Raw genomic sequence first — 57671 nt, 5'->3', positions numbered from 1 at the left:
AGATTTAAAAGAAGAAGATCTTGGAGATGCAGGACTTGTTAAAGAAGACAAAGTATCCGGTGACGACATGATCTTTGTAAAAGAATGTAAAGATCCTAAAGCTGTAACACTCCTCTTAAGAGGTTCAACCAGCCACGTAGTTGACGAAATTGAAAGAGCAGTAGAAGACGCAATAGGAGTAGTAGCATCAACAGTAGAAGACGGAAAAGTTGTTGTTGGTGGAGGAGCTCCAGAAATAGCAATTGCAAAAGGATTAAAAGACTACGCAGAAACAATCAGCGGAAGAGAACAATTAGCAGTAACAGCATTTGCAGAAGCATTAGAAGTAGTTCCAAGAACACTCGCAGAAAATGCAGGTCTCGACAGCATAGACTCACTCGTAGATTTAAGAGCAGCACACGAAGACTCACAATACATGGGATTAAATGTATTTGAAGGTGGAGTATGCGACATGAAAGAAGCTGGAGTAATCGAACCACAAAGAGTTAAAAAACAAGCTATACAATCTGCAGCAGAAGCAGCTGAAATGATCTTAAGAATCGATGACGTAATTGCATCATCCAGCCAAGGAGCAGCAGCAGCTGCAGCTGCAGCACCTGACATGGGTGGAATGGGCGGAATGCCTCCTATGTAAATAGGCTAAATTACATGTTAAATTACTTATAAACTAAAAAAAACTTATAGACTAAATCTAAAATACTCAGACGGAAAAATAAAAAAGAAGTTTTACTTTTTTCATATTACTTCTTTTTTTTATAATATTTTTTTTGATAAATTTAAATTTCTAACCACACATTACTTTTTTTTATATAATAATAGAACTTACTTATTTTAAATTAAAACATATAATTACATTGTTTTAAAAAATAATTATATAACTTAAAAATTAAACCTAATAATTAACTAAAAAAATTATACAAATGTGAATAATTATGGAACAAGCCCTAGATTTTGATGATGGAGTTTTTGGAAATATACATGAATATAACCAACTAATAACAGGATTATTTGAAACATTAAAATCAGTAACAGCAGAAACATTCTGGAATATGCATGTTGATGGAAAAAAAGGACTTTCAACAATAATAGCAATGGAAATAATAGATCTAATTCTAGATTCATACAGTGAAATTGCAGAATGCTTCTATGCAAATGAAAACATAGCACAAGAATATCCTTATTTTGTAGAAATAAGAGAAATGATAGAATGCTTACTTTCAGATCACTTCTATGACAATGAAAGATACCTAAATTTGGCAGTAAATCTTTCATCAGACTTTTTTACACTACTAGAAGTAAAAGTATTACTATTTGAAGGCAAAGGAGTACTATCAGTTGCTGATGATGTAATGGATGAATATATTAATGAATTTACAAAGTTTATTGAAAGATTTAACAACTATCGAGATGAATTCATAGAATTATATGATGAATTTGACAAATTTGATGAACTTGAATAAATTCAACCTCTCTTTAAACTCTTTTTAAAAAATATTTATATATCAAGCTTAATTTTAAATCAAACATCCTTTTTATAAAATCTATTTTTAAATTATCTTATTTTAAATAATTTATAATAATATTTAAGTTATTTTATTTTAATTAGAAATTATCCAATATCATTTAAAATTTAAATCTAAAAATTAGAGTATAATTTTATTTAATTTTACAAATAAAATATATAACATTAAAGATTTTTTTAATAATATGTTTGAAACTTAACTTAACATATAAAAAAAAATTAGATTTATTTATTATAAAAAAAAAGTCTTTAAATACAATAAAAAAATTATTAGGATGAAAATGTATGATTAAATTTCGAAATAAAAAAATTTTCTCATTTATCCTAGTTTTAATATTTTTTATAATGATTATCTCAGCTGCCACAGCTGCAGATAATAATACAAATAGTGATATGAGTGACATACAAAGTGTCCAAGCACATACATCTATAAATAAAACAACAGATGATGTAAATACACAATCACAACAGAAAGATATTAAGGATAATACGAAAAAATTAGATAGTCCGAAAAAAATTAGTAATAAAGAAACAAAAAAAGCATCCTATACAGTAGATAATTATGATCAACTGTATAATACAATAGAAAGTATAAAATCAAGTTCAGAGACAGAGACAACAATAAACCTAAATCAGGGAACATACCAAGTGACAAATACAATAAACTGGACAGGTTCAAATACCAAAACTTTAACAATAAATGGAAATGGACAAACAATTGATGGACAAAATCATCAATTTATAACAGTAGCAGAAGGCTACACATTAAATCTTAAAAATCTAATAATAAATAACTGTCAAGCATCAGATGGTGCAGTAATATATGTAAATAACTCAAAACTAACAGTGGAAAACATAACAGCATCACATAGTGGAGCATTTTGTTATTTAAATCAAGGAACAGTAGAAATAACAAATTCAAGCTTTAAAAATCATCATGCAAATAATGGTGGAGTAAACTATGTAAGACCAGGAACTATGACAATTGTAAATTCCACATTTGAAAACAACAATGTAGATGTTGATGCTGGAGCAAATGTTAACTATGGAGTTATGACAATTATAAATTCAAGCTTCACAAACAATACAGCTTTAAGTAAAGGTGGAGCAAATTGGAACGATGGAAATCTAACAATTGAAGGTTGTATATTTACAAATAACTCAGCAAATCAAGGTGGAGCAAATTCTAATCGTAACAATAAAACAATAATTAATAATTCAACTTTCATAAATAACACAGCAACTGAAGGTGGAGCAAACTATAATTATAATAATGTTAATTTAGTGATAAATAATTCAAACTTCACAGACAACAATGCAACAAATGGTGCTGTAAATTATAATTCTAATGCTTATTTAACAATTATAAATTCAAATTTCACAAATAGTAATGCAACAGGTAATGGTTCTGTAAACTATAATTTCGGTGGAAATTTAAATATTACAGATTCAAATTTCACAGCAAATGTAGCACATGAAAATGGTGGAGTAAATTATAATCAAAACCTAGAATATGTAGTTATAAATAATTCAGTATTTGAAAACAACATAGCAGGTCTAGGTAATGGTGGAGTAAACTATAACAATAATACCAGTATTTTAAATATTACAGATTCAAGTTTCATAAATAACACAGCAAAAAATGGTTCTGTAAATTATAATTCTAATGCTGTTAATATAAATATTAAAAATTCAACATTTACATTAAATCATGCAAATGAAAATTGGTGGAGTAAACTATAATATTGGTGGAAATATAAATATTACAAATTCAAGTTTCATAAATAACATGGCATTAAATGGATCTGTAAATTATAACACTAATTCTGCTACCTTAAATATAATACAATCAGAATTTAAAGATAACACAGCAAATGATAAAGGTGGAATAAATTATAATAATAAAAGTTATATGAATATAACAGATTCAAAATTCACAAATAACACAGGTGTAGTTGGTGGAATAAACTTCAACAATAATTCATATGTAAATATTACAAATGTAAACTTCACAAATAACAAAGCACGAAGTAATTCATCAATAAACTACAATGAAAATACCAACATAACAATACTAGATTCAAACTTCACAAATAATACATCAGGACCTGTAGGTATAAATTCAAATGTTAATACAAACATAACACTACAAAACTTAATATTTACAAATATAACATTTTCAGGATATGGAATGGAAAAAAGTGTAAATAGTACACAGATAGTACAAAATGTAACATACATAAATACCATATCAAGTGGTACTGGAGGAGTATTTGAAGCATCAGATTCAACAATTATAATGGATAATGTAATATTTAATCAAACATCATCATCAGGTCCTGGAGGAGTATTTAATATAACAAATACAACAGTTAATGCTACAAATGTAAACTTCACAGATTGTAATGCATCAAATGGTGGAGTATTTAATACATTAAATTCAAGAATAAATCTTACAAATGTAAACTTCACACGATGTAATACAACAGGTGGTAATGGAGGAGTAATAGCAAGTACTAATTCAAATATCACAATTTCAAATGCAAATTTCAATACAACATATGCAAGATCAACAGGTGGAGCATTCAGTATAAGAAATACAAATCTTAATATTACAAATGCAAACTTTACAAATACAAAAGCAGGAAGTCCTGGAGGAATAGTTGACTTTACAAGTTCAAATGTAAGTATAATAGATTCAAATATTAATGATACATCAGCAATGATGGGATCAATATTCTATTCAGGAACATCAAATAATCTAACAATAAAATCAACAAATATCACAAATACAGTTGCAACAAGTGCACCAGGAGCAGTAGGATATCTATCAGGTAATGATAATATAATAGTAGAAAATACATTAATTAATGAAACAATCTCAACAAATGTGGGTGGATTATTCTACATTGGAGGAAGTTCAAATATCCTAAAAATTAAATCATCAAATATTACAAAAACTCAAATTAATGCTAATGGTCCAGGTGCAATCTATTTAGGTGGAAATTCAAACCTAATAATTGAAGATTCACAATTTAGCTCAAATACAGCAGCAGGAATAGGATGTGTAATCTACAATTCACAGGGAAATGTAGAAATAAGAAATTCAAACTTCACAGATAACAATCAAACAACAGAAAATCTTATGGGTGGAGTAATATATAATGATAAAGGACAATTAAATATAGAAAATTCCATATTTACAAATACATTAAATCAAAACAACACAATCTATTCAAATGCAGATATAACACTTATAAATGTAACACTAAACAATACAATTACAACACCAAAAGCATATGAAGAAAATACATACTACACACCAATACAGGTAGATACACTAAGTGAAAATGAAGACATAACAATAACAGTTGACAATCAAATATTTACTACAAATAAAAATGCAACAACAAATATTACAAGCTTCAACTACACCTTCTCAACAAGTGGAGATAAAACAATAAAAATGTCATATCCAACATATGCAGATAGTAATATAAACCTACTAATGGACAATGTAGAAGCAGTAGATATAATAGAAATACAACCAGTAAGTGACATCAGAGTATTTGATAAAATAACAGTAGATGTAACACTTAAAAAAGCAGATGGAACACTTTTCACAGATGAACTACCAGTAGCATTTAAAATAGGAGATAAAATCTATAAAAACACTACAATAACAGGTGGACAAACAACACAAGAAATAGACACATCAACACTACCAGTAGGAGACTATGATGTAGTAGTAATTGTAGGAGTAGAAAATCAAACACAATTCACAATTATAAAACGTGACATTGAAGATAAAACAATCACAATAGATGAAATTAAAACATTTGAAAATACAACTATAGACTTAACAATCAATGATGAAATGGGAACACAACTTATTGGAAGTATTCCTGTTGAAGTACTACTAAATGGTACCAGTGTACTTAACACTACAATTGTTGATGGTGTTTTAAAAGATACAATTCCAACAGATACACTAGCTGGAGGAGAATATGATGTTGAATTTAAAATACCAGAATCAGACAACTATAACGCAAAAACATTCACAACTAAACTTAACATATTAAAACGTGGTGTAATAGTAGATATTACAACTAATGCTGACCCTGTTAAACCATTAGATAATGTTACAGTAACCATAACAGTTACTGATGAAAACACAGCACAAAGTGTAAGAAATGGAAAAGTTGTACTTAGCTTTGATGAACATGGTGAAATTGCAACACTAGAACTTACAGATGGACGTGCAACATATACCTACACAATACCAACTGATGTTATAATCTTTGAATTCCTACCATACCACTTTGAAGCAGTATATGAAGAAAATGACTACTACACAACAGGTAGTAATAAAATAGAAGTAAACCTGGAAAAACTTGATATTGAAGATAAAACAATCACAATAGATGAAATTAAAACATTTGAAAATACAATTATAGACTTAACAATCAATGATGAAAAAGGAAATACACTCATTGGAAGTATTCCTGTTGAAGTACTACTAAATGGTACCAGTGTACTTAACACAACAATAGTTGATGGTGTACTTAAAGATACCATACCAACAGACACACTAGTTGCAGGAGAATATGATGTTGAATTTAGAATTGAAGAAACAGACATATACAACGCAAAAACATTCACAACTAAACTTAACATATTAAAACGTGATGTAATAGTAGATATTACATCTGATGTATCTGAGATAAAACCACTACACAATATTACATTTACAATAACAGTCACTGATGAAAACACAACACAACCTGTAAAAGAAGGACAAGTTGTACTTAAATTTGACAACAATGAAATTACAACACTAGATCTTAAAGATGGAAAAGCTACATATACTTACACAATACCATCAAATGTTATAGTAATACCATTCATGCCATATACAGTAGAAGCAGATTATATTACAAACAACTACTACAATAAGGCAAGTAACAATCTTCCAGTAGATGTAATAAAAATGGATATTGCAGATACAACAGTAGTGCTTGATGATACTAGAGTATTTGAATAGTCATGTTGATGTAATAATCAATGATGAATTAGGAAATGCTCTTCTTGGAAGTATTCCTGTTGAAGTAGTAGTAAATGGAACAAGCATACTAAATACCACAATTGTTGATGGAGTACTTAAAGATACAATTCCAACAGAAAATCTACCAGCAGGTGAATATAGTGTTGAATTTAATATTCAACCTGATGAATTTGGAATATATAATGAAAAAATATTAACATCTAAACTTAACATTATAAAACGTGATGCAATACTAACAGTTGAAGCAGATACAACAAAAGTACTAAATACACTTGCAATTAATGTTACATTAAATGATGAAAACATGACAATAAATAGTGGAAATGTTGTATTTAAAATCAACAATAAAGTAGTACGTGATGAAAATGGAAACCCAATAAAAGTTCATGTTAAAGACAACAAAGCACAACTAAACTACACACTACCACAAGAAATTGGACAAGGACAATATAATATAACAGCAGTATATGAATCAAACAATTACAACAAAGTAGAAAATACTACACAATGTAATATTGAAGGATTAGATATTGAAGTTAAAGATATGGAAATGACAATTAAGGCAAAAACATAAACAGTAATTAACATCACATTATATGATGAAAATGGAGTACAACTAATAGGTACAATTAAAGGTGTAATAAAACTAAATGATAAAACATTTATGAATACAACAATAAAAGATGGAGTACTTTATGAAGTTTTAGATACACAAACACAAAAAGTAGGAAATCATAAAATCACAGTAAAACTTGGAGAAAACAGCCTATATAATGCAGAAGAATTTAATATAAACCTAACAATCATAAAACGTGATGCAAATATCAGCATATCAACAAATACACCTACAACATCAGGTAACTTAATTGTTGATGTAAATGTTACAGATAATGAAAAACAGATAGATAGTGGAGTTGTAAGTTTCAAAATTAATGGTAAAACATTACTTGATGAAAATAACAATACAATTACAGTAAATGTGACAGAAGATGGTAAAGCACACCTTAACTACATACTACCATCATACATTGGATCTGGAGAATATAACATAACAGCAGTATATTCTGATAAAAACTATGAAAGAGTAGATGTAACAGATAACTTTAATGTAGATAAAAGTGCTATTGGAAACATAACAGCAGATAAGATAACAACACCAAAAGGTGAAAATACAACAATTAATATGACAATTAAAGATGCACAGGGAAGAGAAATTTATGGTAAAACTAAAATTGCCATAAAAATTGATGGAGCAACAGTACTTAATACTTACATCTATGATGGAATGTTAAATGTTGATCTTATAACTGAGAAAACAAAAGTTGGAAATCATAATATTACAGTTGTACTTGGTGAAAACAGCAGATACTTAAAAGGCAATATATTAATTCCACTTGAAATTACAGGATAGCTATAGAATTTAATTTTATAGTTTTATCTAACTATCTCCCCACCCCTTATTTTTTTTATTAAATAATATCTTATTTTTTAGAATAATTTTAACACTCATTTATTTTAAAATAATAGTTAATAATTTTATGTAGAAATGGTTTTTATTATTATTTAATTAATAGAATTTATGATTTAATAATATATGTTATATTAGAAATAGAAATTAGTGGTATGTTATGTAGATGTAGTTATAATTTTATTTAAATTTATTAAAAAAAAGAAAGAAAGAAGTTGATGTTAATTTAATCTTTTTCATTAGATAATATATGTACTGCTGTTGTACCACCAGTTCCACCAATGTTAAGTGCAATACCATATTTTGCATCATCAACTTGTCTTTTACCTGCATCTCCACGTAATTGCCATGTAAGTTCTGCAACTTGTGCAATACCTGTTGCACCAAGTGGATGACCTCTTGCTTTAAGTCCACCTGATGGATTTACTGCAATTTCACCATCACGTTCAATAAGACCATCTTCAATTGCCTGTCCACCTTTTCCTTTTTCAAAGAATCCAAGATCTTCAATAGCAATAAGACCATTTATACTGAAACAATCATGTACTTCTGCAAGATCCATATCTTTAGCAGTTACACCTGCAATATCATATGCTTTTCTTGATGCTATTTTTGTTGATTCAATTGTTGTTAAGCTTTTTCTGCTGTGAAGTGCAATTGTATCTGATGCTTGTGTTGATGCTTTTATGTAAATTGGGTTATCTGTGTATTTAAGAGCATCTTCTGCTGGGCATACAATAACAGCAGATGCACCATCTGATACTGGTGAACAATCAAGAATATTAAGTGGTGATGCTACTTTTGTTGAGTTAAGTACTGCATCTACTGATATTTCTCTTTGGAACTGTGCTTTAGGATTTAGTGCACCATTTTTGTGTCCAAGTACTGCAAATCCTGCAATTTGTTCACGAGTTGTACCATATTCATACATGTGTCTTTCTGCCATCATAGCATATAATGATGGGAATGTTACTCCATGTTGTGCTTCCCATTCCTGATCTGCTGCTGCTGCAATTGCTGGTGTTGCATCTACAACATCTGTCATTTTTTCAACACCTGCTGCCATTACACGATCATAGTATCCTGAAGCTACAGCCATAATTGCCTGTCTTAGTGCAAGACCACCTGATGCACATGCTGCTTCTACTCTTGTTGCTGGTATTGGTGCAAGTCCTGAGTGTTCTGCAATTAATGATCCAATGTGTTCTTGTCCTACAAATAATCCACCACTCATGTTACCGATGTACATTGCTTCAATGTCATCACCATTCATGTTAGCATCTTTTATTGCGTCAACTCCAGCTTCTACAACTAAATCTCTGAATGATTTATCCCATAATTCTCCAAACTTAGTCTGGGAAACTCCTACTATTGCGACATCTCTCATATTAAATCCTCCATTAAATTTTTACTCTCTAGTTTTAATTCATTTTTATTTTTCCTTTGAACTTAGCATATGTTGCATAATCAACGTATGTTACGTTTTTAGTAATTTCATCAAGAGTTTTAGCATTGTTTCTTACTTCTTCTATTCTATCATTTACTGTAAGTGTAAATGCGTCACTTCCAGCTCCTGATCCATAGGATACCATGAAGATTTTATCTCCTGGTTTTGCAATATCAAGTACTGATGCAAGACCAAGTGGTGTTGCTCCTGAGTATGTATTTCCAATGTGTGGAGTTAATAGACCTTGTTTGTATTGTTCTTCTGTAAATCCAAGTTTTCTTGCTGCTCTTATGTAGAATTTACCATTTGGCTGGTGGAATACACCATAGTCATAGTCTTCTGCTGTTGTATTTGTTTTTTCAAACATTAGATTTGCTGCTCCAAGTACGTGTTTGAAGTATGCAGGTTGTCCTGTAAATCTTCCACCATGTGATGGGTAATCTTGACCTTCTCTTCTGTAGAAATCAGGTGTATCTGTTGTAAAACTGCATGTTGCATCAATGTCTGCTATTGTGTTTTCTTCTCCAATAATATATGCAGCTCCTCCAGCTGATGCTGTGTATTCAAGTGCATCTCCTGGTGCACCTTGTGATGTATCTGCTCCAATTGCAAGTGCATTTTTTACAAGTTTTGATTTAACTAAACCTGTTGCTGCTTGAATACCTGCAGTTCCTGCTTTACATGCAAATTCTAGGTCAGCAGCTGTAAGTTCTGGTGCTGCTCTTATTGCATCTGCAACTATTGTTGCTGTAGGTTTTACTGCATATGGGTGTGATTCTGATCCCACATAAATTGCTCCAATATCTTGAGGATCAATTTCTGCTCTTTTTAATGCTCTTCTTGCTGCTTCAACTGCTATTGTCACTGTATCTTCATCAGGTCCTGGTACGGATTTTTCTTCTACTACTAATCCTTTAGAGATAGATTCAGGATCATCTCCCCATACCTTGGCAATTTCTTCCACTTTTATTCTGTAAGAAGGAACATGAGCTCCATATCCAATTATTCCTGTCATTATATCACCTTACATTATTTTTAAGATTTTTTAATTGTATCTCATATTCATTTATAGAAAGTAAATTTTTATCTTTTATTTCTACAAAAGTGAGTTTTTTGATTTAATTTTAAAGATTATTTTTCTTAAAAATTGTTGATCTATTATTACTAAATGTTTAGTTTATTCAAGTTAATATATTTATTATATATTTTTGTATGTAAAATTAGTTATTTTTTATAAAAAAGTTAATTTTTAGAGAATTTTAGGAGTAATTTCTATTGAAATTGTTATTATTTTTTTAAAAATAATTATAAAATAGTAGACTATATAAATATAATATTATTAGTTATATAAAATAACGGAGTTACAAAATCATGAGCACAGTAACAGTTAATCTTAAAACTGTAGAAAAAGTAGGTGTACTTCACACCATAGCTGATAAATTATATGAACAAAATTATAATATAATTCATACTCACCTATTTCTGCGAGATAATTCAGGACGAATTTATATGGAAATAACAGGTGTAGATTGTGCAGATGATGTTGTAAAGTGTATTTCAGAAGTACCAGATGTCATATCTGTAGAATTACAACAAACACTACATGCTAGTTTTGGAAAAAGAGTTATTGTTTTAGGTGATGGTGAAGTCATGGCTCAAACAATACAGGCAGCTATTATTGAGGCTGAATCTCATAATATGAGTGGTGAAACTATTAGTGTTGATGGTATGATTATTGGTGGAGGTTCTGAAATTCAAGAATCAATAAAGTCACTAGAACAACTTCCACGTGTTGAAGCTTTAGTTTTATCTGGATCTATGATGGGTGGTATGATTAGTGATGAGATTGTAAAGTTAAAAGAAAATAATGAAGATCTTATCATAATTTCTGTTGATATGATGGGAGATTTATCTTCTGTTGTTGATCATGTAATTAATGATCCAAAACAGGCTGGTATTATGGCAGTAAAGCTTATATCAGATAAGGATTATTATGCAGATGAGATCTTAGATAATAAGTTTTTAAATAAATAATTTCCTAATTATTTTTTTTTATATAAAATAATAATTGGAGGTAGAAATAATGTATGGTGATCCTAGAGATCCACCTAATAATCAGTTTAAGGTAATAGTTTTACTTTTAATTGCTGTTGTTGCAATTATTGGTGTTACTTATGCATTAAATGGTGGTGGAGGTAAGCCTGCTGAGGCGGTAGAAAATAATACAACAGCTGATAATAATACTACTGCTACTTCATCAATTCAGCCTAAGATGATTGGTAATAATTCAAATGGTTCTGTTGTTAAGTATGCAACATATGGTAGTAATTCATCTAATGTACGTATTGCATTAATTATTGGTGTTGGTGAAAATACTACATCTGATATATCTGTTATTCCAACACTTGAAAATGTTTTAAATGCTAAGTATGCATACGATGTTTACCTTGTAAATACTACACTTACACCTGATAAAGTATCAAATAATACATCAGATAATGATACAAATGAAACATCTGATAATGATACTAACACATCAGACAATAACACTACTACAAAATCATCATCAGCTAGTGCTGATAAGATTGTTGCAAATGCATCAGCAAATCTTGCACGTGATTATGCAGTACCTGATATTGTAAATAACAGTTATGATCTTGCTGTGCAGATTCAAAGTAGTAGTAATGGTTCATACATGTTTGTTCCATCAGATAATACATATACATCAAAGATTGTGTTAAATAATGTTTCAAATGCATCTGGTATTTCAAAAGGTGTTCCTAACAATTATGACTATGCATATGGTGCATCTCTTCCATTAATTGGAAATAACACACCATCATTTGTATATGCAACAAGTACATATTATTCATCACAACCTTCAGATGAGGTGCAGATGGTAATTGCCGCTATTGATGGATTTGATTTTAATGGATATTATTCAGCTCTTGAAAATCAGACATTTGTTGATGATTCAAATTCATCAGATAGTAATAATACAACAGCAAACAATACAACTTCGTCAACTACAATGAAGACAAGTAGTGAAGTTGAGGACTAATAAATTTATACTTAAAAAATAAATTTATTAAATCTTTTTTTTTCTTTTTTTTTATTCATCTGATTTTTTTTCAATTTTTTATTGTTTATTTTTTCATATTTTTTTAGATAATACTTTTTAGTTATTTTATTATGAAACTTTTATATAGGACATATGAATAAACATTCATATGAAGAGTGATTCATATGAGTGATGAGAAAAATAATATTGCAGACGATGTATGTCAAATAAAAGAAATCCACATAGATGCAATAAAAAAAGCCAAAGAAGGCATGGATTCAGAAGAAACATACATGAAACTAGAAGAAACATTTAAAATATTTGGGAATACAACAAGGCTTAAAATAATGTCACTTCTTGTAATAGAAGATCTATGCGTATGTGATATATGTGAAATACTAAACATGAGTCAATCAGCAGTATCACATCAGCTAAGAACACTAAGAAGTAAAAATCTAGTGAAATACCAAAAAGAAGGAAAACTTGTACGATACTCATTAGCAGACAAACACGTAGTAGAAATACTAAATATGGGTATAGAACACGTCCTTGAATAAAAAAATAACCACCCACACTAATAAAAAAAAAATAAACTCCCCTAAAAAAACATAGGGAAGGTGAGAAATTGGAAAACAAAACTAAAATAAATGAATGTTATGAACCAGAATGTCATGAAAAAGCATGTTTTAATCCAGAACACTTCAATTTTATATGTATGGATCCAGAATGTGAAAATCTACATTGCATGAATCATCAACATTACAACAAACAACTACTAAAAAACTACCAACATGAAAATGGTCTAGATATAGATGCAAAAGAAGAACACCATCACCATCATGACCATGAAGGACACCACCATCATCACCATGAACATACAGATTCATGCACAGATGATGAATGTCACTGCCATGAAGAAGATGAACACCATCACCACCATCACCATGAATATGAACATGAAGATGAATGCTGCTGTTGTGATGAAGATGATGACTGCTGTGATGATGATTGTTGTTGTGATGATGACTGCTGTTGTGGTGAATCTGGAGATATAAAAATATGTAACTGTGAAGATTGTGCAGATGAAGATGAAGAAGATGTAATTAAAGAAGGAATACCACTCATACAAAATCGTGCAATACAAATAATACTTTCAAGTGGAATATTATTTGCAGCAGGAATAATCATGGATTACATGTCAATTCAGACAATACCAATGATACTATTTCTGGTAGTAGCAGTAATATCAGGATATGACATAGCAAAAATGGCAAAAAAAGCAATACTAAGACATAACATAACACCAGCAGTACTAGTATGTATAGCAGCAATAGCATCGTTCATAATAGGACACTTTGAAGAGGCAGCAGCTGTAACATTTCTATACTTTGTAGCAGAATTCCTAGAAGACTACTCAGAACACCGTGCAAAACATTCAATAAAATCATTAGTTGAAATTGCACCAGAAACAGCACTACTAATGCGTGATGGAAAAGAAGTTGAACTACCAATAAATCAGGTAGAAGTTGGTGAAATAACATTAATAAAACCTGGAGATAAAATACCACTAGATGGTGAAGTAGTAAAAGGAACATCAAATGTAAATCAAGCAGCAATTACAGGAGAAAGTACACCAGTTATTAAAAATATTGGAGATAAAGTATTTTCAGGAACTGTAAATGAGGATGGATACCTTGAAGTAGTAGTTAAAAAAGCTGCAAAAGACAGTGTATTATCAAAAATTGTATCACTTGTTCAAACAGCACAACTTAACAGATCACAAACAGAAACAATGGTTGAAAAGATTGCAAAATACTATACACCAGCAATCATTGTAATAACTATACTTGTAGCATTTATTCCACCATTACTATTTGCTCAACCACTAGTTGATTGGATTTATCGTGCATTATCACTCATGGTAATATCATGTCCTTGTGCATTTTTAATATCCACACCTATTGGTATGGTATCAGCAATTACCTCTGCAACTAAAAAAGGAGTTTTAATTAAAGGTAGTAGTTATGTTGAAGAGATGAGACATATAAATGCAATTATCTTTGATAAAACAGGAACACTTACAGAAGGAAAACTAGAAGTAAAAGATGTAGAACTTTTAAGTGAAAACTACACACAAGATGATATGATTCAAATTGCATCAACACTTGAGAGATATTCATCACATCCAATATCAAATGCAATAATAAAATATGCACAAGATAATAACATACCTGATGCTGAAACTAAAGACTTCAAAAACATTCCAGGAAAAGGAATAAAAGGAGTAATAGGTGGTGTTGAATACTACACAGCAAATGAATCATTAATTGATGGTGGAAATTTTAATATAACAGAATCTGACATCCTAAAATATACAAAAGAAGGTAAGACTGTTGTATATGTAGGATGTAAAGAGGAAGTAATAGGAGTTATCACAGTTGTAGATAAAATACGTGATGAAACAATTGATGTTATTGCAAATCTTAAAGAACAAAACATTGAAACTATCATGTTAACAGGTGATAATAAAACAGCAGCACAAAGTGTGGCAAATACTATTGGTGTTGACTATGTATATTCAAATCTATTACCTGAAGATAAAATCAACATTCTTGATGTAATACGTAATAAATTTGGTGATGTTGCAATGGTTGGTGATGGTGTAAATGATGCACCAGCTCTTGCACGTGCTAATGTTGGTATTGCAATGGGAGCTGTTGGTTCTGATGTGGCAATTGAAACTGCAGATATTGCACTTATGCAGGATGATCTTACAAAATTACCATATCTTTTCTCATTAAGTAACAAGACAATGAGTATTATTAAACAAAATATTAAAGTAGCACTTACAGTTAAGTTCTTATTTGTAATTCTTGCAATACTTGGACTTATAACACTTATGATGGCTGTAGGTATTGGAGATTTAGGTTTAACATTGCTTGTTATATTAAACTCATTTAGAATAGGAATAGTAAAAGATCCAATATTTTAGGATTCTTTTATTTTTTTTTATCTTTTTTTTAGAGTTATAATCTCTATTTTTTTTTAATTAATTTTTATTTAATTTTATTTATATTTCATAATTCTTTTTTTTAAATATTGAATGTTTTTTTCAGTTATTTTTATTAAAAGTAGTGTTATTTGATCTTTTAGGTTAAATTAAATGCTCTTTTTTGTGTATTTTATTTTAATAATTTATGTTAACTTTGTTATATGTAGTAAATTATATATGTAATATTTATGACATATTTGTATTAATTTTTAATTTAATTGGTAATACTGTTAGTATTTAATTTATAGAATTAAACAATGTTTTGTTTTTTTAATATTTTTGTTAAACACTTTTTAAAGTAGGTGTGTTTTTGAGATTGTTGTTCATAAATAATTCATTTTTTTAAATTTCTTTTGTTTTTTTCTTAGAATTCTTTTATTTGCCTATGCAATAGTTTTAATTTTTATGGACTATTTTAAAGCCTTAATCTTTCTTTTTTACATCTATAATTCAAAAATAAGAAATATATAAATACTATTAGATTAAATTATAATATAGTGGAGGTGAAATTATGGCTGAATTACCAATAGCACCAGTAGGCAGATTATTAAAAAATGCCGGAGCAAACAGAATAAGTGACGATGCTAAAGAAGAACTCGCAGAAGTACTAGAAAGTATTGGAACAGAAATCTCAGAAGACGCAGTAAAGCTTGCAAAACACGCAGGAAGAAAAACTGTTAAAGCAGCAGACATAGTTTTAGCATGTCGTGATTTATAATTAAGGAATTCGTCAGAATTTCTTTTTAATTACTTTTTTTTATGAATTTTATTTTATTTTTCACTATTTTTTAAAAATGTCTTTTTAAATGTTTATTTTATTAATAATTTTAACAAACCTGTAAAATTTTTTCTAAATTTATTTATTTTTATAAACATTGTTTAATTATGATTTGTATTATTGAATATTATTAATAATTACTAATTATTACTAACTTTATTAAAATTAGTATTTTATTAATACTTTTTTAGAAATATCTTGTAAAATTTATTTTAATACTTACTAAATTATTTTTTAAAGTACTTTTGTATTTTTATTTAAATTTTATTGAATTTTTAATTCAGATACCAAAACATTTATATATAAAATAAAAACAAAATAATTAATAGTGTTATACTAATTAATACTATTTTTACATATGCCAAGGTGACCGAGCGGCTAGGTGTGTGGCTGCAGACCATAATACTAGGGTTCAAATCCCTACCTTGGCTTTTTAAAACACATAACAAAACTTATTTTTTAAAACTTAACTTAAATAATTAAACTAATTTTCTAATAAAACTAGCTATTTTAGTAAATAATTTTATAATTTTAAGAAAACATACATTAAATATAATAAAAGAAATACTTACTCTACTATTTTTTATAGTATTTAATTAATTAAGTGGATTAATTCAGGAGAATTAAGATATAATGATAAATGTTTACAGCACAATGAGTCGTCAAAAAGAACCATTGAAAGTCGAAAATAATAAAATAAAACTCTTTGTATGTGGACCTACAGTGTATGATTATTCACACATAGGACATGCAAGAACATACATATCATTCGATGTAATAGTACGATATCTTAAACATGAAGGATATTCAGTATTCTATCTACAAAACATCACAGATATAGATGATAAAATAATAAACCGTGCAAAAGAAAGAGGAGAAGATCCACTAGAACTTGCACATAAATTTGAAGCAGAATACATCAAAGATATGGAAACATTAAATGTTAAAAATGTAAACTTCTATGCAAGAGCAACAGAACATATGCAGGAAATCATAGATCAAATACAAGATCTAATAGATAAAGGATATGCATACGATACACCAACAGGAGTATATTTTGATGTATCAAAATTTGAATCATTTGGAAAACTATCAAACAGAAACCTAGATGATCTTCAAAATACAAGAATAGAAGTAGATACATCTAAAAAAGATCCAAAAGACTTTGCACTCTGGAAAAAACAAGATGAAGGACCTTACTGGGATTCACCATGGGGAAATGGAAGACCAGGATGGCATATTGAAGATACAGCAATAACAGAATCATACTTTGGACCACAATATGATATACATGGTGGAGGACTTGACTTAATATTCCCACACCACGATGCTGAAATTGCACAGATGGAAGCAGCATCAGGAAAAGAACCACTAGTACAATACTGGATGCATACAGGATTTTTAAATGTACGTGGAGAAAAAATGAGTAAATCACTAGGAAATTTCATTACAATTAAAGAATTACTCAAAGACTATGAACCTGATGTATATAGATTCTTTGTACTTTCAACACATTACAGAAGTCCTATAGACTTCAGTGATGACATACTAAAACAGGCAGAAAACAGTCTTAAACGTATACAGAACACTGCAAAATTAGTAGTTGCACAACAAGAAAATGATAACTTACCACAAGATGATGAATGTTCTATTATTGATGATCTTGAAAGTTTCAGATCAGAATTCTTTGATGCAATGAACAATGACTTTAATACACCTATTGCACTTTCAAGCCTATTTGATTTCACACATAAATTAAATAAGGTAATTGCAGACAACCAGGTGTCAGCTGAAAGTCTAGCTTTAATTGTTGATACATTAAAAGAAGTTGAATCCATCTTTGGATTTACAATAATTGTGGAAGATGATGCATCTGAATCATCAGATGAACTTCTTAATATTCTTACAGATGTAAGAAGTCAACTTAGAGCTGATAAAAACTGGGATCTTGCAGATAAAATCCGTGATGATTTAGCAGCTTTAGATATTAATCTTGAGGATAAATAGATAACATCCTCATACTTTTATTTTTTTACTTTTTTTCTAAGATTTTAAACTATTTTTGTGTTGTTTTTTCTTTATTTAATTAAATTTTAATAGACATAAAAAATATAACTATAGTTATATAAATAAAGATTAAAATAATATAAAATTTAAATAATATATGAAAACTTAATAAAAAAAAATAATAAAAGAAAACTAAAACTAACACAAATCATTAAAAAAAATAATAGGTGATTATATGACCAAAGTAAAAAGACGAGAAATGGGTCAAAAAGAAGATGAAAACGATCTAGCACACAAAGTGCTAAATGATATAAAAGCATCACCAGATCTAGGACTACTAAGATGTGTACAATGCGGAATGTGTGCATCAACATGTCCAGCATCAAGACACTCAGACTACGATTCAAGAGTAGTAATAAAAAGAGTGCTAGACAACGACACAACAATACTAGAAGATAAAGACATATGGAACTGTTTCTACTGCTACAACTGCCACAGTATATGTCCTGTAGGAAACAGTGTATGTGAAGTAAACCAGATACTAAGACAAATGGCAATAGAACAAGATGAAGGAAAAAAACAAATAGTATCATTCATAAGCTTTGCAGACAGCTTTATAGACAAAGGACTAGGAATAATACCACAAGAATACTGTGGACAACTATCAGAAGACTATGGAAAACATTGGGACAACCTACAAGAACACCTAGAAGAAGTAAGAGAAGAATTAGGGCTAGAAAGTAGATTTTTACTACCTGAAGCTGAAGAAGAAGTAGGAAAAACATTAGAAGCAATAGGATTTAAAAAACGAGTAAAACAAATAAAAGCAGTAGAAGAAGATGATGACTAATGAGTGAAAAAATTGATAAATTTATACCAACAAAAGACATTACACTATTTAGAAGTTGCCTTGTATCTGCCGAATACCCAGGAGTTGAAGCATCAACAAAGTATGTATTTGACAAGTTAGGAATAGAGTATGTAATAGATAGAAACCAATCATGCTGTACAGGACTAGGACACTACTATGATATATTCGATGAAAAATCAACAGTAGCACTAGCAGCACGTAACTTCAGTCATGCAATAGAAAACAAACACAAACACTACGTACCAATGTGTGCAACATGCTATGCAATACTAAAAAATGCAGCAAAAACATTAAATGAAGATGATAAAACACGAGAAGAAATCAATGAAGCATTCAGAGAAAATGGACTTGAACACCTCCAATACACCAAAGGTGACATAGATGTACGTGATGACATAACACACGTTGTAGATATACTCTATGCAATGCGTGATAAACTACCAAAATACAAAAAGACTGATCTTTCAAATGTAAAAATAGCAACACACCATGGATGTCACTACTGTAAAGTACACTATGATGACACACTAGCAGGTGTAAGAAATCCAATGGTAATAGATGAAATATGTGAAGCAATGAAAATACCAACAATAGGATGGTATGATCATAAAAGACTAACATGTGGAAATGGATTCAGACAAAGATATGCAAATCGCCAACTTTCACTTGAAGCAACAATGGATAAATTTGACAGTCTATTTGAAGAAAAAGTAGATGTACTACTTGTAATGTGTCCAAACTGTCAGATACAATTTGACAGATATGAAGAATTAATACAAAGACAAAAAGAAGAAAAACACTACATGGCAGTATTAAACATAGCACAACTTGTAGCATTATATATGGGAGCAGATCCATACAAAGTACTTGGAATACAAACACACACAGTAAATGTAGAACCATTACTTGACAAACTAGGAGTAGAATATAACAGTGAGGAGGATTACTTACATGAGTGATGATGAAAATCCAAGAATAGGAGTATTTCTATGTCATTGTGGAGGAAACATCTCAGATGTAATAGATCTTGATGCAATTGAAAAAAAATTACTAGAAAATAAAGATATAATCTCTGTAAAACATCATCAAAATCTATGTTCACATGAAGGAAATCAAATAATAAAAGATCAAATTCTAAGAAATCACCTGGATCGTGTAGTAATAGCTGCATGTTCACGAATAACTCATGGAAATACGTTCCAAAACTATATAAAACCATTAAATCCATACCTATTTGAAATGCCAAACATACGAGAACAATGCTCCTGGGTAACAGATGATCCAAAAAAAGCAACAAATAAGGCATTATCACTCATAAACTCTGCTGTTGAAACAGTAAAATATGATGAACCACTAGCAAAAATACCAACACAAGTAAAAAATAAAGTACTTGTAATAGGAGCAGGAATTGCAGGATTAACATCAGCTGTATCATTAGCAAATCAGGGAATGGAAGTAATACTAATTGAACAAAAAGCAGCAGTTGGAGGATCAATGGTAAAAGTAGGAAAGGTATTTTCACCAGAAAAACTAACAGAAGACTGTGCAGCATGTCTACTTAATCCTGTAATAAGTGAAATGATACAACATGAAAATATACGTCTTCTAACAAATACAACACTTGAAAAATCAGAGAGAAGATCTGGAAACTTTGATGTAATGCTTAGTAAAAAACCAGTATATGTAGATCCATATAAGTGTACAAGCTGTGGACGTTGTACAGCAGTATGTCCAACAATAGTACCAGATGACTGGAATGAAGAATTAATAACAAGAAAAGCAATATATAAACCATTTCCACAGGCAGTACCAAGTACATATACACTTGATGATGAAAATTGTATCAAGTGTGGTGCATGTCTAAAGGTATGTCCAACAGATGCAATTAATCTAGATGCAATAAATGATGTAATATCAGAAACTGTAGGATCAATAGTAATAGCAACAGGACATCAAAGATACGATACATCACAACGTCCAGAATATGGACATGAACTATATGATGATGTAATAAATCAGATGGAACTAGCACGTATAATGGGAGTAAATGGGCCAACAGAGGGAAAACTACTTGTACCATCAACAGGTAAAGTACCAAGACGTGTTGTAATGATACAATGTGTAGGATCACGTGACCAGATGCCAGGAGGACATAAATACTGCTCCAAGGTATGTTGTATGATAGCTCTAAAACATGCAAATCTTATAAGATCACATTATCCTGATACTGAAGTTATAATATGTTATACTGATATGAGAACAGTAGGAGTATATGAAAAATACTATAAATATTCACAAGATAATGGTGTACAACTAATACGTGGAAGACCTGGTGAAATTGCACGTGAAGGAGATCATATGCTTGTAAGAATAGAAGATACTCTCACATCAACACGTGAGGAAATTCCAACAGACCTCATAGTTTTATCAGCAGCACTAGAATCATCACAGGGAACAATAGATGTGGCAAGTAAACTTAATGTAGCACTAACAGAGGATGATTTTATTAAAGAAAAACATCCAAAAATGAAACCTGTAACAACAGATATAGAGGGAATCTTTGTATGTGGAACAGCACAAGGACCAAAAGATATAACAGATAGTATAATTCAGGCAAATGCTGCTGCAACAAAGATATCAGAACTTGTAAATGGTGGTCTTGAAGTAGAACCATACATTGCACAGGTAAATGTTAAAAAATGTATACTCTGTGGTAAATGTACACAGGAATGTGTATATCAGGCAATTACAAAAAGTAAACATTCAATATCAGTTGATCCAATATCATGTACAGGATGTGGTGTATGTATAATGGCATGTGAACGTGAAGCAATAAGTATACAAGGACAAAGTGATGAAAGACTTGAGGCAAGTATTCGTGGAGCACTAAAAGATAAAAAACCAGGTGAGCAAATTATCATTGCATTCCTTGATGATATAGGAAATGTATCAGCAAACAATATGGGAATAAACCGTGTAAGTTGTCCTGACTCTGTACGTATAATAAATATTCCATTTATAAATCGTGTAAAATACAGACACATCAAGTATGCATTAACTCATGGTGCAGATGGAGTATTCCTTGGTGAATACCCTGATTCTCCAAAACATACAGAGATACGTCAAAATGTTATTACAATGAAAAGAAAACTTGAAGATGAAGGAATAAATCCAGATAGATTAATAATACATGGTGTATTTATTCCATACTTTAGAGGTCTTTCAAAACAATTCTTTGAATTTGATGAACAACTACGCCAGATTAATCAACTTGAAAACTAAATTAACCCCCTATTTTCTTTCTTTTTTTAAAAATACTATTTTAAATATGATCTTTTATATACATTCTAATTAGAAATTCATCAAGGAAATATAAAATTTAATGGGGAATTAACTTAATGATAAATGAAGATAAGTTTGTTGAACTTGCAAAAACAGTTCTAAATCGTAATATAGAAGATAATCTTGATCAGAAAAAAGCAGTACTGGCTGATGTTTATGATGATCAGTTTATTGTTGCAGGACCTGGAAGTGGAAAGACCACAACACTTGTTCTTAAAATACTAAAATACTACTTTGTTGATGGTATAAATCCAGAAAATATGATGGTGACAACATTTACAAAAAAGGCAGCAGGAGAACTTGAAAAAAGAACAATAAATTGGGCTCAAAAAATAGCAGATGCAATAGATGAACCACTTACTAATTCATTTAAGAAAATGAAAATAGGAACACTTGATAGTATTGCAGAAGATTATGTTTCAAAACATGATGATGTAAGTGTTATTGATAATTTTACAACATCAGCTCTTATGATGCAAACATTACTTGATGGAGATCGTCAAGAAGATAAACAATTAAAACAATTTATCAGAGATCTTAATGGTGGATCTGCAAAACTTAGTGTTTCTGAGATAAATAAGAAACTTATAGATTTTAGATCTGCTGTATATAATGATATGGCAGATATATCAAAGATGTATGCAGAAGCTGGTAGTGAAAAAATAGTCTTTGATATACTTAATGAATATGAAGTTAAACTTAAAGAACGTGATATTCTTGATTATTCCCTACTTGAAAGACGTTTCTTTGAACTTCTACAAGAAGATGCATTTGATGATCTTATAGATAACTTACAAGTTCTTCTTGTTGATGAATACCAGGATACTAACTATCTTCAAGAGCAGATATATTTTAGAATTGCAAGTTATGTTAAAGATAATAATGGTTCAATAACAATTGTAGGTGATGATGATCAGTCACTATACAGATTCCGTGGAGCTAATGTATCGTTATTTATCAACTATGTAGAACGTATAAGTGCATCTGTTGGAATAAAACCTAATATAGTTTATCTTCATGAAAACTACAGATCATCTGCAAATATTGTTAATTTCCTAAATGATTATATTTCAGTTGATGAAAAATACACACAGTGTCGTACATCACAAAAACCTGACATAGTTGCTACAAAAACAGCAGAAAATGGATATCCAGTAGTCGGAATTTTCAGAAATAATATGGAAGAGCTGGCAAATGATATTTCACACCTCATATATTCACTTAAAATGAATGAAGAGGTAGAATTTAAGGGTATAAATTCATCATTTAATGTGAAGTTTAATGATCCATCAATAGCATACCTGTTATATTCACCACAGGAGATAAATAAAGGTAACAATAAAAAACTTCCATATTACATACGAGAAAATCTTCTCAAACTTGATGAGGACATCATGGTATTTAATCCACGTGGACAAAATATAGAAAAAACAGAAATAGCATCACTAATGTGTGGACTTATGCTTATATCTATTGATAAAGATAAACAACTTGAATCATCAGTAAGTAATATTCCAAAAAGAACACAAAAAACATTAACACAATGGAGAGAATATGCAACAAGCTATATTAATGAAAAAGAAGAAGAACTAGTAGTTGAAATTGATGAAGGAAATGTGTATATGCCAGACTTAATTAACATTATAAAAAATGAATCACAATTCCTCATAGAACAAACAGCAGAAAATAAGATATATTATGATATAATTTGTGAAGCAATAGAACAAACAATAGATGCAATAGCATATGAAGGATATATTTCATCAAAACAACTATTTCACAACATACTATTTCCAATAGCACTAGGAGTAATGGAGATAGATGATGAATCATTTGGAGATATAAATCTTGATGAAACAGTAAATATCATGTCAATACACCAAGCAAAAGGTCTTGAATTTGATGTAGTAATAGTGGATGTAGGATCAGATATTAGAAAATTAGATAATTATTCAGAATTTAAAATATTCCCAAAAAAGCCTGGAGATACATATGGAATTGAAAATTATATAAGAGATGATTATTCAGATCTTAATGTTGTTGATAAAGATGTTGCAATTGATGAAGCATTTAATGAAATAATAAGACGATTCTTTGTAGCATACAGTAGACCTAAGAGTTTACTAATACTATGTGGTCTAAATAGTATGCGTATGGGTATTAAAGGTAACTTTGGAAGAAAATACATACCAAACATGGCAACAGGATGGAATCGAGATAAAGTCTGGAAGTGGGAAAATCTAGATAATTTATTTAATACAATAGATAAAATTTAGATAAAATCAGTATGAAAGTAGTAATTTAATAATAAAATAAGTTAAGTTTAATAAAAAAAGTTAGTTAATTTATAAAAAAGGATAGTAAAAGAAACTATCTTTTATATCTTTTTTCTCTTACTCCTCTTCCTTTTTTGTTTCCTTGTTTTTTGTAACCGGATCTAGGTCTTGTTCTTCTGTTTGTACCTTTTACTTTTGCCATTATTTTCCCTCCTATCTAATTATCTTTTTAAATTTTAATTGCAATTATTTAAAAATAAAGTTATAACTTCTTGATAAAAATCCTTGAATACTATAGATTATAATTTCAAGATTCATTTTTTATAAAAAAATTGTGAATACTAAAAAAAATCTAAAGTAATTTATCATGAAATAGTATAATATAATTTATCTTAAAAGTTTAATATATATTTTATTATTTTTTTAATATTTTTTAACTTAAAAAAGAAATTAATTCAAATATCTAAATTATAATAATCATGTTTTATAAAACTTCAATTAAATACTTTTAAATTTCAAAAAAAAGTATAAAAATTCGATGTGAATTATTATGGATAAAGATAAAGTTTTATGCCTAATTGATGGAGAACATTACTTTCCTGTAACAAAAGGAGCAATTGATAAACTAGAAAGTGATGGATATGATGTTGAATTACTTCTTTTAATAGGAGGAACAGAAAAAGTTCGTGATGGAAACATTGATGTAATTTCTGAATTATTTAATAAAAAAGTATTAATGGCAGAAGATACATCAGACATCCCATATGAACTAATTGAAGAAACAATTAAAGATAACGATATAAAACTTGTAATGGACTTATCAGATGAACCTGTAGTAAACTATACAAAACGATTTAAAATAGCAACAATAGTATTATCTCTTGGTGCTACATATAAAGGACCAGACTTTGAATTTAATCCACTTGAAGAGTTTGATGTCCTTGAAAATCCATCCTATAAAATTATAGGAACAGGAAAACGTATAGGAAAAACAGCAATATCAGCATATACTGCACGTCTTATAAGTGAAGATGCTAAATTTAAACCATGTATTGTTGCAATGGGACGTGGAGGACCTGAAATTCCAGAAATTGTAGAAGGAAATAAAATAAAACTAACACCAAAATACTTGATGGAACAATCAGATAAAGGACTTCATGCAGCATCAGATCACTGGGAAGATGCACTTATGAGTCGTGTACTTACTGTTGGATGTCGTCGTTGTGCAGGTGGTATGGCAGGACGTGTATTTAGAACAAATATGAAAAGTGGGGCAAGAATGACAAATGCTCTTGATACAAACTTTGTTGCAATAGAAGGAAGTGGATCTGCAATACCTCCAATTAAAACAGATAAACAAATAGTACTTGTTGGAGCAAATCAGCCACTTGAAACAATAACAAGCTACTTTGGACCATATCGTGTAAAACTTGCAGATCTTGTTATAATTACAATGTGTGATAGTGAAATTTGTTCTAAATCAAAACTTAATGTAATAATTGATGAAATTAAAAGTATAAATCCTAAAGCTGAAGTTATTCCAACAATATTTAGACCAGCACCTGTTGAATCAATAGAGGGACGTAATATTCTCTTTGCAACAACTGCTCCTGAATCTGTACAGCCTCTTATGAAGGAATACTTGGAGGAAAACTATGGATGTAATGTTGTTGCTATTTCATCCCACTTATCTAATAGACCAAAACTTAAAGAGGATATTAAGGAAAATATTGATAAAGTAGATGTTATGTTAACAGAACTTAAGGCTGCAGCTGTGGATGTTGCAACAAAAGAAGCATTAGAACATGGTCTTGAAGTTGTTTATTGTGATAATATTCCAATTCCAATAAGTGATGATTATGATCTTGATAAGGCTATAATGGACGTTGTTTATGATGCTGTTGACACTTTCAATGCAAGAAAATAATATTTTTTAATATTATTTTTTATTTTTTTTTAATGAAAAGCGTAAAGTATTTATATAAATTCAAACACCTTAAAATATAGTTAAGTATAATATATATAGATAATAAAACTATACTTTAGATAGAAATTAATTTATATTAATATTAAAATTGTTTTATTAATTATCAATTTTATTATAAAAATTCAGTCTACAAAAAAATAAATTAACAACATGGGAATCATTTTTTAGATTTAAAAGAAAAGTTTATTTATTTAATCAGTTTACTACACAAAAAAATATACTTTAATAATATAAATCTATAAAACCCTTGGAGGATAATTAATATGGCAAATAACAACCAACAACCATTAGTAATTCTAGCTGATGGATCATCAAGAACCATTGGTAGTCAAGCAACTAGAAACAACATAATGGCTGCAAAATTATTATCCAACGTACTAAAAACCACCCTCGGACCAAGAGGAATGGATAAAATGCTTGTAAACTCAATTGGTGATGTAACAATAACCAATGATGGATACACCATACTCAAAGAAACAGAACCTGATCATCCAGCAGCACAAATGATTATAAATCTTGCAAAAAGACAGGAAGAAGAACACGGAGATGGAACAACAACAGCAGTAGTACTTGTTGGAGAATTATTAAAACAAGCAGAAGTTCTATTTGAAGAAGGACTCGACACACCAGTAATAGCAAAAGGATTTGAAAAAGCAGCAGATAAAGCATTAGAAGTACTTGATGACATATCAATGGAAGCAAGTAAAGAAAACCTTATCAAAGTTGCAAAAACATCAATGTCTGGTAAAGGATCATTCTCAAACCTTGATGAAATGGCAGAACAATTAGTAAATGCACTTCTCGATGTAGAAGAAAAAGGTAAAATTGACGCTGACATGATCAAAATAAGAAAAATCCACGGAGCTGCAGCAGAAACTACAGAAATATCAGAATGTGTAACTGTAGATAAAAATGTTGTAGAATCAGAAATGCCAAAAGATGTAAAAAATGCAAAAATAGCATTATTACAATATCCACTTGATTCTAAAGAACTTGAAACTGATGCAAAAATCACAATAACCAGTCCTGGAGAATACCAAGACTACCTTTCAAAAGAAACAGAACTACTTGCAGAAGAAATACAAACAATTGTAGATTCAGGAGCAAATGTTCTTTTCAACAACAAAAAAATCAGTGACAAAGGACAAAACCTACTTGCAGAAGCAGGAATTCTAACAGCAAAAAGAGTAAAAGCTGGAGACCTAGAAAGACTTGCAAAAGCAACAGGTGCAAACATTGTAAACAATGTAAAAGAATTAACAAGCGACGATATTGGTGAAGCAGAACACGTATATGAACGTGTTGTATATGAAGATCGTGAATACATCTTCATTGAAGGATGTAAATATCCTGGAGTTCTTAACATCATTGTACGTGGAAGTACAAAATACGTAACAGACCAACTTGAACAAGCATTTAACGATGCAATTGGTGCAGTAACTAAAGCAATGGCTTCAGATAAAGTATTACCTGGAGGAGGAGCAGCAGATATTGCAGTTGCAAAAGAATTAAAACAATATGCAAACACCTTTGAAGACAAAGAACAAGTTGCAATAGTTGCATTTGCAAAAGCACTTGAAGAACTTGCATTATCTCTTGCAGCAAACACTGGTCTTAACACAATTGATATTCTAACAGATCTTCTCGCAGCACAACAAGACTCACCAAACATGGGTATAAATGTAATGACACGTGAAGTTTCAGACATGCTTGAAGATGGTGTTTTAGAATCTGAAACTACAAAAGCAGCAATAGTAGATGGAGCAGCATCAATTGCAGTTGAAATTCTAAGAATTGACGATGTAGTAGCAGCAAGAGCAGAAACACCTGTAGGTGGAGATATGCCAGGAACACCAAATCCATGGATGTAGGTAAAATAAAATAAATTATTTTCTTATAATCTACCCTAACCACCCATATTTTTTTTCTTTTTTTATAAACATTCATAAATTATTAAATAGATAACTATTATTTAGAAAATATAACACCAATAAAATAGGAGGACTATGATTCAATGTTAGAAATAGTTAATTTAAAAAGAGAAGATTTTCAAAAATATTCACAAAGAATTCAGATGAACTCAAGCGATGTACTAATGCCAGTTCAAGAAATTATAGACAATGTATGTCAAAATAAGGATAAAGCTTTACATGACTACACACTAAAATTTGATGGAGCAGATATTGATAACTTTAAAGTAGATGAAAAAACCATCACAGAAAGTCTTAATAAAATAGATCCTGACTTTAAAAAAGCATTAGAAGATGCAGCAGAAAACATTAGTAAATTCCACAAAGCACAAATACCAGAAGATTGGACAATGGAAGTAAAACCTGGAGTAAAAGCAGGACAAATCATAAGACCTCTTGAAAAAGTTGGATGTTACATTCCAGGTGGACGTGCTGCATATCCATCATCAATTCTCATGACAGTAATTCCAGCAAAAATTGCAGGAGTAAAAGAAATAATCTGTTGTACACCACCTGATAAAGATGGAAATATTGCAGATGAAATACTTGCAGCAGCAGCAATAGCAGGAGCAACAAAAATCTATAAAGTAGGTGGAGCACAGGCAATAGCTGCTATGGCATATTCAACAGAAACAATACCATCTGTTGATAAAATTGTAGGACCTGGTAACATCTTTGTTGCAACAGCAAAAAAACTTGTATATGGTGATGTAGATATTGAATTCCCAGCAGGACCATCAGAGATGCTTGCATTATGTGATGATACAGCAAAACCAGAATATATGGCAGCAGAACTTCTTGCACAAGCAGAACATGATCCTAATGCTGCAACAATAATGGTTACAACATCATCTGATGTTGCACAAAAAACAGTAGATTGTATAAACTCTGAACTTAAAGAACAAAAAAGAGCAGAAATTATTGAAGAATCATTATCAAAATACTGTCACATACTAGTTGCAGATAATATGCAAGATGCAATAGATTTCACAAATACATATGCTCCAGAACACCTTGTTGTTGTTACAGAAGATCATTATAAAACTTTAGAATCAATTAATAATGCAGGTTCAATATTCCTTGGTAATCTAACACCTGTTGCAGGTGGAGATTATGGTTCAGGAACAAACCACGTACTACCAACAAGTGGTGGGGCAAGAATGTATTCAGGACTTTCATCTGAAAGCTATCTTAAAAAACCTACAATACAGGAATTAACACAAGAAGGTGTATTAAATATTAAAGATATGGTTATAAATCTTGCTGAAACTGAAGGATTATTTGCACATGCTGAATCAATACGTAAACGAGCAGATGATATTGAAGATAACTAAGTAATCACCCTCTTTTTTTCTTTTTTATTTTTTTTTATAATAATTTACTTTTTTTATAATAATTCTTATTAATTATTAAGAAGATATATAATTACATATACCAAATTATATAATCTACAAAAATATTTTTTTTCTTTTATTTAGATTAATTATAATATATAATGACAGGTGAAAAATTTTGACAGACATATTTGAAAAAGCAAGAAGAACACATTATTCAAACGAATTAACTGAAGATCTTGCAGGTGAAACTGTAAAGATAACAGGATGGGTACATGAAATAAGAGATCTTGGTGGAATAGTATTTGTATTAATCAGAGATAAAAATGGTATAACACAACTTACAGCACCAAGTAAAAAATTATCAGAAGAAATGATGGCTGATGTACGTGCAGCTAGAAAAGAAACTATTGTAACTGTAACTGGTACTGTACAAAAATCACCAAAAGCACCAAATGGTGTTGAAATCATACCTGATAATATTGATATTATAAATGTATCACAATTACCTTTACCACTTGATACAACAGAAAAAGTAGATGCAGAAATGGATACAAGATTAGATGCTAGATTCATGGATTTAAGAAAACATGATGTAAGTGCTATCTTTAAAATTAAAAGTCAAATGTTACACACAACACGTAACTACTTCTATGATAAAGATTTCATAGAAATTACAACACCTAAACTTGTAGCATCAGCAACAGAAGGTGGAACAGAACTTTTCCCTATTACATACTTTGAAAAAGAAGCATTCCTTGGACAAAGTCCACAGCTTTACAAACAGATGATGATGGCAACAGGTCTTGACTGTGTATTTGAAATTGGACAAATCTTCAGAGCAGAAGAACACGATACACTAAGACACTTAAATGAAGCATTATCTATTGATGCTGAAATGTCATTTAAAAGCCAGGAAGAAGTAATGGATATTCTTGAAGATCTTATAAGAAACATTAATGCCGATATTGCACAAAATTGTGCATCAGAACTTGAATCACTTAATCATGAACTTGATATTCCATCTGAACCATTCCCTGTTGTACCATATGAACAGGTTATTGATATTGTAAATAGTCATGATGTTGAAATGAACTATGGTGAAGATTTAAATCGTGCAGCTGAAAAAGTTCTTGGTGAAACAATGGGTAGTTACTACTTTATTACAGAATGGCCTAGTGCAATTAAACCATTTTATGTAATGCCTAATGCAGATGATCCTGAAAAAAGTACTGCATTTGATTTAATGTATCGTGATTTAGAACTTTCAAGTGGTGCACAACGTGTACATGATTATGATTTATTATATTCACAAATTGAAGCTAAAGATTTAAATCCTGCTTCATTTGAAAAATATCTTGAAGCATTTAAATATGGTATGGCTCCTCACTCTGGTTGGGGTATGGGTGCAGACAGACTTACAATGGTTTTAACTGGAGTTAAAAACATCAGAGAAACAGTTCTCTTCCCAAGAGATAGAAGACGACTTACACCTTAGGTGTGAATCTCTGTTTTTAACCTCTTTTTTTTCTTTGTTTTTTATTTTTTTTTAATTATAGTAAAACTATTATAGATATGTGAACTAATTTTAATTGTAGAGAAATTATTAATAAAATTTTAAATAATAGTAATAAAAAAAAGTGGAGATAATCAAATGGTTTTAACAGAGTATAGTATAGGTAACAATGTTAAGATAAAAGATGAATATCTCCAATATTTAACAGTAGAAAAGATTGTTGGTGGTCATAAATTAATAATAAATCCACCATATAAGTCAAAAATTGAAATAGATTATTATAATATACTTCCACAGATGCAAGTTATAGAGACAACAGCAAAACTTGGAAGTAATGAATCAAATTATGATGGAATCTTTGAATTTTTAAATCCTAAAGATACAATTATTATAAATTGTATAATTAAAGGACGTTGTCAGGTTCCTGCAAATACTAAAGATAAATATCTATTTTTAAAAGATGGAGATATGAATATATACTCAATTGATGAATATCCTGATACATTTAATTATGGTGAAGGAACCCATATTTTAAATATAATATTAACAAAAACAAGTGGTCAAGTATTAAAATCATATTTAAATACGAATGATGCTATTAATAATTTATTTAGAATTATTAGACGCCATCCAAACTTGATATATACTAATAACAATCAAATTGAGGAAGTTTTAAATCAGATAATAAACTTCAATTCATCAATGGAGGGTGTAAAGAAAGGTTATTTTCGTATTAAATTCCTGGAATTAATGATACATATTTATAACTTTGATATGGTTGATCCTGAAGATGATCCTAAACTTAAAACATTTACTGATTCTCAAATTCGTGTTGTTCGTAAGATTAAAAATATGATTTCACGTAACATTGGAAGCTATGCATCACTTGATGATTTATCAGTTGAATTTGGAATTAATATTACAACACTTAAAAGTTGTTTTAAAGAGATGTATGGAAGACCGTTATATTCATGGTATCGTTCATATAAGTTCCAAAGAGCAAAGGATTTAATTGAAAATACAAATTATCCAATTACAAAGATTGCAAGTATGATTGGATATAAAAATAGTAGTAAGTTTTCAAAGGCATTTAAATCAGAAATTGGCGTGTTGCCTTCAGCTTACCGTAAAAATTCAAAGAAAGCCGAAACTTAACCTCCAATTTATTCTTTTTTTTATCCTTTTTTTTAAATAGGGAGTTGTAATTTATGAGTGATGAAAATATTTTTAAAGATGAAAAGCAGTTATTTGAATTAACAGATGATATTGATTTTACACAGTTAAATAAAAAACAGCAAAGAGAATTGAAAGATCAGATAAGTCCTAAAAACTATAATTTATTTGTATATGATACACATATGGATGATGAAATATTTGAAACTTACATGGTAGGTTCATATTTATACAATCCCTGTGATGTATATGGGGTAGGATGTCTTACAAATCAATTAAAAAATACAAGATTTTACATATTATCAAAGGAGTTTCAAGAGATTCCAAAAGAACACTTAGTTGATGAACACAAAAATATGAATCTTGCAGTATCAGGAATACTAAATTGTTTCAAAATACTAGACATTACAAAAACAGAAGATGATAAAAGACAACTACTACTTCTTCACTACAACAGCTTTGAAGAATTAGCATTAAATCATAAAAAAACACCAATAGAGAAGAAAGCACAAAGCATACTTGATGAAAAACTACAAACACTACCAAAAGTAGATGATGAAATAGATCTTGATGAATTAAACTATAAAATCACAACAGCAATAGGTATAAATAAGACAGAGTCAGGATATGAACTATTTAGTAAAGATCAAATCATATTCTATCTTGAAGTGCTATCTGAAATCGTTGAAAAATATGATATTGACATGGTATTTGAATTTACAGATAAATATGACATAGGATACATCATTAATGTATATGAAAATTCAATAGAAGACATTAAAGATGATGAAAACTACAAAGAAAATAAAGAGAAAATCATAAAAACATACATTAATACAATTCTTAATTCACTAGAAGTTTCAGAAAATTTAGGAAATAATGAAACTATGGGAATATTTGATGATTTTGACGTAAAATCAGATTCAGAAAAGCTAAAAGAAGTAAGTGACATGCTTGATATTGATGAAGATAAATTAAAAGAATTAATAGATCCAAAATAGATTAGATATTATTTATTTTAATATTTTTAGGTGTTTATAATAATAGTAAAATATATATTAAAATTCTCATAAAAAGTTAATTGTTAGTTAAAAAACTAATATTATATATTAATAAAGGTGATAAATATGGCTTACCAAATAGGAGATAATTGTGTTGCATGCGGATTATGTGTAGAAGCATGCCCAGTAAATTGTATTTCAGAAGGAACTCCTTACACAATAGATGCAGACGCTTGTGTTGCATGCGGATTATGTGCAGAAGCATGTCCTGTACAAGCAATAACAGAATAGATGAAGTAGCGTAGAGCTATTTCTCTTTTTTTAACTTTTTTTTAGACGCCTTTTTTATCATAAATACCACTTTTTTTAATATAAACTTATTTTTCAAAAATCAATTCTTATTTTCTATAATATACAAAATATTATTTAATTTAATTTTTAAAAAAAAATAGAACTAATTTTCCAAATAAAAAAAAATACTAGAAATAATTTATAAAAAGAAATAAATTTAATAAAATTTCAAAATAAAAAAAAAGAAAATAGGAAAGGAAGATTTAATCTTCACTATTCCAGTTTTTTACACCATAAATTATACAAATTAATGTAATAATAATACATGAAAGATATGCTGCAATAATCATTGGATCTGTAAAACCTAGAATCTCAATCATTTATATCTCCACCTTCAGTTTTACCTTCAAATAATGCATCAATATCTTCTTGTTCTTTTTTAGAATTCTGTGTAAGAAGTGATACAACAATTGTAATTATAAATGAAAGTGGTAATGCAATAACCATTGGATCAACATACGGCCATGGCATAGCAGTAAATAGAACACTTTGACCAGTTAAAGCTTTACAAATTCCAAGTCCAACTGCCTCTTTTTTATGAGTAAATATAAGACAGAAAAGACTTATAAGTGTACCACTAGTAATTCCAGCAATAACTCCCTGTTTTGTTGCACGTTTCCAGAAAAGAGCACAAATATATACAGGAAGGAATGCTGCAGCACAAATACCAAAGAATATACCAGTACCTTGAGCTACAATGTTTTCAGGTAATATGAATGCTAAAACTACAGCAATTATAATAGCAATAAGAATACCAATTCTTGTAACTTTTAAGCTGTCTCTTTTATGACCTTTTAGCACACCATAAATATCGTGTGATATTGAAGATCCCTGAACATGGAACTGTGTACTGATTGTACTCATAGCAGCAGAAAGTAGTGTTAACATAAAGATATATGTAAACCAATTCGGCATTGCTGCATTAATAAATGTTGGAATAATCTTATCAACATTACCACCAGCAGCAGTAATTGCAATTTGTCCTGTATGCTGGAAGAAGTATACATTTGAAAGTGCACCTACAATGTATGCTGTGAATGTTGTTACAAATATAAATACACCACCAACAAGAACTGCACGATTTAATTCTTTATTTGATTTTACTGTCATAAAACGTACAGCAAGTTGTGGTTGAGCTATAGCTCCAATTCCTACACCAAGAATAATTGATGAAACAAGATTCCACCAGAACGGCGATCCCATCGTTGGGAATGTTGTCCACCCTGTTGCACCTGTTGCCTTGGCTGATTCTGGAAATAGAGGTGCCATCTGTGTTAACATGTGATGAGCATTAGTTACTCCACCAAGCATGTGATATATACTTACAAGTAAGATAAGCATTCCAGCAAACATAATTGTTCCCTGTAGTGCATCTGTATACATTACACCTTTAAGTCCACCATATATTACATAAAATCCTATAATAATTGCAAGGATTATAATACAAATTTTAAAGTCGATATTTACTGTTGTTTCAAGAAATCTGGCTGCACCAATAAGTACACTAGCAGCATATATAGGCATTGAAATAAATATTAAAGCTCCACTGAAGTATTGTATAAATTTACTATTGAATCTTTTTGAAATAAATTCAGGAAATGTTAAAGCATTAAGAGCTTGACCCATCTTACGTGTACGTTTTCCAAATACTACAAATGCAAGAAGAATACCAACTGCAATATTTAAAAATACAAGCCATAGTATACCTATACCATTAGTTCCAGCAAGACCTCCAAAACCAATAATAGCCGCCGTACTTATAAATGTAGCACCGTAACTTAATGCCATGATGTATGGATTTGTTTCACGACCTGCTACAAGATAATCAACTGAGTTACTTGTACGATTATATGCAACAAATCCAACAAGTAGCATTAAAAGAACATATACTACGATAAGTATTGCTAATAAACTATCCATTTTTTTCTCCCATATTAAGTTAATTTAAAAAAAAGTTAATCTTTTTATAGTTTAGTATTTATTCAAACTAGTTTTTATTATTTTTCAAGTAATTAAAATTAAACATTGTAGAATATTTATATGAAATATAGTAAAATTATTTAAAAAAAATATAAAAAAAAGGAATGGTAATTTGGAGGTTATAATCTTAAAAAGATTTATGTCATTGTAGCTCCATCAACTGATAGAATTTCACCTGTTACATAGGATGCCATATCACTTGCAAGGAATAAGAATGCATTTGCTATGTCTTCAGGTTGTCCCATACGTTTAAAAGGTATTGTTGATGCAATTCTTTCAACTACTTCTTCTGGGAGGTATGCTACCATATCTGTTGCAATTACACCAGGTGCTACTGCATTTACACGAATATTTGCAGGACCAAGTTCACGTGCAAGAGATTTTGTAAGACCATTTACTGCAAATTTTGATGCAGGGTAACTACATCCTGATGCTTGTCCATAGAGTGATACCATTGAACTTGTGTTGAGTATTACTCCTTCACCTTGATCTTTCATAATTTCTGTAACTGCTTTTGTACATACATATATTGCATTTACATTTAAGTCAATTGTTCTTTGGAAATCTTCAACACTAAGATTTTCAATTGGTTTGTCTTCTGCAACACCTGCATTGTTTACTAAAATATCGATTTTTCCATATTTTTCTTTTATTGTAGCAAATGCTTCTTTAATTTCTGCTTCATCTGTTAGTTTAGGATACATTCCTTCAACTGCATAGTCAGGATTAATTTCATCAAGTTTTGCTAATGCTTTATCTACTGATTCTTGTCTTGATCCAAATAGTACTACTTTACATCCATTGTCGAGGAATGTTTGTACTGTTGCAAATCCTATTCCTCTTGTTCCACCTGTTACTACAGCTACTTTATCTTTTAACATTATAATTTTCTCCTAAATATTATTATTTATAATTATTTATCATGATCTATTTATAATTAATTATAATTAATCATTACATAAAATATAATTTAGAATAATGTTAAGTTTGTTTTAATAGATCTATTAAAAATAAGAAAATATAAAAAAAGAAAGTAGAATTAATCTATAATTCTACAAATATGAGGTTTAAGTTAGAATATCTATAAGTCTGCATTTTCTGGTGGATGATAGTTTGATCTGAGACGTTTAAGATAAAATAATGCAAATCCTAAACTTATAAATCCACCAATAATACCACCAGTTACAACTCCATAGTAAACACCGTATTCTCCAAGACCAAATACTAATGCAAAGAGTATGGAACATACAACTTCAAGTAGTAATGATCTGATAACTGTAAGTGCAAGTGATGTTGTACCTTTACCAACACCTTGGAATAACATTGCAGCTACTGCTCCCATACAAATACTGTATATGAATATGATCATAATACGTATAATTTCTGCAATACGTGGTGCAAGTGTTGAACTTGATCCAAATGCAAAGATCATACTTATTTGTGGTGCAAATATGTAGAATAATATTACCATTACTGTTGTAATAATAAGACCCATTTTGAGGGTGTAGGTAAATGCATTTTTAAGTTTTTCATAGTTGTGAGCACCATATGCTGCTCCTGCAACTGTAATTAATGCTGTACCAAGTCCCATGATAGGAATGTTTGCAATTTGTATAAGTCTTAATGCTGCTGTATATGCAGCTACTGCTGCTGTTCCTGCTGTTGTTACAAGAAGCCAGTTTTCAATTATACCAAGTATACTGAAGATAAGGTTTTCAGCTGTAGATGGAATTGCAATGTTAAGAATTCCTGTTATGATTTTTCTATCAGTTTTATAGTTTGATAGTGTTAAATCAAGGTATGTGTCTTTTTTGTAATGTATCCAGTAAAGAAGTATAAGACAGCTCATTGCAGCTGATATTACTGTTGCCCATGCTGCTCCACTAATTCCCATTCCTAGTGTGTAGATCATTATAGGGTCAAGAATAATGTTTATAATTGCTGTTACTGCCATTGCATACATTGCACGTTTTACATCTCCTTCTGATCTTAGAATTGCTGTTCCAACGTTACTGTATATAAATACAATCATACATCCAAATACAATGTATCCATAATCAAGTGCTGTTTGTGTAGCTGATCCTGCACCCATAACATCAAGAATCGTTGGGAGTGCAAGACACATTACAACAGCTCCTACTATTGATATTATTACAGTTAATACTAGACTATGTAATGCTGTGTTGTTTGCCTGTTTATAGTTATCTGATCCTATAAAACGTGCAACTAGACTGTTTACTCCAGCTCCAACTCCATTTCCAAGACCAACAAGTATCATAAATAATGGTGTGATAAATCCTACTGCTGCTAGTGCATCTGCTCCTAGTCCTGCTACCCATACACCGTCTGCTAGGTTGTATGCCATTACAAGAAACATACTTACCATCATAGGCCATGCTAGTTTTTTAATTGCAGTTTTATGATCTCCTAGGAGTAGTTCAATGTTACTATTTTTTTCTACTATTTCATCTGCCAATTTAATCTTTTCCTCCCTTGTTTATTTTATCTTGATTTTCAATTATTGATATTAAAATATCCATTATATCGTCTCTTGAAATAACATCATCAATAACTGTATTTTCATATTCAAGGAGTTCTTGGTATGAATTTGTTGCCAGTTTTCTTCCTTTATCTGTTAGTTTTATCTTATTTTGTCGTCTGTTTTCATAGTCTTCTATACGTTTTATAAGTTTTTCATTTTCAAGTATTCTAAGATAACGTGTAACAAGTGTTGTGTCTATGTATAGTGATTTAACTAGGTTTTTTTGATATACATAGTCATCAAATTTAAGAAGTGATATGAGCACGGGCATTTGTGCTATTGTGATGTTATGTTCTTTGAGAGCTTTATTAAAGTATATTTTTTTATTTTTCAGGAATGCAGAAAATAGAAATGATAATGATAAATTGTCTTTGTCGCGTGTACATTCATTTTTTGTGCATTCATCTTTTAAGCATTTATTTTCTGTGCATTTCATTTATTTTTCACCTAAAAAATATTTTTTTTAATTATTTTTATTTTTAGAATTTTTATGTTCTATTTATATATTCTATTTATGCTTGTATATAAAACTATTGACTTTGTCAATAATTAATTTTGTAAATTATTTAAAAAGCAATAATTAAAAAAGTAAATTATTTAAAAAGTAAAATAAATCATACAAGGATAAGTAAAATGTATTATTAAGATATGTTGCAAGTGTAATTTAATAAAAAAAGAATAATAAAAAAGGGAGGTTAATAAATTATGAAGTAGTACTAGATTTTAAAAGACCTCTAAAGTAGAACATTGCACATCCTACACAGATAAGACCACCAATCATTCCACCCGTTACAACTCCATAATAAACACCATAAGCACCCCAAGCGAAGGTAAGAGCAAATAATATTGAAAATATACTCTCAAGAATCAAAGCACGAATAACAGTAAGAATCAGTGCAACACTACCCCGACCAACACCCTGGAACATCATAGATGCAACACTTCCAAGACACATACAATAGACAAAAACAATCATAATACGCAAAGTCTCAGAAATCTGTGGTGCAAGAGCACTACTAGAATTATATGCAAATAACATACTAACTTGTGGAGCAAAAATATAAACAATTGCAATCATCACAGTTGAAATCATAACACCCAACTTCAAAGTATATATAAATGCATTTTTAAGCTTTTCATAGTTACGAGCACCAAATGCAGCACCAGAAACAGTAATTAAAGCAGTACCAAGACCCATAATAGGAATATTAGCAAGTAAAATTACACGAAAAGCTGCAGTATATGTAGCAACAGCAACAGTACCTGCTGTAATTACAAGAAGCCAATTTGAAATCATATTAAGAATACTGATAATAATATTTTCAGAAGTTGATGGTATTGCAACACCAAGAATTCCCTTAAAAATACCAGAATTATATTTAAAATTCTTAAAATTAATATCAAGATACATCTTATTTTCAAAGTGAAGCCAGTAGAGAAGTACAACACAGCTAATAAGAGCAGATATAACACTAGCCCATCCAGCACCACTAATTCCCATATTTAAAACATAAATCATTATAGGATCAAGAATAATATTTAAAATAGCAGTAATAGCCATTGAATACATTGCACGTTTAACATCACCCTCTGATCTTAAAATAGCAGTAGCAACATTACTGTATATAAATACAAGCATACATCCAAATACAATATATCCATATTCAAGAGCAGCACCTGTTGCACTTCCTGCACCCATAGCCTCAAGAATCATAGGAAGCATAAAACATATTAAAGCTCCACCAAAAATTGAAATTATAATAGTCAACACAAGACTATGCAGTGCTGAATTATTTGCACCATCATAATCATCAGCTCCAATAAAACGTGCAATCATACTATTTGCACCAGCTCCAATACCATTACCAAGACCAATAAGAATCATATATAACGGATTTATAAATCCAATAGCAGCAAGAGCATCAGCACCAAGACCTGCAACCCATATACTATCAACAAGATTATATGCCATTATAAGAAACATACTTACCATCATAGGCCATGCAAGCTTACGTATTGCCTTTTTATGATCTCCAAGAAGAAGTTCAATATTACTATTTTTTTGAACATTACCTGACATAACAATTTCACCTCTCATATTTTATTTTAAAAAGAAAAAGTCGTTGTTTTTAGTTGTAAAAAAAGAAGAAATTTATTTGTAAAAAAATAGAATCAAATTTAGTTTTTTCATAGAATTCATTGAATATATAAGTTTAATCATTGTAAATTAAGTTACTTACTACTATTTTGTATAAGTTAGTATTTATATATAAAAAAAAGTTAGGGGTGGTGATTGTGTGAAATTACTATATAGTAATTGTATCATCTGATTTTTTTAATTTTCTAATATATCTTAAAGCCCACATAAATGCTACAATTCCACCAAATATTAAACTCATAATATATCCATTATATATGCTGTAAAATCCATTATTTAAAAGTATAGCAAATACTCCTACTGTAAATATAACTTTTAAAATTATACTTCTCCAAAGTGAAAGTATAAGTGATGTTGTTCCTTTACCAACAGACTGGAAAAGCATACATGGAATTACACTAAAACATTGAAATACCATAAATATAAGTAAATAACGTGTTGCATCAGTAATATATGATATAATTTGAGTATTTCCACTTGAAAATAGTGAACATATCTGTGGTGTAAATATATAAAAAATTATAACAAGTAAAAATGTAACAATAATTGAGATATTCATTGTATACTTAAATGATTTATCAAACTTTGTATAATCTTTTTCTCCATATGCTGCTCCTGCAACTGTAATTAATGCAGAACCATAACCTTTAATTGGAATAGTAATAAGTTTAGTAATTCTTAAAGTAGCTGCATAAACTGCAACAGCAACTACACCTCCTGTCATTGCAAGAATATAGTTTTCAATAATAAATATTGAACTACTTAGTATATCTTCTGATGTATCTGGTATTGCAACAGATAAAATCTTTTTTGCAATATCTGTGTTATATTTAAAGTCTCTAAATGAAACATTAAGGTATGTGTCCTTTTTGATATGATCCAGTAGATAAGAACGATACAGTTAATAGTTTCAGTAATTATGGTAGCCCATGCAGCACCACCAATTCCCATATTAAAATTAAATATAAATATTGGGTCAAGAATTATATTTAAAATAGTGGTTGCTGTCATTAAATACATTCCACGTTTTACATCTCCTTCTGATCTTAAAATTGCAATACCAACATTACTATAAAATAATACAAAGGCTCCATTAAATATTATATTTCCATATTCAAGGGCTGCAGTTGTTGCACTTCCTGCATGCATAAGTGCTAAAATATATGGAAGTGATAAATTCATTACAATTGCAAGTAGAATTGATGCAATAATTGTTAGAAATATTCCATGTACTGCACTATTGCTTGCATTTTTAAAGTTGCGTGCTCCAATATATCGTGCAATAAGACTATTAACACCTGTTGCAAGTCCACTTCCAAAAGCTACAAAAACAAAATATAATGGTAATATTAGTCCCATTGCAGCTAGTTCATTACTTCCAAGTTTTGCAACCCACATACAATCAATAAAATTATATGATACTGAAATAAGTAGACTGACAACAATTGGCCATGAAAGTTTACGAATAGCTTTTTTATAATCTCCTAGTATTAATTCAATGTTTTCTTTTTTTGATTCATTAGTCAAATTAACACTCCTATTTTTATTTAAAAAAATTCTAATTAGTTATTACGTGATAAAACTAATTAAAATTATTTATTTTTAGAATATATAACTTAAAAAAAGTTATTAATTTAATTTATGTAAAATACAGTATTTAAAATTAAATAAAAAGAATATAAAAAATAGTGGTGGTGAAATAATTTATATGAATGATTTAAAATTAATATCAATCCATAAGGTGGTGTTTTACTTCTACATCACCATTACGTTTGTGTGATGATCTGAAAAGTACATCATTACTTTTTTCAATATCACGTGCTTGTTGTGCAAGTTGAGCTGCTGTTGCCATCATTTCATGTGCACCACATACCATTGGTATGTATTTTTCAGGATCTTTCACTTTAAAACATGCTTCAACATCCATCTCTGCAACTTTTGATGCAATATTATATGCTGCTATTGCCTTACTTTTAGCATATGGATTTTTAAATTCAGCAGCATCAGTTGCATTTTCTGATGTAACTATGAGTTCTGGAAGTGTTACATTTTTATTGTTTTTAATTTCTTCAACCATATCATCAATTGTTGTATGAATAAGTCTGAAAACACCAGTAATTGCAAGAACACGCATAATATCAGCGTTAAATATTGCCATTTCTGTAGCATCAAGGAATTCACGTCTTGCACCAATCATTGGATCTGCTTTTATTATGATATATCCAAGATTTTGTTCTTTTATCTGACTTATTGCTCTTTCACCTGGCTGATCTCCAATTATTACTGTTGGAATGTCAATTTCTGCTAGTATTTCACGTGCACTTTTAGGTCCTCCAATACTTGGATTTGGACTTATAAATAAGATAAGATCAAAATCATTTTCTTTAACATAATCAAGCACATCAAGTTGTGCTTTTCCCATCTTTGCTCCAGAACTTATTGTTCTTACATCTATATCTTCACGATCTGCTCTTTCATCAAGTATTAAATCTAGTATAGGTGATGTTCCTATATTTCCCATTTTTATTATTGCAATTTTTACAACCATTTTTTCACTTCAAAAAAATATAATAAATCTATATTATTAAATACCATTAATTCTATTCTACTTTTATAATGCATTTTGTGTAAAGTTATATGCAAATTCATCCATTGATGCGGTGTGTGTATGAACATAACTTGCAAGTGTATTGTTTTTTAGTAGTCCATCATATTTTCCTGTAATTCCTACACCACGTTTCATTTCAAGTGCAAAGTCGTTCTTATTATTTCCTGTATATTCAACTTTTGAATAATGGAATTCATGTCCATGGTATGATTGACCTTTTTTAAGTATAGGATTGTCTTGTATTACATCTGCTATTGTATAGCTTAATCCTTGAACTTTCTTTGTAAGTGTTGATTTATAGTTAAATACATCAACCATTGGCATATCATCAATAGAACGTGTTAAATACATAAGACCTCCACATTCAGCATAGATTGGATTGTTATCATCTGAGAATTGTTTTATTGACTTTAACATTGAGGTATTTGATGATAATTCTTTTTTAAATATTTCAGGATATCCACCACCAATATATAATGCATCAGCATCTGGCATAACTTCATCATGTATTGGACTGAAATATTCAATTTCTGCATTGTTAGCCTCAAGTGCTTCTATATTTTCACGATAATAGAAGTTAAATGCTTCATCAAATGGTATTGCTACTTTTGTCTTCTGTTTTGTTGTAGTTTCAGACCAGATAGGTGCATAGTCATCTTCTATATCATCACTTCTTTTCATAATTTCAACAAGCATGTCAAGATCAATATTTTCCTTAATTAACTCACCCCATTTTTCTACCATACCTGCTATTGTATCTTTTTCAACAGCTGGTATTAAGCCTAGATGTCTTTGTTTTACTGTAATATCGGGGTTTCGTATAATTCCACCAATAACAGGTGTGTTTGTAAGAGTTTCAACTGCCTTTTTAGTTTTAAGGTAGTGTTTTTCACTTTTTGTATTGTTAAGTATTACACCTTCAATTTTAATTTCAGGATCTAATGCTTTAAAACCCAGTACCATAGCAGCAGCACTTCTAACTAAACTTCGACTGTTAATAATTAATATAACAGGAGCATTTAGTGCCTTTGCAATAGATGATGTACTTCCAACATCACTTACTGGACTTATACCTTCATATAATCCACGTACTCCTTCAATAATACCATATTTTGCTTTTGAATGTTGCATACCATTTTTAAAGGATTGTCTTATTTGACCATCAGACATAAAAAATGAATCTAAATTACGTGAAGGTATAGATGTTGCACAACTATGATATGATGGATCAATATAATCAGGTCCTACCTTAAATGACTGAATCTTAAATTCATCAGATAATGCCTTCATAATACCTGTAGATATAGTTGTTTTTCCTACTCCACTACCTGTTCCTGATAAAACTATTCTCTTCATAAATAAAATATCCTATTGTTTTTTTATAAAATAGTAAGAAAAATACCATTTTCTCTTATGCTATTATATTTTAAATTTATAGGATATAATTTTTTTACTAAAAAGAAAAACATACATATAATAAAATTATTATAACTAAAAATAGAAAACATAATATAACTTAATGTAAGATTTTATGGATTATTATGGGATTATAGAAAAAAACTAAGACTATACTAAAAAAGGGGCATTGATTACTATCTACATAATAGAAATTCATTGAAAGATAACAATAATAGAAGGTTGATATTAGTGACAATTAATGAGATAAAACAAAAACTATCAAATGAAGATCATACAATAAGAATAGAAGCATGTAAAGAATTAATTGAATATCCAGAAGATGCTATAGATATATTAATTGACACATTTAAAGATAAAAATCCACTTGTAAGATTTCAGGCAGCAAAATCATTATCAGAAATTGGTGATGCATCAATAAAACCATTAATAAATGTCTTAAAACAAGATGATGAAATGGTTCAAAAATACGGTATACTTGCACTTAAAGATATTGGTGATGCAGCAGTAGCAGAAGAATTAATTAATGCTCTTTCAAGTGAGGACTTTGCAATACGTAAATTTGCAGCAAAAGCACTTGGTGAAATGGAAGTAGGAGAAGCTGTAGATCCAATAATTGAACTTCTTGTTGATGAAGATTGGGGTGTAAGAACATCAGCAACAAAAGCACTTGGTGATATTGGAGATAAAAAAGCAGTAGATCCAATTAAAAAGGCAAGACGTGCAGCAACAGGAGATAAAGAATTTAAAAAAGTTGCAAATAAAGCACTTAAAAAGATAGATCCAAAACCTAAAAAATCAAAAAAGAAATCATCAAAAAAATCAGAATCAAAAAAGACAACAAAGAAATCAACAGATAAAAAATCTACTACTAAAAAGTCAACAACTAAGAAATCAACAGATAAAAAATCTACTACTAAAAAGTCAACAACAAAGAAATCAACTAAGAAGGCATCATCTAAAAAATCCATAGCAAAGAAATCTGCAACAAAAAGAGCATCAAAAAAGATGGTTTCTGAAAAAAATCCTAAACCTAAAAATTCAGCAATAAAAAGAGTATCAGAAGATATCGAATCAGATAAAAAACCAGTACCTTCAAAAGAAGCAATAAAAAGAGTATCTGAAGAAATTGAATCAGATAAAAAACCAGTACCTACAAAAGCTGCAGTTAAACGAGTATCTAAAAAGAAAGATGCTGAAAAACCATCAATTAAAAAATCTAGTGATAAAAAAGTTAGCATTAAAAAGCTAAGAAAAATAGGAAGAAAGAAAAGATTAGGAGTATTAAAAAGTAGAAAAAGATACTAATACTTCATCTTTTTTTTTAATATCTAAATCTATCCTCTCCTTTCTCATTTTATTTTTATTTCATTATTGTTTCATAGATGTCATTTCTTTTATTTTTAAGAACAGGAATTTGCTCGCGTACATCATCTATTTTATTATTTTCAATGTCAGCATAGAGAATTTCCTCTTTAGTTTCAGCTTCTGATAATATTTTACCCCATGGATCTACAATCATAGAATGTCCCCATGCAACATAGTATGGATTGTCAATTCTACTTGGTGATGTTGCAACAACATATGCTTGTGTGTCAATTGCACGTGTGCGAATAAGAGTTTGCCAGTGAAGTGGTCCTGTTGTCATATTAAATGCTGCAGGAAGTAGTATTATATCAGACTTATTTTGACTCATTAAAGTCCAAAGTTGTGGAAAACGTACATCATAACATATAGCAATTGATATTACACCAAGATCTGTATCTACTGTTGTAATCTTATCTCCTGCAGTTAGTGTGTCTGATTCTGTAAATTTCATTGTTTTTGTATTAATATCAAAAAGATGCATTTTTCTATGTTTTGCAATTATCTCACCATCAGGGTTAAATAGGTATGCTGTGTTGTATATTTTATCATCACATCTTTCAGCTATTGATCCGGCTTGCAAGTATATGTCATGTTTTTTTGCAGTTTTACTCATAGCTTGTAGTGTTTGGCCGTCATTTTCATCTTCTGCAAATTCAATAAACTTTGCTGTATCATAAGGTCCATTAAATATTTCAGGTAGTGTGATAAGCTTTGCATCGTTAGCTGATGCTTTTTTTATTAATTGTATTGCATGTTCTATATTTTCATCTTTATTTTCACATACATCCATCTGACATGTTGCTATTTTAAAATCCTGCATTTGTTTTATTCCCTCCAATAAATATGATAGTATTGTTTATTAGTTATTAATTTAATATAATTTATACAATTACTAAAAAAAATAAATAGAAATTAGAATTATTTAAAATTATCATAGCCCTTAAATAGTAGGTGATTTAGGTATGTATGAAGTAGAAATTAATAGAAATAAATGTCGAGGTTGTGGTGCATGTATTAAAACATCACAAATTCTCATATTAGATGATGATAATCTTGTTGCAATAGAAGGTGGATTTATTGATTCAGATAACATTGCATCAAAAGTTATTAAATCACTCTATGAAGTAGAAACAGCAGCTAGTATCTGTCCTGAGGATTGTTTTATTATTTATGATGATGATACTGGTGATGAGATTGAAATTGAACGTAATTCATTAATATAAAATTAAATAAGAGGTAGAAATAGGATGTTAGATTTATTTCCAGAAAATGATTTAGGAGATTATAATGTATTTATATCATATCCAAAGGATTGTCAAGATTATAATGTTTTCATAAAAAGACTTTCTGATGCTACAGAAGCATTTAAGTGGACTGACACTACAGATTGTGATAATTATGCTGAAGCAATTGCTGATTGTGATGTATTAATTGTTCTATCAGGTCTTTGGGATGATGATAGAGAAAAAATAGAAGAGCATATTAGGTATGCTCAAAGCTTTAGTAAGCCTATTATATTAATACGTCCATATGGTGTTGAGGAAGTTCCAGATGAACTTGAAGAGGTTGCAACTAAGATTATTGGATGGAATACTGCATGTATTGTTGAGGCTATTCTTCAAAGTTTAGATGTTGAATATGATGAATGTATATTGTAATTATTTTCTTTTCTTTTTCTCTTTTTTTTTAATTTGTATCTAGAAGAATGAATCTAGTGTTGATGTTTTATGTTTTAGAAGATCTAGTGGTGGATCCATTGCTATGAATTCCATTTGTAGTTCATCAAGCATTTCTTGTGCATTGTCTGTTATGTCTGGTGCTACTATTATTCCTCGTACAAAGTCTTTATTATCAGCAAAGCAGTCTATGTATCCTTTTAGTTGTTTTACTGCATTTGTTCCTGCTTTTCTACTTTTAAATTCTAGAATCATTAATGTTCCATTTTTATCTTTTCCCATTAGATCTATGAATCCATTGTCTGTCTGGTATTCTCGTCTTGTTGGTCTAAATCCCTTTTCAAGTAGGTCTGGATTTTCCCATGCAAGATCTACCATGTGTTTTTCATATCCTCTTATTTCAAGATCTTTTGTATCAACACAGTTGTAGTATGTTGCTGTGTATACTTCATCAAGATATACTATTATTTCTTCATTTGGCTTTGTTTTCTTACTTTTCAGAGTTAGGTTTCCATTTTTATATTCTACTGTGTTTTTACATCCTGGTGCTTGCCAATTTACTGGGTCTAGATTTAGTTGTTGGTGTATTGTAAATGTTCCATCTTTTTTTATTAGTATGAGTCTGTCACCTGTATCTAGTTTACTTCTTGCTCTTCCTTCATATTCTACGTGACATTTTGCAAGGATTATTATCATACTTTTTTTATTAAATCCATCATCTATTAGTTTGTATGCTTCTTGTTTGTTTGGATGTTCTATTGTTTTGTATTTAATTGTTGATTTCTCCTTTTGTATTTTTTTTTATTAGTGGATTTTCATATTTTTTTTCATAAAATTTTAATTGCTATTATAATATATATTAATATAAATTTAATAATTTTTTAATAATCTAATAATAATATAACAATTGTTATATATTGTTTGTTGATTATAAATATAATACATGATAGGGAAATGATAAAATTGGATTCAAAAATACTAAGATCAATAGAAATAGTAGTTGTAGCAATAGCGGCTTTAATACTAACAAGACTATCAATAAGCTACATAATCATCTTAGCACTAATAGGTTTAATAACAACACTAATATCAAAAAGAAGAAAAGATGCAATAATAGCAGCAGTACTCTATACAATCATAGGCTATGTAATATCATATCCTGCTGGAATGTTTTTTGCACAATTTACACCAGAAACACCAATACCAGTAAGCATAACACTAACAGATACAATAATAAATCAAGCAATAGGAGTTGCAATACCAATAATAATAGCAATCATAATAACAACAGTAGTATCATCAGCTGTAATATTCATACTAAACCTACTTGGAGGCAATAAAAAACAAAAAACACAACAAAAAGATGAAGTATACTTCCAAAAACCACCAAAACAAATACCACAAAAAGAAGTATACTTCAATCAACAACAACCACAACAACCACAACAGCCAGATGAATACATACAACCACAACCAGAAATACCACCACAACAATATCAACAAACACAACAAGATCCACTAACATCACAAATACCAATACAGCCAAAACAAACAAAACAAACAACAAATAATAAAAAATCTAATAGAAAATCCAAATCTAGAAAAACCAAAAAAGAAAAACAAGAAATAATATATCATGATCCTATAACAAACTATAAAAAATCAAAAAAAGGAGAATAGAACTTAAATGACAAAAGTAATTATAATAGGTGCAGGAACTGGGGGACTAAGTGTTGCAAAAGAACTTTCAAAAAATAAGGATGCAGAAGTTCTAATAATTGAAAAAGGACCACTAGCTGATACAAAAGATGCATATAAATACTATGATACATGGGATAGAAATGAAATGGAGATCATAAAAACAACACTAGTTGGAGGATCATCCACAGTAATTGCTGGAAATTTCATACCATCATTTGTTGAAGAATTAAAAAAATATGACATAGACATAACAAAACAACTTGATGAACTAAAAGATGAACTAAAAATTGCACCAATGCCAGAATCACACATAGGAGATGCTGATCATATTCTTCAAAAAGCAGCAGAAGAACTTGGATTTGACATGCAACCAATGCCAAAAGCAATAGATGCAACAAAATGTAAGCAATGTGGAAAATGTGCATGGGGATGTCCACATGGAGCAAAATGGAGCAGTCTTGAAGACCTTAAAATAGCACAACAAAACGGTGCAAAACTAATAACAGATGAAGAAGTAGTAAAATTATTAGTTGAAGATTCAAAAATTAAAGGGGTAGTTACAAACAAGGCAAATACATATACAGCTGATATAGTAGTAGTTGCAGCAGGAGGAGTTGTAACACCAAAATTATTAAGACTTGCAGGAATAAATACAGCAGGTGAAACATTTGCAGTAGATCCATTCATAACAATAGGAGGATACTATAAAGGAGCAAATCAGACAAAACAAATAGAAATGAACAAATTCATAAAACTTCCATATGCTGTAATATCACCACATACAAGCCAGTATGTACTTGATGGAATAAAACAAACACATCCTGATGCAACAGCTGATGATGTATTAAGCTTCATGATAAAAATCCCAGATAACAGGAAAGGAAAAGTATATGCAAATAAGGTAGAAAAATCAATAGACTATGATGATGTAGCATACATTGCACAAGCATCAGCAATAGCAGGAGCAATACTAAAACAAGCAGGTGTTGACATGGAAAGTATCTCATCAACACACACAAGAGGAGCACATCTAATTGCAACATCACCAGTAGGAGAAGTTGTAGATAGTAATCTTCAAACAGAAATAGAAAACCTCTATGTTGCAGATGGATCAGTACTTCCAAAAGCAGAAGGAATACCACCAATTTATGCAATACTTGCAATTGCAAAAAGATTAGGACAACACCTTGCAGACATAATATAGAAAAGGAGTATAAATTCTCTTTTTTTTTAAATTCTTTTTTTTTAAAATAAGTTTAGATGTAGTAATAAAATAAAGTAAGGGGAGGGGAAGTATTTTTTTTAGAGATCTTTTCTTTCTTCAATATAGATGTAGATTCTTTCATTTTCAAATAAGTAGCTTTCATCTTCATTTAAGTCATTTGCTATTTCAAATAAAAGTCCACTATTAACAAGTTTTGCAATACGATTGTAAAATTCATTATATTCAATCTGTTTTTTGCTAGAATAAATTCTCTTAAATCCATCCTTATTCCATTCAATGCCATCCCATGCATAAATTTCCTTTTTTCTATGATCAAGAACTATTTTTGTTAATATATCAAAATCATCATCTTCATAAGTATTGTCAATAATTCTACATTTTATTTCATGAATTGGCATAAAAATATCCCCCACTACAGTAATATTTTTTTTATATTTTCTTTTTATTGTGTGTTGTTTCTAATTACAACTTTATATTCTTCAGATTTTAATGATTCTCCAACTTTTATTTCTGCAAGATCTTCCCAGAAATGGTCATGTACAATGTAGTCATGAAGGTGTGTTATGAATTCATCAAATTTATCTTTTTCATCTCTATCTTCTGGTGAAAGTTTTGTTATGTCTATGAAGTCTTTTATCCATCTGTCTCCATCATGGAAGTAGTATGTTGTATCATAGCTATTTTCAGGATTTGATTCTACACAGCATTTAATGTTGTATTTTGCATCATCTATATCTTCTATTATGTATTGATTTTTTACTTTCACAATTTTCACATCCATTGATTTTATTTTATAATTAATTATATTATCTTTTTGTAATTTTTTTTAGATAGTTAATAGTTTTTGATTTTCTTTAATTATATTATTTTATAATATTAAATTTGTAATACTTTTAATAGTTATTATTATTAAAACTAACTTAGATTTATATAATATTTTTAATAAATAGTAGTATGTACTAAAAATAATTTTGATAAATTTTATAACTTTTTAAATAAAACAATTTATGAAAATATTTTTTAAAGAAGGAGATGTAATGAAGTCAAAAATTAAATGTATTATTACAGGCAACTATAATAAAACAGAAAATAGCACTTCGACAGTCCAGAAAAGAACCTTAGGATCAAATATGAGCTCTGATATAAAGATTTATCAGAATGAAGAAGCAGGGGATTATGTAGAAACTACATACAAAGGAATTAAAGTATGTGTACGTGAAAATTATCCATATTATAATCCTCAAAACGAAAAGGTATATTATTCTAAGGAAGAAGAAGCCGAAGAATTATATCAGATTTCAAAAGAGATGACAAAATCATCAGTATTGGATCTGGATATATAATTTTTAATTAAAAAAAGAGAAAATATATGGATTTTTCTATAAACTTTTAATTAAAAAAACGTATTTTACTTTTTAATTCTTTTTTTAACTTTTTTTATAAAAACCCAATTTAATTACATAATTTAAATAATTTGCATGCTTTTTTTGTTGATTCATACTCTGTGATATTTTCGGGAATTTCATAAACCAGTGTTGGATTTCCACTATTTGCTATTGGTTTTGATACAAGCTTTGCTGATGTACTATTATATTCCTCATTTCCAAGTACTGGATAGTAGTTAAATCCATTATCTTTTATATGATTTGCAATTTCAACAGATTTTTCATCCATTGCAGGTGTTGCAACATAAAATCCTTCACCATAGCCTGGTTTATGTGAATGTGATATTATAACAGGTGCATTTGGATATTTTCTAACATCACTATTTACATATTTTGCTATGATATGTTCACCATTGTATCGACTTTTTGAGTAGTCATCTGCATCTTTTGTTATGTGAACTTCATAGACTATCATTTTTATGTTGTTTGTTTTTGCAAATTCATCTGCTGCTTTAATTTCAGGATCTATTGCTAGTTTTTCTCGTGGATGAATTCCTGCAATTAGAATGATACATTTATCTGAATTATAATAGTCGTATGTATGTTTTATAATATATCCTGTATTATCATCTGCGAAGTGTTCATGATTTTGTGCAATAAGTTGTGAATAGATGCCTATTATTGCAACTAATGCTATGATTATCAGGATTTTATTTCTAGTTTTCATGATAAATATTCCTTTTTATTGTGGTTATTTATTTATTTTATATAATCATTTATATAAGAGAATATAAAAATATAACAATGTTAATAGAGAACTACATGAATAAATAAAAATAAAAATAACACCAAACAAGACACAATAATAATAAAAAGTAATAGGATGTTTTTTTTTAATGCCAGATGAAAAAATAATTGCACTATCAAACAAACTACGAGATGAAGGAGTAAATGTAAGTATAAGAACTACAAAGCTAGCATGTGATGTATATGAGATAATGCAATTGACAAACTCATCAAAAAACCTAAAACTCGCATTTAAAAGTGTATATGTGAAAGATTCATACGATGAAGCAAAATTTAATAAAATATATGATGATCTATTTAAAGAAACAGAAAAACTAAAACAACCACCACGCGACCTGACAAAAAAACCACCAAAAAAAGACAAAGACAAACAAAAACAAAAACCAGAAAAAAAACAAGACCCAGAGAAAATAAAAACAGATGAAATAAAATTCAACAAAAAACCAAAACCAAAAGAAAAACCAAAACCAAAACAAATATCATTTGAGGAAATAATATTCAAACAAATGAGTGCAGATCTACAGAAAAGAAAAACACTAAAAGAAAAAGAAATACCAGATGCAGACATAACACAACTAAATCAATTCGATGAAAAAACACTAGAAGTATGCAGAAAACTAGGAAAGAAAATTGCAAACAGACGAATGAAACGTCAAAAAAAGGCAAATAAAAATAAGATAAGCATACAAAAAACAATACGTAAAAACCTTAAAAATGGTGGAAAACTAATAGATCTACAAAAAGCAAAACCACCACTAGATAAGTCAAAACACGTATTTTTAAATGATATAAGTGGATCATGTGACTGGATTAGCAGCTGGTTTTTTTCAATAATCTATGGATGTCAAAGATCATTTAGAAAAGTAACAACATATGAATTTGACAGCCAAATAATTGATATATCAGAAGAACTAAAAACAGAGTCATACTACAGGACATATCAAAGTATAATGGATAAAAGAAAAGCTCATGGGATGCGACATGAAGAATCAGACATGACACAATCATTTAAACAATTTCTAAATCAAGCACCACTAAATTATAGAACAGTTGTAATAATACTAACAGACTGTCGAGACTGGAAATCAAGACAAAAAGAAGGACTGGCAGAAAGTGCAGTGGTACTGAGAAAAATTGTTGAAAAAACACAACGAGTACTGATATTTAATCCAGAACCAAAAGAAAACTGGAAATCACATACAAGCTGTGTTGATGACTACATAAAAGTTGGTGCAGAAGTTCATGAAGTTAAAAATCTTAAAAACTTAGCAAGACTAATTGAGGATTTATAATAATTTAAATTTAACTAGGGAGGAAATAGGAGAACATGAAATACATTGTAAGATATGGAGAAATAGGAATAAAAAGTCCAAAGATAAGACGTAAATTTGAAAATAAATTAATGAAAAACATAAAAACAGAACTTGAATGTGAATTTATAAACAATCAAGGACGTCTTCTTCTAATAACAGATGAAGATGAACAAAAAGTAGATGATGTACTGCATCGTGTATTTGGAATAGTATCATATAGTCCAGTGTATGAAACAGTGACAGATAATGATAAGATAAAACAACTAATTGATGAGGTAATACCAGAAGTTATAGATGCTGGAGAATTTAATCCTGAAGTTGATACATTTGCAGTTAAATGTAGACGTGTAGGAAATCATGACTTTACAAGCCAGCAAATGGCAGGATACTGTGGATCTGTTGTTGTAAAACTAACAAATGCAAAGGTAAATCTATCAAATCCTGACTTTACATTGTATGTAGAAGTACGTGATGATATAACATACCTCTACACTAAGAAAATTAAAACACTTGGAGGATTACCTGTAGGATCACAGGGAAAAGTAGTATGTTTAATATCATCAGGAATAGATTCACCAGTTGCAGCATATCAGATGCTAAAACGTGGATGTTCACTAGTACTACTTCACTGTGATAATGAACCATTTACAAAAGATACAATGGAAAAAGTAAAACAACAAGCATCTAATCTTCAACGTTATTCACTAGGTGAAAAAGTAGAACTATATTCTGTTAAATTTGGAAACTACCTAGGTGATGTAAAAGAACTAGCACCACCAAGAATGACATGTGTACTATGTAAAAGTGGAATGTATCAAATTGCAGAATATCTTGCAAATATAAAACATGCAAGTGCAATAGTTGATGGAAGTAGTATAGGACAAGTTGCATCACAAACACTAAATAATATAGAATCTACAAGATATCACTGTCGCATGCCAATATTTAGCCCACTTATATGTTCAGATAAGATAGAAATTGAAGCTATTGCAAAGCAAATTGGTTCATATGAAGTTTCAATAATTGAAGATGGGGGATGTCTTGCAGTACCAAAATATCCAGAAACACATGCAGACTTAGAACTTGTAAAAGAAATTGTTGAAAAAATAGATCAAAAACAATTACTTGAAAATCTTCATGAAACAATAGAAAAAATAGACTTCTAAAATAAAAAATTAAACACCAAAATAAAATAAGCTAAAAAATGTATAAAAAAATAATTGGATGAAAGGTGTGAATTCATCCAAAAATACACCTCTTTTTTTTCATCTGTACTTTTTACGTTGATTCCAAATTCTTTTAAGTGATGATGCACCACCAGATTGCATCTTAAACATATGTCTTTGTTTAATTAAATCTGCAACCTTCCAGCTTGCCTTAATACCATTATTAACAAGACGACTACCAACAGCAGGCTTCATATGATCAACACCATATGAGATATCTTCAACATCAACTACATTAATACCAATACGAGTTGCAAGATTATTACTTTCATGATCACGATGGAAACCTCTAATTTTAACAGCAGGAGTAGATAATACACCTGCTTCAATTGTAATTCCCATACCAGCAATGTATATAACACCCTGTGATGCATTCATAAGACTTAACAGATCAACATATCCATCAATAACATAAGTATTATTTCTGCGAATAGACTTAAGAACATAATCTGTATCAAAACGATATGGAACAATTAAAATGTCCTTATCAAGCTTTTCAACCTCATGAATAATTCTTGGAACATCCTCAGCTTTAGCATCACCACCAAGAACAAGAAGATAGAAATCATCAATATTATAATAATCATACAATGTCTTCTTATCTGTAAGTGGAACCTTACTTACATATTCAGCCTGAGGATATCCACGAATATTGATAGTATTTGTAATACCATACATCTTCTTAAGCTTCTTTTTTGCATCCTCATGAGGTACTGTTATAATATCAGCATAAGATATCATTTCAATAGGATTGTAAATATCTTGTTCAATATGAATTGTTGGAATTTTAAGTTTTTTTGCTGCCATTATTCCTTTTCTAACATCACCTGCATTTCCACAGGTAAGGACAAGATCAATATCCCTATTTTTAAGTTCACGATGAGTCCTATATACATCACGCATAACAAGTGATGCAATCTTAATATCACTTCGTCTTTTTTGAGTATTTCTCCGTGATTGACCTATTGATATTAGCTCATCACTATAAACTGATAGTAATTGATCAGCACCTTCACTATGAGTAAGTGATGTTATATTAACATCTGTATCTAACTTCTCAATTATAGGAATTAAAGTCTTTGCTGGAGCTGTTTCAGCTACTATTGCTATGTTCAAATTTCATCCTCTCTTTTTGGTAATTTTTGTAGTGTATAAACATAGTATTATTGCAATTGCAAAAAATAATAATACTACTAAATCTGTTGGTCCTGTTTCAATCCATATGAGTGTATGTGCTAATATCATTGCATATAATGCAACAAAGAGATTATCTTTTGTATTTTTCATTAAATGATATAGTATGCCAAGAATTATTCCAAGAAGTAACATTTGAATAATCATAGCATAAGCTCCAAAGTCAAGTAGAGCCGGACCAAATATCATAGATGTTGTTGAATGTGCATATCCTAGTGTAGTTGAACCTACAATCACTCTTGGATCTGTTGATTTTAAAAATCCTGTTAATGTATTGTATAATAGAAGTCCATGTGTACTTCCTTGAAGTGCTACGGCATGATCAAGAACTTGAAGAGTATATCCTGCCCTGTAAAATAGAAGTTCAAGAGGATTTAATGTCCATGTTTGCCATTCTATTGATTTTACAGCAACATATCCTACAATAAGTAGTAGTGCAAATATTGCAGCAGCTGATATTATAAGCTGTGTCCATTTAAGATCACGAGTATAATAAAGACAGATAAATATACTTATCACAATTGCCATAACAGTTGTTCTATATCCTGTAAATGTAAAGAGTACTAAACCTACAATAAACAGTAGGAAATACTTCTTCTTAGGATACTTAGCAAGTAATATGTTAATTGAAGGTAAAAATAACAGATATGACAAAAGCCATATACGTGTTGCAGCCTTAGCTTTTAAATATCCACTAAAAAGAGGTATACCTCCAAGATATAGAAGATTAACAACTTGAAGAATAATTCCAAGAAGTACAACCATCACAATAAACTTCTCTGATGTAAGCTTTTTAATCTTTGATTTATCAATGGTAATTTCTCTATTTTTAAGTAAGCCTTTAACAATAT

Annotated in this window: 50 protein-coding genes and 1 tRNA gene (2 of these 51 running past the window's edge); 32 read left to right on the top strand and 19 right to left on the bottom strand. The window is 29.6% G+C overall.

What is annotated here, in order from left to right:
• From thsA (MRZ80_RS06125) to MRZ80_RS06100, 6 genes are all read left to right on the top strand, one after another.
• Positions 1-634, top strand: partial view of a thermosome subunit alpha gene (gene thsA, locus MRZ80_RS06125; RefSeq protein ID WP_292537328.1) — the final stretch only. The gene continues 986 nt to the left of window position 1, outside the view; 634 of the gene's 1620 nt are visible here — the last part of the coding sequence; its start codon lies beyond the left edge, outside the window; its stop codon occupies positions 632-634.
• Between the two features lie 298 nt (positions 635-932).
• A complete protein-coding gene (locus tag MRZ80_RS06120; protein ID WP_292537326.1) occupies positions 933-1460 on the top strand; it encodes a hypothetical protein in 528 nt (175 codons plus the stop codon).
• Between the two features lie 347 nt (positions 1461-1807).
• A complete protein-coding gene (locus MRZ80_RS06115) occupies positions 1808-3265 on the top strand; it encodes a hypothetical protein (RefSeq protein WP_292537323.1) in 1458 nt (485 codons plus the stop codon).
• Positions 3234-6566, top strand: a complete 3333-nt coding sequence (locus tag MRZ80_RS06110; RefSeq protein ID WP_292537320.1) for a right-handed parallel beta-helix repeat-containing protein — start codon at positions 3234-3236, stop codon at positions 6564-6566. The genes MRZ80_RS06115 and MRZ80_RS06110 overlap by 32 nt, the downstream gene beginning before the upstream one ends.
• Positions 6559-7161, top strand: a complete 603-nt coding sequence (locus MRZ80_RS06105; RefSeq protein ID WP_292537318.1) for a hypothetical protein — start codon at positions 6559-6561, stop codon at positions 7159-7161. The genes MRZ80_RS06110 and MRZ80_RS06105 overlap by 8 nt, the downstream gene beginning before the upstream one ends.
• Before the next feature lie 90 nt (positions 7162-7251).
• Entirely contained in the window at positions 7252-7998 is a 747-nt protein-coding gene (locus MRZ80_RS06100) for an Ig-like domain-containing protein (RefSeq protein ID WP_292537315.1), read from the top strand.
• A gap of 283 nt (positions 7999-8281) precedes the next feature.
• Here MRZ80_RS06100 and MRZ80_RS06095 read toward each other — a convergent pair whose 3' ends face one another.
• Positions 8282-9442 carry a thiolase domain-containing protein gene (locus MRZ80_RS06095; protein WP_292537311.1) on the bottom strand — a complete coding sequence of 387 codons (1161 nt, stop codon included), beginning with the start codon at positions 9440-9442 and terminating at the stop codon, positions 8282-8284.
• A gap of 34 nt (positions 9443-9476) precedes the next feature.
• On the bottom strand, positions 9477-10517 hold the full coding sequence (locus tag MRZ80_RS06090; protein WP_292537308.1) for a hydroxymethylglutaryl-CoA synthase: 1041 nt from the start codon (positions 10515-10517) through the stop codon (positions 9477-9479).
• 356 nt (positions 10518-10873) lie between these two features.
• Here MRZ80_RS06090 and MRZ80_RS06085 point away from each other — a divergent pair, with 356 nt between their 5' ends.
• From MRZ80_RS06085 to MRZ80_RS06000, 18 genes are all read left to right on the top strand, one after another.
• Positions 10874-11536 carry a DUF5612 domain-containing protein gene (locus MRZ80_RS06085; RefSeq protein WP_292537305.1) on the top strand — a complete coding sequence of 221 codons (663 nt, stop codon included), beginning with the start codon at positions 10874-10876 and terminating at the stop codon, positions 11534-11536.
• Positions 11537-11585: 49 nt separating this feature from the next.
• Positions 11586-12563 carry a hypothetical protein gene (locus MRZ80_RS06080; protein ID WP_292537302.1) on the top strand — a complete coding sequence of 326 codons (978 nt, stop codon included), beginning with the start codon at positions 11586-11588 and terminating at the stop codon, positions 12561-12563.
• 185 nt (positions 12564-12748) lie between these two features.
• Entirely contained in the window at positions 12749-13120 is a 372-nt protein-coding gene (locus MRZ80_RS06075; RefSeq protein WP_292537299.1) for a metalloregulator ArsR/SmtB family transcription factor, read from the top strand.
• A gap of 68 nt (positions 13121-13188) precedes the next feature.
• Complete coding sequence (locus MRZ80_RS06070) at positions 13189-15555, top strand: cation-translocating P-type ATPase (protein WP_292537294.1); 2367 nt, start codon at positions 13189-13191, stop codon at positions 15553-15555.
• A 571-nt stretch (positions 15556-16126) separates the two neighbouring features.
• Positions 16127-16333, top strand: a complete 207-nt coding sequence (locus MRZ80_RS06065) for a histone family protein (RefSeq protein ID WP_292537292.1) — start codon at positions 16127-16129, stop codon at positions 16331-16333.
• A 420-nt stretch (positions 16334-16753) separates the two neighbouring features.
• Positions 16754-16824: transfer RNA gene (locus MRZ80_RS06060), tRNA-Cys, on the top strand.
• Positions 16825-17029: 205 nt separating this feature from the next.
• Positions 17030-18400, top strand: a complete 1371-nt coding sequence (gene cysS / locus MRZ80_RS06055; RefSeq protein WP_292537510.1) for a cysteine--tRNA ligase — start codon at positions 17030-17032, stop codon at positions 18398-18400.
• A gap of 235 nt (positions 18401-18635) precedes the next feature.
• Positions 18636-19250, top strand: a complete 615-nt coding sequence (locus MRZ80_RS06050) for a 4Fe-4S dicluster domain-containing protein (RefSeq protein WP_292537289.1) — start codon at positions 18636-18638, stop codon at positions 19248-19250.
• An 11-nt stretch (positions 19251-19261) separates the two neighbouring features.
• Positions 19262-20230, top strand: coding sequence for a ferredoxin:CoB-CoM heterodisulfide reductase subunit HdrB (hdrB, locus tag MRZ80_RS06045; protein WP_292537508.1), 969 nt, complete (start codon positions 19262-19264; stop codon positions 20228-20230).
• On the top strand, positions 20223-22553 hold the full coding sequence (locus MRZ80_RS06040; RefSeq protein ID WP_292537287.1) for an FAD-dependent oxidoreductase: 2331 nt from the start codon (positions 20223-20225) through the stop codon (positions 22551-22553). The genes hdrB and MRZ80_RS06040 overlap by 8 nt, the downstream gene beginning before the upstream one ends.
• A 116-nt stretch (positions 22554-22669) precedes the next feature.
• On the top strand, positions 22670-24889 hold the full coding sequence (locus tag MRZ80_RS06035) for an ATP-dependent helicase (RefSeq protein WP_292537286.1): 2220 nt from the start codon (positions 22670-22672) through the stop codon (positions 24887-24889).
• A gap of 550 nt (positions 24890-25439) precedes the next feature.
• A complete protein-coding gene (locus MRZ80_RS06030; RefSeq protein WP_292537285.1) occupies positions 25440-26816 on the top strand; it encodes a 2,3-diphosphoglycerate synthetase in 1377 nt (458 codons plus the stop codon).
• A 323-nt stretch (positions 26817-27139) separates the two neighbouring features.
• Entirely contained in the window at positions 27140-28747 is a 1608-nt protein-coding gene (thsA, locus tag MRZ80_RS06025; RefSeq protein ID WP_292537281.1) for a thermosome subunit alpha, read from the top strand.
• A gap of 143 nt (positions 28748-28890) precedes the next feature.
• Complete coding sequence (hisD, locus tag MRZ80_RS06020) at positions 28891-30180, top strand: histidinol dehydrogenase (protein ID WP_292537279.1); 1290 nt, start codon at positions 28891-28893, stop codon at positions 30178-30180.
• A 178-nt stretch (positions 30181-30358) separates the two neighbouring features.
• Complete coding sequence (aspS, locus tag MRZ80_RS06015; protein WP_292537276.1) at positions 30359-31678, top strand: aspartate--tRNA(Asn) ligase; 1320 nt, start codon at positions 30359-30361, stop codon at positions 31676-31678.
• Positions 31679-31834: 156 nt separating this feature from the next.
• Positions 31835-32851, top strand: a complete 1017-nt coding sequence (locus MRZ80_RS06010) for an AraC family transcriptional regulator (RefSeq protein WP_292537273.1) — start codon at positions 31835-31837, stop codon at positions 32849-32851.
• Between the two features lie 53 nt (positions 32852-32904).
• Positions 32905-33870 carry a hypothetical protein gene (locus tag MRZ80_RS06005; protein ID WP_292537271.1) on the top strand — a complete coding sequence of 322 codons (966 nt, stop codon included), beginning with the start codon at positions 32905-32907 and terminating at the stop codon, positions 33868-33870.
• 126 nt (positions 33871-33996) lie between these two features.
• Positions 33997-34161 (top strand): 4Fe-4S binding protein, encoded by a 165-nt coding sequence (locus tag MRZ80_RS06000; protein ID WP_292537269.1) that lies wholly within the window; start codon positions 33997-33999, stop codon positions 34159-34161.
• Positions 34162-34424: 263 nt separating this feature from the next.
• Here MRZ80_RS06000 and MRZ80_RS07380 read toward each other — a convergent pair whose 3' ends face one another.
• The 10 genes from MRZ80_RS07380 to cfbB all read right to left on the bottom strand — a co-directional run bounded on the left by MRZ80_RS07380 (position 34425) and on the right by cfbB (position 44865).
• A complete protein-coding gene (locus MRZ80_RS07380; protein ID WP_342765192.1) occupies positions 34425-34541 on the bottom strand; it encodes a symporter small accessory protein in 117 nt (38 codons plus the stop codon).
• Entirely contained in the window at positions 34534-36141 is a 1608-nt protein-coding gene (locus tag MRZ80_RS05995; protein ID WP_292537266.1) for a sodium:solute symporter family protein, read from the bottom strand. The genes MRZ80_RS07380 and MRZ80_RS05995 overlap by 8 nt, the downstream gene beginning before the upstream one ends.
• A 197-nt stretch (positions 36142-36338) precedes the next feature.
• Entirely contained in the window at positions 36339-37082 is a 744-nt protein-coding gene (locus MRZ80_RS05990) for a 3-oxoacyl-ACP reductase family protein (protein WP_292537263.1), read from the bottom strand.
• 200 nt (positions 37083-37282) lie between these two features.
• Entirely contained in the window at positions 37283-38677 is a 1395-nt protein-coding gene (locus MRZ80_RS05985; RefSeq protein WP_292537260.1) for an MATE family efflux transporter, read from the bottom strand.
• A 1-nt stretch (position 38678) separates the two neighbouring features.
• The gene (locus MRZ80_RS05980; protein WP_292537257.1) at positions 38679-39179 is read right to left on the bottom strand and encodes a MarR family winged helix-turn-helix transcriptional regulator; all 501 of its coding nucleotides are present in this window, start codon (positions 39177-39179) and stop codon (positions 38679-38681) included.
• 267 nt (positions 39180-39446) lie between these two features.
• Entirely contained in the window at positions 39447-40823 is a 1377-nt protein-coding gene (locus MRZ80_RS05975; protein WP_292537254.1) for an MATE family efflux transporter, read from the bottom strand.
• 226 nt (positions 40824-41049) lie between these two features.
• Positions 41050-41625: an MATE family efflux transporter gene (locus tag MRZ80_RS05970; RefSeq protein ID WP_292537250.1), complete on the bottom strand. Its 576-nt coding sequence runs from the start codon at positions 41623-41625 to the stop codon at positions 41050-41052.
• Between the two features lie 38 nt (positions 41626-41663).
• On the bottom strand, positions 41664-42428 hold the full coding sequence (locus MRZ80_RS05965) for an MATE family efflux transporter (protein WP_292537247.1): 765 nt from the start codon (positions 42426-42428) through the stop codon (positions 41664-41666).
• 202 nt (positions 42429-42630) lie between these two features.
• Positions 42631-43449, bottom strand: coding sequence for a F420-dependent methylenetetrahydromethanopterin dehydrogenase (locus tag MRZ80_RS05960; RefSeq protein ID WP_292537244.1), 819 nt, complete (start codon positions 43447-43449; stop codon positions 42631-42633).
• A 63-nt stretch (positions 43450-43512) separates the two neighbouring features.
• Entirely contained in the window at positions 43513-44865 is a 1353-nt protein-coding gene (gene cfbB / locus MRZ80_RS05955; protein WP_292537241.1) for a Ni-sirohydrochlorin a,c-diamide synthase, read from the bottom strand.
• Positions 44866-45156: 291 nt separating this feature from the next.
• Between cfbB and MRZ80_RS05950 the strand changes: the two genes are divergently transcribed.
• The gene (locus MRZ80_RS05950; protein WP_292537238.1) at positions 45157-46233 is read left to right on the top strand and encodes a HEAT repeat domain-containing protein; all 1077 of its coding nucleotides are present in this window, start codon (positions 45157-45159) and stop codon (positions 46231-46233) included.
• Between the two features lie 55 nt (positions 46234-46288).
• Here the strand turns inward: MRZ80_RS05950 and MRZ80_RS05945 are convergent, their stop codons facing one another.
• Complete coding sequence (locus MRZ80_RS05945; protein WP_292537235.1) at positions 46289-47113, bottom strand: carbon-nitrogen hydrolase family protein; 825 nt, start codon at positions 47111-47113, stop codon at positions 46289-46291.
• A 142-nt stretch (positions 47114-47255) separates the two neighbouring features.
• On the opposite strand from MRZ80_RS05945, the gene MRZ80_RS05940 reads away from it, so the two are divergent.
• Positions 47256-47516 carry a ferredoxin gene (locus tag MRZ80_RS05940; protein ID WP_292537232.1) on the top strand — a complete coding sequence of 87 codons (261 nt, stop codon included), beginning with the start codon at positions 47256-47258 and terminating at the stop codon, positions 47514-47516.
• Between the two features lie 24 nt (positions 47517-47540).
• Positions 47541-47951, top strand: a complete 411-nt coding sequence (locus tag MRZ80_RS05935; RefSeq protein WP_292537229.1) for a hypothetical protein — start codon at positions 47541-47543, stop codon at positions 47949-47951.
• A 39-nt stretch (positions 47952-47990) separates the two neighbouring features.
• Here MRZ80_RS05935 and nucS read toward each other — a convergent pair whose 3' ends face one another.
• On the bottom strand, positions 47991-48728 hold the full coding sequence (gene nucS, locus MRZ80_RS05930) for an endonuclease NucS (protein ID WP_292537506.1): 738 nt from the start codon (positions 48726-48728) through the stop codon (positions 47991-47993).
• Positions 48729-48932: 204 nt separating this feature from the next.
• On the opposite strand from nucS, the gene MRZ80_RS05925 reads away from it, so the two are divergent.
• Positions 48933-49649 carry a hypothetical protein gene (locus MRZ80_RS05925; RefSeq protein ID WP_292537226.1) on the top strand — a complete coding sequence of 239 codons (717 nt, stop codon included), beginning with the start codon at positions 48933-48935 and terminating at the stop codon, positions 49647-49649.
• Positions 49650-49656: 7 nt separating this feature from the next.
• Positions 49657-50874, top strand: coding sequence for a GMC family oxidoreductase N-terminal domain-containing protein (locus MRZ80_RS05920; protein ID WP_292537224.1), 1218 nt, complete (start codon positions 49657-49659; stop codon positions 50872-50874).
• 98 nt (positions 50875-50972) lie between these two features.
• Here MRZ80_RS05920 and MRZ80_RS05915 read toward each other — a convergent pair whose 3' ends face one another.
• Both MRZ80_RS05915 and MRZ80_RS05910 read right to left on the bottom strand, forming a co-directional pair.
• The gene (locus tag MRZ80_RS05915) at positions 50973-51293 is read right to left on the bottom strand and encodes a hypothetical protein (RefSeq protein WP_292537222.1); all 321 of its coding nucleotides are present in this window, start codon (positions 51291-51293) and stop codon (positions 50973-50975) included.
• 44 nt (positions 51294-51337) lie between these two features.
• The gene (locus MRZ80_RS05910) at positions 51338-51661 is read right to left on the bottom strand and encodes a hypothetical protein (protein WP_292537220.1); all 324 of its coding nucleotides are present in this window, start codon (positions 51659-51661) and stop codon (positions 51338-51340) included.
• Between the two features lie 271 nt (positions 51662-51932).
• Here MRZ80_RS05910 and MRZ80_RS05905 point away from each other — a divergent pair, with 271 nt between their 5' ends.
• Positions 51933-52238 (top strand): hypothetical protein, encoded by a 306-nt coding sequence (locus MRZ80_RS05905; protein ID WP_292537217.1) that lies wholly within the window; start codon positions 51933-51935, stop codon positions 52236-52238.
• 109 nt (positions 52239-52347) lie between these two features.
• Here MRZ80_RS05905 and MRZ80_RS05900 read toward each other — a convergent pair whose 3' ends face one another.
• Positions 52348-53007 (bottom strand): hypothetical protein, encoded by a 660-nt coding sequence (locus MRZ80_RS05900; protein ID WP_292537215.1) that lies wholly within the window; start codon positions 53005-53007, stop codon positions 52348-52350.
• Positions 53008-53176: 169 nt separating this feature from the next.
• Here MRZ80_RS05900 and MRZ80_RS05895 point away from each other — a divergent pair, with 169 nt between their 5' ends.
• Together MRZ80_RS05895 and thiI are read left to right on the top strand one after the other, a co-directional pair.
• The gene (locus tag MRZ80_RS05895) at positions 53177-54379 is read left to right on the top strand and encodes a VWA domain-containing protein (protein ID WP_292537212.1); all 1203 of its coding nucleotides are present in this window, start codon (positions 53177-53179) and stop codon (positions 54377-54379) included.
• A 35-nt stretch (positions 54380-54414) separates the two neighbouring features.
• Positions 54415-55566: a tRNA uracil 4-sulfurtransferase ThiI gene (thiI, locus tag MRZ80_RS05890; protein ID WP_292537209.1), complete on the top strand. Its 1152-nt coding sequence runs from the start codon at positions 54415-54417 to the stop codon at positions 55564-55566.
• A 99-nt stretch (positions 55567-55665) separates the two neighbouring features.
• Here the strand turns inward: thiI and MRZ80_RS05885 are convergent, their stop codons facing one another.
• Both MRZ80_RS05885 and MRZ80_RS05880 read right to left on the bottom strand, forming a co-directional pair.
• Entirely contained in the window at positions 55666-56742 is a 1077-nt protein-coding gene (locus MRZ80_RS05885) for a UDP-N-acetylglucosamine 2-epimerase (RefSeq protein ID WP_292537206.1), read from the bottom strand.
• A 3-nt stretch (positions 56743-56745) separates the two neighbouring features.
• A protein-coding gene (locus MRZ80_RS05880; RefSeq protein WP_292537203.1) for an oligosaccharide repeat unit polymerase family protein crosses the window boundary here: on the bottom strand, positions 56746-57671 show its 3' portion. It continues 175 nt past the right edge of the window; only the last 926 of its 1101 coding nucleotides appear in the window; the start codon falls outside the window, past its right edge — the gene reads right to left on this strand; its stop codon occupies positions 56746-56748.

The organism is Methanosphaera sp., from assembly GCF_022768985.1.
Lineage (GTDB): Archaea > Methanobacteriota > Methanobacteria > Methanobacteriales > Methanobacteriaceae > Methanosphaera.
Note: the sequence above shows the minus strand (reverse complement) of the source record. Positions and strands in the feature narration are given on the sequence as shown.

Excerpts from the sequence above, each read along its gene's own strand:
- MRZ80_RS06120 (WP_292537326.1), top strand. The coding sequence starts at position 933 with ATGGAACAAGCCCTAGATTTTGATGATGGAGTTTTTGGAAATATACAT.
- MRZ80_RS06115 (WP_292537323.1), top strand. The coding sequence starts at position 1,808 with ATGATTAAATTTCGAAATAAAAAAATTTTCTCATTTATCCTAGTTTTA.
- MRZ80_RS06110 (WP_292537320.1), top strand. The coding sequence starts at position 3,234 with ATGCAAATGAAAATTGGTGGAGTAAACTATAATATTGGTGGAAATATA.
- MRZ80_RS06100 (WP_292537315.1), top strand. The coding sequence starts at position 7,252 with ATGAATACAACAATAAAAGATGGAGTACTTTATGAAGTTTTAGATACA.
- MRZ80_RS06095 (WP_292537311.1), bottom strand. The coding sequence starts at position 9,442 with ATGAGAGATGTCGCAATAGTAGGAGTTTCCCAGACTAAGTTTGGAGAA.
- MRZ80_RS06090 (WP_292537308.1), bottom strand. The coding sequence starts at position 10,517 with ATGACAGGAATAATTGGATATGGAGCTCATGTTCCTTCTTACAGAATA.
- MRZ80_RS06085 (WP_292537305.1), top strand. The coding sequence starts at position 10,874 with ATGAGCACAGTAACAGTTAATCTTAAAACTGTAGAAAAAGTAGGTGTA.
- MRZ80_RS06080 (WP_292537302.1), top strand. The coding sequence starts at position 11,586 with ATGTATGGTGATCCTAGAGATCCACCTAATAATCAGTTTAAGGTAATA.
- MRZ80_RS06075 (WP_292537299.1), top strand. The coding sequence starts at position 12,749 with ATGAGTGATGAGAAAAATAATATTGCAGACGATGTATGTCAAATAAAA.
- MRZ80_RS06065 (WP_292537292.1), top strand. The coding sequence starts at position 16,127 with ATGGCTGAATTACCAATAGCACCAGTAGGCAGATTATTAAAAAATGCC.
- MRZ80_RS06050 (WP_292537289.1), top strand. The coding sequence starts at position 18,636 with ATGACCAAAGTAAAAAGACGAGAAATGGGTCAAAAAGAAGATGAAAAC.
- MRZ80_RS06040 (WP_292537287.1), top strand. The coding sequence starts at position 20,223 with ATGAGTGATGATGAAAATCCAAGAATAGGAGTATTTCTATGTCATTGT.
- MRZ80_RS06035 (WP_292537286.1), top strand. The coding sequence starts at position 22,670 with ATGATAAATGAAGATAAGTTTGTTGAACTTGCAAAAACAGTTCTAAAT.
- MRZ80_RS06030 (WP_292537285.1), top strand. The coding sequence starts at position 25,440 with ATGGATAAAGATAAAGTTTTATGCCTAATTGATGGAGAACATTACTTT.
- thsA (WP_292537281.1), top strand. The coding sequence starts at position 27,140 with ATGGCAAATAACAACCAACAACCATTAGTAATTCTAGCTGATGGATCA.
- hisD (WP_292537279.1), top strand. The coding sequence starts at position 28,891 with ATGTTAGAAATAGTTAATTTAAAAAGAGAAGATTTTCAAAAATATTCA.
- MRZ80_RS06010 (WP_292537273.1), top strand. The coding sequence starts at position 31,835 with ATGGTTTTAACAGAGTATAGTATAGGTAACAATGTTAAGATAAAAGAT.
- MRZ80_RS06005 (WP_292537271.1), top strand. The coding sequence starts at position 32,905 with ATGAGTGATGAAAATATTTTTAAAGATGAAAAGCAGTTATTTGAATTA.
- MRZ80_RS06000 (WP_292537269.1), top strand. The coding sequence starts at position 33,997 with ATGGCTTACCAAATAGGAGATAATTGTGTTGCATGCGGATTATGTGTA.
- MRZ80_RS07380 (WP_342765192.1), bottom strand. The coding sequence starts at position 34,541 with ATGATTGAGATTCTAGGTTTTACAGATCCAATGATTATTGCAGCATAT.
- MRZ80_RS05995 (WP_292537266.1), bottom strand. The coding sequence starts at position 36,141 with ATGGATAGTTTATTAGCAATACTTATCGTAGTATATGTTCTTTTAATG.
- MRZ80_RS05990 (WP_292537263.1), bottom strand. The coding sequence starts at position 37,082 with ATGTTAAAAGATAAAGTAGCTGTAGTAACAGGTGGAACAAGAGGAATA.
- MRZ80_RS05980 (WP_292537257.1), bottom strand. The coding sequence starts at position 39,179 with ATGAAATGCACAGAAAATAAATGCTTAAAAGATGAATGCACAAAAAAT.
- MRZ80_RS05975 (WP_292537254.1), bottom strand. The coding sequence starts at position 40,823 with ATGTCAGGTAATGTTCAAAAAAATAGTAATATTGAACTTCTTCTTGGA.
- MRZ80_RS05970 (WP_292537250.1), bottom strand. The coding sequence starts at position 41,625 with ATGACAGGAGGTGTAGTTGCTGTTGCAGTTTATGCAGCTACTTTAAGA.
- MRZ80_RS05960 (WP_292537244.1), bottom strand. The coding sequence starts at position 43,449 with ATGGTTGTAAAAATTGCAATAATAAAAATGGGAAATATAGGAACATCA.
- cfbB (WP_292537241.1), bottom strand. The coding sequence starts at position 44,865 with ATGAAGAGAATAGTTTTATCAGGAACAGGTAGTGGAGTAGGAAAAACA.
- MRZ80_RS05945 (WP_292537235.1), bottom strand. The coding sequence starts at position 47,113 with ATGCAGGATTTTAAAATAGCAACATGTCAGATGGATGTATGTGAAAAT.
- MRZ80_RS05940 (WP_292537232.1), top strand. The coding sequence starts at position 47,256 with ATGTATGAAGTAGAAATTAATAGAAATAAATGTCGAGGTTGTGGTGCA.
- MRZ80_RS05935 (WP_292537229.1), top strand. The coding sequence starts at position 47,541 with ATGTTAGATTTATTTCCAGAAAATGATTTAGGAGATTATAATGTATTT.
- MRZ80_RS05920 (WP_292537224.1), top strand. The coding sequence starts at position 49,657 with ATGACAAAAGTAATTATAATAGGTGCAGGAACTGGGGGACTAAGTGTT.
- MRZ80_RS05915 (WP_292537222.1), bottom strand. The coding sequence starts at position 51,293 with ATGCCAATTCATGAAATAAAATGTAGAATTATTGACAATACTTATGAA.
- MRZ80_RS05905 (WP_292537217.1), top strand. The coding sequence starts at position 51,933 with ATGAAGTCAAAAATTAAATGTATTATTACAGGCAACTATAATAAAACA.
- MRZ80_RS05900 (WP_292537215.1), bottom strand. The coding sequence starts at position 53,007 with ATGAAAACTAGAAATAAAATCCTGATAATCATAGCATTAGTTGCAATA.
- MRZ80_RS05895 (WP_292537212.1), top strand. The coding sequence starts at position 53,177 with ATGCCAGATGAAAAAATAATTGCACTATCAAACAAACTACGAGATGAA.
- thiI (WP_292537209.1), top strand. The coding sequence starts at position 54,415 with ATGAAATACATTGTAAGATATGGAGAAATAGGAATAAAAAGTCCAAAG.